The following is a 55,974-nucleotide window of genomic DNA, read 5'->3' as shown; positions in this document are numbered from 1 at the left end:
CAGCGCCGAGGCGAGGGCCCGCCACGCCTCCCGGTCGTCCGCGCCCCACGCACTGCACACCCAGTCGGTCAGCAGCCCCGCGTCGGCCCGGGCGATCACGGCCGCCCGCGCCTGCTCCTCGATCCTGCGGCGCAGCCGGACGATGCCGGGCGCAGTGGAGGCGGGCAGCAGCGGCCCGGGGTAGTGGTGGAGCGCGGCGGAGACCGCGCCCGCCGCCAACCGCCGGGTCAGCGCGGTGAAGTCGGCGGCGAGCGGGACGGACGTACGGTACGGACGGGAGAGCGGGGCCGCGGGCCCCAGCAGGGCGCGCAGCCGGGACATCTCGGCGCGCAGGGTGACGGGGGACACCGACTCGTCCTCGTACAGGGCGATCGCCAGCTCCTCGCCCGACAGTCCCCCCGGATGGTGCGCCAGCAGGGTCATGATCTCGCTGTGCCGCCGGCCGAGCCGCACCCGGCGCCCGCCCGTGACCAGCAGCGCCTCGTCCAGACCGAGGGCGGTCAGGGTGTCCGCGGCGGCCGGCGGGCCCGGTTCGAGCAGCGTCAGATGGGCCTCCGCCGCCCGCGCCACCGCCCGTACGAAGGCCAGCGAATGGGGATGGGCCAGCCCGTCGCCGCCGGTGATGTCCACCGCACCCAGCAGCCCGCCCGTTCGCGGGTCCCGCACCGGGGCCGCCGCACAGGTCCACGGGTGCACCCGCCTGCTGAAGTGCTCGGCCCCGAAGACCTGTACGGGCTCGCCGAGCGCCACCGCCGTCCCGGGAGCGTTGGTCCCCATCGCCGTCTCCGCCCAGCGCGCGCCCGGGACGAAGCCGAGCCGCTCGGCACGCCGCAGCGTGGCAGGCTCCCCCTCCACCCACAGCAGGCTGCCCCGCGCGTCGCACACGGCGAGCAGATGCGCCCCGTGCGCCGCGACCTCCCCGACGAGCTCCCGGAACAGGGGCATCACCCGGGCCAGCGGATGCTCCGCACGGTAGGAGCTCAGCTCCCGCTCCGCCAGCTCCATCCGGGGCGCGCACTCCGGGCTGACCCGGGCCCGCGCACACCGCCGCCAGGACCTCGCGATGACCGCCCGCACCGGCGCCTCGACCCGCCCGTCCCGCGTGAACGCGGCATGGGCGCGGCGCAGTTCGCGCGTGCGCTCGGCGGGATCCGCCCCGCCCGGCAGCGCCGGCGACGGATCGTCCATGTCACCCTCCCGTGGTGCCGCGGTACCCGGAGCGCCCCATCGTCGTCCCGGTGCCGGGACCCGGCAAGCGGTGCGTCGGCCAGTACGTCGGCGGGGCCGGGCCGAAACAGCGGGCGCCGAGGGCGCCGACGGGCTCAGCAGGTGTCCGGGGCGGCCCACGCCGCAGCCGGATCCGGGGCCGACGGGCCTGCCGGGCACCACCGGCCGCCGCCCCTTCCCGGAGGTCCGGGAACGCGCGGGCGGGGCCCGTCGTTGAGGGGGTAGTGGTCGACCACAGGAGGAGGTGTCCGCAGATGTCCAATCGCGGAAAGGTCGCGGTTGCCGGGGTCGTGGCAGCCATCGTGTTGTTCTGGAGCGTCGGATTCTGGGCGGGGCTGCTGGTCCTGATCGGTGTGCCGACCGCCGCCTACCTCCTGCTGGACCCTTCGCAGCGCCGTCGCCTCCGGGGAGTGTCCCGGAAGCAGATAGGCCGCTGACCCCGCCACCCCGCTGACCGCTGCCGCCGGAGACGGACCGGGCCGGGCCGGGGCGACGCCCGCGCGCGGACGCCGGCCGGGCCGAGCGGGCTTGCCGGTGTCGGGCCGGATCCGGATGAGACGGCCTAGTAGTAGCCGCGCATCAGGGCCGTCGCCCATTCCGGCTGGCGCAGCTCGCCGCGCGGCCCGAACTCGGCCATGTACGGCTTGAGGTCGAGTACGGGAGTGCCGTCCACCGCGTCGAGGCCCTCCACGTGCACGTCCAGGCCGTCCACCTTCACCAGCCGGCAGCGCGAGAGGCCCAGTCGGTTCGGCCGGTTCTTGCCGCGCTGGGCGAAGATGCCGACCAGCGGCCAGTCCGTGTTGCCGCGAGGGTGGCGGGCACCCGTCTCGATCTTCTCCACGGGCACCCGGTCGAAGTGGTAGACCACCTCGACGTGCGAGAAGTCCTCCAGGCCGTACAGAGCCTCCGGGCCGAACCGCAGGGAGTCCAGGCGGATCACCGCCGTCTCCTGCCCCCAGTCGTCGTCGAGCACCTCCGCGCGGCCGCCCACGACCACGCCCACCGGCTCCGACTCCACCATCGTCTCTCCTCTCGTGTCACCGCTCGTGCCCGCGCCCGGTGCCCGCCCCCCGGTCGGGACTCAGGCGGGGCGCACCGCGACGCGGTCCAGCGCCGCCAGCAGTCGCGGAAGATCGTGATCGCCCTCGTGGGGGACGGTGAGGACCCCGCTCGGCTCCTCGTCCAACAGGACGAAGGCGGCGTCCCGGCCGTCGGTGCCTCCGGTACGGGCCACCAGCGACCAGCCCGGCCCGTCCACCCGCAGCGTCCGTGCGCCCTCTCCGGCGAAGGAGGACCGCACCCGGCCGGGCGGCGGCGAGGTCCGCGTGTACGCCCGCGCCTCCTCCAGCGCCCGTGCGAGCCCGGGGTGCGCGGCAGCGGCCGCCCCGCCGTCCGTCGCCTCCCGCTCGCGCCAGTCGGCCCACTCCCGCGCGATCTGGTCCGCGCCCATCCGCCGCTGCACCGGCCCCCACGCCTCGGCCGACGGCGGCGCCAGCGGCACCCGCCCCGTGCCGTCCGCGCCCTGCTCCGGATCGTGCGGCTCCGGTATCCCCGTCGCCGCCACCGACAGCTCCAGCGGCCAGCCCGCCAGCGAGATGACGATGCTCCGCTCGTCGGGGGACAGGTCGTACTCCATGCCGCAGTCCCAGGAGGCGATCGCCGCGGCCACCAGCGAGACGTCGTCCACGACGACCGTCCAGCGCGCCCCCTCCTCGTCCTGGCCCAGGACCAGCCCGTAACCCTCCCCGGCCGGGGGCACGCCCAGCAGGGAGCAGGCCTCGGCGAAGTCGTCGCCCAGGATGGTGGGGAACTGCGCGGGAGTCAGCAGTACGGCGGTCAGCACGTACAGCGAGCCGCCACCTTCGTCGTCGGACACCTGGCCTCCCGGAGCTCTCTCGTCGGCCGCACCTTAACCAGCCGGTAACCCACCCGTCGAGAGCCTGCGGGTGACGATTTCCAAGCCCGCCACCTGCACGTAGAGTTGGCAGCCCGCCACAGAAAGGGACACCCGGTGCAGCGTTACGACCGGCTGAGGGAGATCCTCCGGCTCGATCCCGACAAGGACTTCCTCGCCATCTACCGGCTCACCGCCACCTACGAGTTCCCCTGGGACTTCACCCGTGCCCTGGAGCTCGCGCTCTTCCGTACCTACGCGGTCCCGGCCATCGGCCGACTGCTGGCCGAGACGGCCGAGTTCACCGACCGCCCGCAAAAGCGCTACGACGACACCGCGCTGCTCCTCGACGCCGTCGTCGAGCACGGTTTCCAGAGCGAGACCGCGCGTACGGCGATCCGCCGCGTCAACCAGATGCACCGCGCCTACGACATCACCAACGACGACATGCGCTACGTGCTGTGCACTTTCGTGGTGATTCCGGTGCGTTGGATGGACGCCTACGCATGGCGCCCGATGACCCACCACGAGCGCCGTGCCAGTGCGAACTACTACGCCGAACTCGGTCGACACCTGGGCATCACGGATATTCCGGGCTCCTACGAGGAGTTCGAGGAGACCCTGAACTCCTACGAGGAGGCCCACTTCGGCTGGGACGAGGGCGGCCGCAAGGTCGCCGACTCCACCATCGGCCTGATGGCCTCCTGGTACCCGGCGCCACTCGCCCCGGCCGTCCGCGCACTGAGCCTCTCGCTCCTCGACGAGCCGCTGCTGGCCGCATTCCGCTACGAGAGCCCCCGCCCGCGGGTCAAGCGCCTGGTCCGCGGAGCCCTGAAGCTGCGCGGCCGCGCCGTCCGGCTGCTGCCGCCGCGCAAGGCCCCGCACTACGCCCGGCAGAACCCGGAGATCAAGGGCTACCCCCACGGCTACGACGTCGGCGAGCTCGGCACCTTCCCGGTGCCCGGCGCGAGCGGCTGCCCGGTCCCGCACCCCCGCCGGCCCGCGGGGGCGGAGGCTCAGCCGCCCTCGTGACGGCGTACGGCCACCACCAGGAAGCGGGCGTCCTCGTCGGCGTACGAGATCACGTCCCAACCCGAACCGGCCAGCAGCGGGCGCAGGTTGTGCTCGGCCCGCAGGTCGTCCGGGGTCAGTTCGCGGCCGTGGCGCGCGGCGAGGGCCGCACGCCCGATCGGATGGAAGAGCGCGAGTCGGCCGCCGGGTCGGACCACCCGGGCCAGTTCCCGCAGGTTGGCGGCCGGCTCGGGCAGGTGGGCGATGAGCCCGGCGGCGAACACCGCGTCGAGCACCTCGTCGCGCAGCGGCAGCCGGGCCACGTCGGCGAGCAGGAGGGTGCCCTCGGCGGCCCGCCCCGCCCGCTGCGCGGCGGCCAGCATCTGCGGGGTGAGGTCCGCGCCCAGCACCGTCCCGGCGGGTCCCACGGCGGCCCGTAGCGCGCTCAGGGCCCGGCCGGTGCCGCAGCCCGCGTCGAGCACGCGGTCCCCGGGCCGCAGCCCGAAATCGGCGACGGCGGCCCGGAACGCGGCCCCGTCCTCGGGGAATTTGCCGTCCCAGTCGGCGGCGCGGGCCCCGAAGAATTCCCGGACGTGCGTGTGGTCTTGGCTCATGGGCCCATGATCCCCCACCGGGCACCCGTGCGGTGCGTGCGCAAGGTGGTACGCGGCGTGATCGCAGACGAACGTATCTCTGTCATATTCCAGCAGTTCCAGCTGCTTTCGAAATGCGCACCTTGTTCGTGGGCTCACCCGGACTAGCGTCCGGTGGCCATGGGACACCTGGACCACGCAGCCTATGGCTGGCTGACACCCGTGCTGTCATACGTGATGGCCTCGATCGGCGCCGCCCTCGGGCTGCGCTGCACCGTCCGCGCGCTCGCCGCGACCGGACCCTCCCGCCGCAACTGGCTCCTCACCGCGGCCTCCGCCATCGGCACCGGCATCTGGACGATGCACTTCGTCGCGATGCTCGGGTTCGACGTCACCGGCACCGAGATCCACTACAACGTGCCGCTCACCATCCTCAGCCTGGTCGTCGCCGTGCTCGTCGTCGGCGCGGGGGTCTTCGCCGTCGGCTACGGAAGGGAACGCGGCCGCTCCCTCGTCCTCGGCGGCCTCACCACCGGCCTCGGCGTCGCCAGCATGCACTACCTGGGCATGGCGGCCCTGCGCCTGCACGGACACGTCTCGTACAAGCCGCTCACCGTCGGCCTCTCCGTCGCCATCGCCGTGATCGCGGCCACCGCCGCCCTGTGGGCCGCGCTCAACATCAAGTCGCCGCTCGCCGTCGCGGGTGCCTCGCTCGTCATGGGCGCCGCCGTGAGCAGCATGCACTACACCGGGATGATGGCGGTCCGCGTCGCCGTCAGCCCCTCGGACGCGGCCCTGCCCGGCGCCACGGCCATGCAGTTCATCTTCCCCCTCGCCGTCGGACTCGGCTCCTACCTCTTCATCACCGCAGCCTTCGTCGCCCTGTCCCCGACCGCGGACGAACGGGCCGCCTCCGCCTCCGCCGCCGCGCGGCACGTCCCGCAACCCGTGCCGACCGCCCGCTGAGCCGCCGACGGGCACTCCCCCCCACCCCCCCCGCACGCCCGTAAGTCCGTACGTCCGCACCCGTAGGCACCGCCCCGGAACGAGGAGCCCATGCGCAGACCCCGCAGACACCCGGAAGCAGTGGCGCAGCGCCCGCCCTCGCCCCCGGCCCGCGGCCGCCGGGCCCACGCCGGGCCGCCCGCCGAGGAACCGGCGGAGCGGGAGACCCACCGAATCCTCCCCGCCACCCCGCGCGCGGCCCGCAACGGGCTGCGGCCCGCCACCGTCCGCGCGAAGATCGTCTGCCTGCTGATGGTCCCCGTCGTCTCGCTCCTCGCGCTCTGGGGCTTCGCCACCGTCAGCACCGCCCAGGACATGGCCCGGCTGAGCCTCGCCCACCGGGTCGACACCGAGATACGCACCCCCGTCGCGGCCGCCGTCACCGAGCTCCAGGCCGAACGGCGCGCCGCGGTCAGGCTCCTCGCCGACCCCGCAGCCGACCCGGGCTCCGCCCTGGACCCGCAGGTCAGGCGCACCGAGGCCGCCGTCCGGCGGCTGCGCCTCGGCGACCGGCACACCGTCGCCGACTCCGGCGGCTACCGCGCCGACATCGCGAACCGGCTGGGTGCGTTCGTGGCCGCCGCCGAGGCGCTGGGAGCGGCCCGCAAGGACATCGCAGCCCGCAGGGCCACCCCCGAAGGGGCCTACGAGACGTACACCGGCGTGGTCGACGCCGCCCTCGCCGTGGGCGGCGCCCTGACCGGCGGACCGGACGCCGAACTCGGCCCCGACGCCCGCGTCCTGCTCGAATTCACCCGCGGCGGGGAAATGCTCGCCCGCGAGGACGCGCTGCTCGCCCTGCCGGGCCCGCGCACCGCCGAAGCGCTTCGCCGTCTGACCGGCGCCGTCGAATCCCGCCGCACCCTCACCGCCGCCGCGTCCGAGGACCTCCCGGGCGAACAGCGGGCCGCCTGGCAGTCCGTCACCAAGAGCGCCGTCTACGCCGACCTCACCGCCGCCGAGGACCGGGCCCTGGCCGCCGGAACCACCCGTGACAGCCGCACCGTGCCCGCGGGCTGGGAAGCCGCCCAGGCCGGCGTCGGCGGTTCGATGAGGGAGATCGAAGAGGCCGCGCACACCGCCGCCGCCGACCGCGCCGACCCGTTCACCGAAGGCGCGCTCGGCCCGGCCGGCGCCGCGGTGGTCCTGGGCCTGGGCGCCGTCGCGGCCTCCCTCGTCATCTCCGTACGCATCGGCCGCGCCCTGGTCGTGGAGCTCGTCTCGCTGCGCAACACCGCTCTGGAGATCGCCCGCCGCAAGCTCCCCGAGGCCATGGAACGGCTGCGCGCCGGGGAGGAGATCGACGTCATGGCCGAGACCCCGGCCGGACCACCGGCCGACGACGAGATCACCCAGGTCGGTGAAGCCCTGGCCACCGTCCACCGGGCCGCGCTCAGCGCCGCCGTCGAACGCGCGGAGCTCGCCGGCAGCGTCTCCGGGGTCTTCGTCAACCTCGCGCGCCGCAGCCAGGTCCTCGTGCACAAGCAGCTCACCCTGCTCGACTCCATGGAACGCCGCGCCGACGATCCGAGCGAACTGGGCGACCTCTTCCGGCTCGACCACCTCACCACCCGGATGCGGCGCCACGCGGAGAGTCTGATCATCCTGTCGGGTGCCGCCCCGGGTCGGGCCTGGAGGCTTCCGGTCCCCCTCACGAACGTCGTCCGGGCCGCCGTATCCGAGATCGAGGACTACCCGCGCATCGAGGTCCGCCAGTTCGCCGAGGCCGCCGTCGTCGGTGGCGCCGTCGCCGACCTCACCCACCTGCTCGCCGAACTCATCGAGAACGCCGCCCAGTTCTCCCCTCCCCACACCAAGGTCCGGGTCAGCGGCGAGCCCGTCGGGGCGGGGTACGTCCTGGAGGTCGAGGACCGCGGGCTCGGCATGGGACGTGAATCCCTGAGCGAGGCCAACCGGCGGATCGAGCAGTCCGAGGCACTCGACCTCTTCGACAGCGACCGGCTCGGCCTGTTCGTCGTCAGCCGCCTCTCGGCGCGCCACGGTGTGAAGGTGCACCTGCGCACGTCACCGTACGGTGGCACCACCGCCGTGGTCCTCCTGCCGAACTCGATGCTCCAGGGCGCGATCACGGCCGGCACCCCGGAGTCCGACCCGGCAGCCGCCCCGGAGCCCCCGGCCTCCCAGGCCCGGAGCCGGTCCCGGAACGAAACCCCCGCCGCGGCACCGGCCCCCCGGCCGAAGGCGGTCGCCGGTGCGGAGCAGCCGCCCGCCATGACCGTCGTACGGGAGGAGGCGCGCGGCATCCCGGCCCCGGAACGGACCCCCGAACCGCGGGAGCCGGGCCCGGCGCCGGCCGCGGTGGCCCCGCTGCGGCCGCGCGCCGGCGGGAGCGCCGTCACCCGTACCCAGTCGGCCGCACCCGCACCGGCACCCGCACCGGCACCCGCTTCGACTCCGGCCTCGGCTTCGGTCACGGAACTCCCGCGCCGCGTGCGCCAGGCCAGCCTCGTCCCGCAGCTGCGCGAGGCCGCCCCCAAGGTCCCGGCCGGAGCGCGCCTCGCCGAGGACGTGCCGGGCCGCAGCCCGGAGCAGGCCCGGGACCGGATGGCGGCCTACCGGGCCGGCTGGGTCCGCGGCACCCAGGACGACTCCCCCCACGCAGGCAGCGAAGGAGAAGTGTGATGATCGAACATCAGCGGATCGGCTTCGACGGCGGCCGCAGGTCCGGCGAACTGGACTGGCTGCTGGACGACCTGGTGGTCCGGGTCCGCGAGGTCCGGCACGCCGTCGTCCTCTCCAACGACGGGCTGGCCGTGGGCGCCTCCAGCGCCCTGAGCCGGGAGGACGCGGAGCACCTGGCCGCCGTCGCCTCCGGGTTCCACAGCCTGGCCAAGGGCGCGGGCCGGCACTTCCACGCCGGGGGCGTGCGCCAGACGATGGTCGAGATGGACCAGGGGTTCCTCTTCGTGGCGGCCGCGGGCGACGGCTCCTGTCTGGCGGTGCTCAGCGGCGCCGGCGCCGACATCGGGCTCATCGCGTACGAGATGGCCCGCTTGGTGAAGCGGGTCGGCGAGCACCTTTACACCCCGCCGCGGTTCGCGGCGCGTCCGCCGGCCGCCGGCTGAGGGCGGCGGTCCGGTACATGAACGGCCAGTGGTACGACGCCGACGCGGGCCCGCTCGTCCGCCCGTACGCCATGACCGGTGGGCGTACGAAGCCGGGGCCCCACGGGGTCCGCTTCGACCTGATCGCCCTGGTCGTCATCGACCCCGAGGGCGGTGCGGGCGCCGATGGGGTGGCCGAGTCGCTGCTCGGTCCCGAACACCGGGCGCTCCTCGGGCTCTGCCGGTCCGAGACCCAGTCGGTCGCGGAACTCGCGGCCGACGCCGACCTGCCGGTGGGCGTGGTGCGGGTGTTGCTGGGAGACCTGCTGGAGGGCGGCCACGTCAAGGTCAGCAGGCCGGTACCGCCCGCGCAACTGCCGGACGAGCGGATTCTGCGTGAAGTCATCGAGGGATTGCGAGCGCTGTGATGGGACAACACGACAACGGGCTGCCGGGAGCGGGCTCGGCCGCGGACGTGGATCCGGGGGAGGACCCCGAACTGGCAGCGCTCGCGCTGAAGATACTCGTCGCGGGCGGCTTCGGGGTCGGCAAGACCACGCTGGTGGGCGCGGTGAGCGAGATCCGGCCGCTGCGGACGGAGGAACTGCTGAGCGAGGCGGGTGAACTGGTCGACGACACGGGCGGAGTGGACCAGAAGACGACCACGACCGTGGCCATGGACTTCGGCCGGATCACCATCCGCTCGGGGCTGTCGCTGTACCTGTTCGGCACGCCGGGCCAGGACCGGTTCTGGTTCCTGTGGGACGAGTTGTCGCTGGGCGCGCTCGGCGCGGTGGTGCTCGCCGACACGCGGCGGTTGGAGGACTGCTTCCCGGCGGTGGACTACTTCGAGCACCGGCGCATCCCCTTCGTGGTCGCGGTCAACTGCTTCACGGACGCCCGGCGTTACGGGGCGCACGAGGTGTCCCGGGCGCTCGATCTGGAACAGGGCACTCCGGTCGTGCTCTGCGACGCGCGGGACAAGGACTCGGGTAAGGAAGTGCTGATCAGGCTGGTCGAGTACGCCGGGCGGGTGCACACCGCCCGGCTGCTGGACTCGGTGGGGCCGCAGGCCGGTTCGGTGTGAACCGGTCGGTCCGCGGGCCTGCGGGGGAACCCGTCTCAGTCGGCGACGCCGGCCGTGGCGATCACCTTGTCGATCGGGACGCGGACGAGGAGCTCGCTCGGGACGGCGTTTCGGCGCCCGAAGGCGGCGGCGCGTTCCTCGCCCATGTAGCGCGCGCCGATCCTGGTGGCCCAGGTGAGCATGGAATCCGGGTCGTCGTCGTACTCGCTGATCTCCGCTCGGCCCTGGAGCACGACGTAGGAGAACGGAGGGCGGTCGTCGTCCACGCAGAGCGCGACCCGGCCGTCACGGGCGAGGTTGCGCCCCTTGACCGTGTCCTTGCCGGTGTTGAAGACGAAGGAGTCGCCGTCGAGTACGAACCAGATGGGCGCGACGTGCGGACTTCCGTCTTCGCGGACGGTGGAGAGCTTGCCGGTGCGAGTGGAGTGGCTGACGAACGCGCGCCATTCCTCTTGAGTCATCTTCTTCGCCATGAGCACATCCTCCTTGCCGGAAAGGCGCTGGTGGGGAAGGCTTGCGGGACGACCATGCGGGGTGGGGCGCGGCCATGTCGGCCGCGTCGACGGGGAGGGGCTGGGAATGGCACTGGACAAGCAGCTCGACTGGCTGTTGGACGACCTGACGCGACGGGTCCAGCAGGTACGGCATGCGGTGGTGCTGTCCAACGACGGCCTGGTCACGGGCGCGAGCGCCGGGCTGGCGCGGGAGGACGGGGAACACCTGGCCGCCGTGGCGGCCGGGCTGCAGAGCCTGGCGAAGGGATCCGGACGGCACTTCCGGGCCGGTGAGGTCCGCCAGACGATGGTCGAGTACGACGAGGGCGTCCTCTTCGTGATGGCGGCCGGGGCGGGCAGCTGCCTGTGCGTGCTGAGCGCGGCCGAGGCCGACATCGGCCAGGTCGCCTACGAGATGACGCTGCTGGTCAACCGGGTGGGAGAGCACCTGGGGGTCGCGGAGCGGCGGATCACCGGCGGCTGAGCCCGCCGCGTCGTGCCGTCCCGCCCCGTCCGCTCCGTCTCGTTCCGCCGGGTTGTCCACAGGCCGGGCGGGATGCCGTCGCGCTGAGTTACGGTCTTCACACAGAGTGATCGCTGCTCGTGGGGGGAGACCGCGATGATGCAGATGGAGACCGTGGTGGCGGCCGGGGACGGACTGGTGGGGAGTGCGCGGGCCGCAGGTGAACTGGGGCTGAATCGCACCGAGTTCGCCAGGGCCGTACAACTGGGGATCGTGCGCGCCGGGCCGCCGGCGCGCGGCGGCGCCGCGCGCTTCGCGCGGGCCGAACTGGACCGTGTCAGGTCCGCGGAGTGCCCGCCGGACGCCGGCGGGGCGCAGGCGCTGCGGGAGCGCGTCGAGACGGTGGCAGGAGCCGCGGCCGCGGCGCGGGCGTTGGGCGTCGGCCCGAGCCGGTTCACCCGGCTCGCGCGCTGTGGGCACCTCATCCCCGTCGGCTACCGGGTCAACCGCTACCGGGCCGTCGTGTGGCTCTATCTGGCCGCGGAGCTGAAGGAGTTCGCGGCCCGGGAGCCGGTCATGCTGCGCGGGAGCGCACCACCGGGCGACCGTGAGCTGATGGAGGCCAAGGCGGACCTGCGTCCGCGCACGTGGCGCGGGCGGCACGTCGGGCTGCTGCTGAGACGGACGACCGGCCCGTGGGAGCGCGCCGCGGTCCTGGCCGCCGTGCTCCCGGAGGGCGAGTTGCGGGCGGCCGTGCCCGAAGGGGCGGAGCGGCTCGTCCTGGCCGCCCTCGCCCCGCCACCGCCCTACGGGCACCCGCAGGTCCCGGCGGCCGCGGCGGTGGCGTCGGCGCTGCTGAAGGCGGATCAGCCGGAGGAGATCCACTGGTACCGCACCAGCCTGGACTTCGCCCTCGCCGGGGCGCGCGATCAGTCGAACGCGACGGGGGAGAGGGGGCCGACGTAGACCCAGGCCCCCTCCTCGCGGGTGAAGGCACTGTGCTCGTGCAGTGAGCCGGTGTGCCGGCCCTCGCGGTAGTGGGCACGGAACTCCACCGAGCCCTCCGTCTCGAACATGCCGCCGCGCTCGGTCGCCAGGATCTCCAGTCGCTCCCAGCGCTGACCGGGATCCAGATCCAGGTCGGACGGGCGGGTCGAGCTGTGCCAGGAGCGCAGCAGGTAGGCGGTGTCACCGACCGCGAAGGCGCTGAAGCGGGAGCGCATCAGCCGCTCGGCGGTGGGGGCCTGCTGCGCACCGGAGTGGAAGCGGCCACAGCAGTCCGGGTAGGCGGCGGGCAGCCCGCAGGGGCAGGGGAGGGCCGGGGTGGGCATGCGTGTGCTCAGTTCTTCGGGGAGGGACTCGGGGCGGGATACGGGCGGAAGAGGCCTTCCTGGACCACGGAGACCAGCAGCCTGCCCTCCAGGTCGTAGATGCGGCCGCGGGCCAGGCCCCGGCCGCCGTGCGCGATGGGCGACTCCTGGTCGTACAGGAACCACTCGTCCGTACGGAACGGCCGGTGGAACCACATGGCGTGGTCCAGGCTCGCCATGTCGAACCCGCGCATCCCCCACAACGGTTCCACCGGGATGCGCACGGCGTCGAGGAGGGTCATGTCACTGGCGTAGGTGAGGGCGCAGGTGTGCACGAGCGGGTCGTCGCCCAGCGGGCCGACCGCGCGCATCCACACCGCGCTGCGGGGATCGGCTCCCTTGAGCTCGTCGGGGGTCCAGCGGAGCCGGTTGACGTACCGGATGTCGAAGGGCTGGCGGCGGGCCATCCGCTCCAGAGCCTCCGGCAGCTCCCCGAGGTGCTCACGGATCTCGTCCGCGACCTTCGGGAGCGTGTCCGGATGGGGGTAGTGGTGAGGAGTGAGCTGGTGCTCGATGCCGCCCTCCTCCGGGTGATGGAAGGAGGCGGTGAGATTGAAGATCGTCTTGCCCTGCTGGACCGCGGTGACCCGACGGGTGGTGAAGGACCGCCCGTCGCGCACCCGCTCCACCTGGTACACGATCGGCACCCCGGGGATCCCCGGGCGCAGGAAGTACGAGTGCAGCGAGTGGACGGGCCGTCCGGCTTCGACGGTGCGGCCCGCGGCCACCAGAGCCTGGCCGGCGACCTGCCCGCCGAAGACGCGCTGGAGCGACTCCTGGGGGCTGGCGCCGCGGAAGATGTTGACCTCGATCTGCTCCAGATCGAGCAGGTCGACCAGTCTCTCGGCGGGGTTCGTCATCAGGGGATCTCCACGGTCGTCGGCGGGGACTGAAGGACGCGGGCGAGGGTCAGAGTGCGCCGAGCTCGCCCACCGAGGTGACCCGGATGACGGCCCGGCCCTCCTCGTCGGAAGCCGCGAGGTCGACCTCGGCGCTGATGCCCCAGCCATGGTCGCCGTTGGGGTCGGCGAAGGTCTGCCGGACGCGCCACAGGCCGTGCGCCGGGTCCTCCTCGATCTGCAGCAGCTTCGGGCCGCGCGCGTCGGGACCGGTGCCCAGGTCGTCGTACTCGTCCCAGTACCCGTCCATGGCGTCGGCCCAGGCGTCGGCGTCCCAACCGGAGTCGGAGTCCAGTTCGCCCAGCACGTTGACGTGGTCCAGGGCGGCCAGCTCCACCCGGCGGAACATGGCGTTGCGGACCAGGACGCGGAAGGCGCGCGCGTTGGAAGTGACCGGCTTGACCTGGTCGGCCTTCTCCTGGGCCTCCTCCGCCGTCTCCACCTCCGGGTTCGCCAACTGCTCCCACTCGTCCAGCAGGCTGGAGTCGACCTGGCGCACCAGCTCGCCGAGCCACTCGATCAGGTCCTGGAGGTCCTCGGACTTGAGGTCGTCCGGGATGGTGTGGTCCAGCGCCTTGAACGCGCTCGCCAGGTAGCGCAGCACGATGCCCTCGGTACGGGCCAGCTCGTAGTAGGAGGTGAACTCCGTGAACGTCATCGCGCGTTCGTACATGTCACGGATGATCGACTTCGGGGAGACAGGGTGGTCGCGCACCCACGGGTGGCTCTTGGAGTACACGTCGTAGGCGTGGACCAGCAGCTCTTCGAGCGGCTTGGGATAGGTGACCTCCTGGAGCCGCTCCATCCGCTCCTCGTACTCGATCCCGTCGGCCTTCATCGCGCCCACGGCCATGCCGCGTTCCTTGTTCTGCTGGGCGGCCAGGATCTGACGCGGGTCGTCCAGCGTCGACTCCACGACCGACACCATGTCCAGGGCGTAGGAGGGGGACTCCTGGTCCAGCAGGTCGAAGGCGGCCAGCGCGAAGGTGGACAGCGGCTGGTTCAGCGCGAAGTCCTGCTGGAGGTCGACGGTCAGCCGGATCGTCCGGCCCTCCGCGTCCGGGGTGTCGAGCTTCTCGACCACACCGCCGTCCAGCAGCGAGCGGTAGATCGCGATGGCCCGGCGGATGTGCCGCAGCTGGGCCTTGCGCGGCTCGTGGTTGTCCTCCAGGAGGTGGCGCATCGCCTGGAAGGCGTCGCCCGGCCGGGCGATGACCGACAGGAGCATGATGTTGGTGACCTTGAAGCGCGAGGTCAGCGGCTCCGGGTCGGCCGCGATCAGCTTCTCGAAGGTGGTGTCCGACCAGGCGACGAAGCCCTCCGGCGCCTTCTTGCGGACCACCTTGCGGCGCTTCTTCGGGTCGTCGCCCGCCTTCGCGAGCGCCTTCTCGTTCTCGATGACGTGCTCGGGCGCCTGCGCGACCACATAGCCGGCCGTGTCGAAGCCGGCCCGTCCCGCGCGGCCTGCGATCTGGTGGAACTCGCGGGCGCGCAGCGTGCGGACCCGGTTGCCGTCGTACTTGGTGAGTGCCGTGAACAACACCGTGCGGATCGGGACGTTGACGCCGACGCCGAGGGTGTCGGTACCGCAGATCACCTTCAGCAGGCCGGCCTGCGCCAGCTTCTCCACCAGACGCCGGTACTTGGGCAGCATGCCGGCGTGGTGCACACCGATGCCGTGCCGGACGTAGCGGGAGAGGTTCTGGCCGAACTTGGTGGTGAAGCGGAAGTTGCCGATCAGATCCTGGATCTTGTCCTTCTCCTCGCGGGTGCACATGTTGATGCTCATGAGCGACTGCGCCCGCTCGACCGCCTGGGCCTGGGTGAAGTGCACGATGTAGACGGGGGCCTGCCGGGTCTCCAGCAGCTCGGTGATCGTGTCGGTGATCGGCGTGGTGACGTACTCGTACGACAGCGGGACGGGCCGGGTCGCGGAGCGGACCACCGAGGTGGGCCGGCCGGTGCGCCGGGTCAGTTCGTCCTCGAAGCGCTTCACGTCGCCGAGGGTCGCCGACATCAGGACGAACTGCGCCTGCGGCAGCTCCAGCAGCGGGATCTGCCAGGCCCAGCCGCGGTCCGGCTCGGCATAGAAATGGAACTCGTCCATCACGACCTGGCCGATGTCGGCGTACTTGCCGTCGCGCAGGGCGATGGAGGCCAGCACCTCGGCGGTGCAGCAGATCACCGGGGCGTCCGCGTTCACGGAGGCGTCGCCGGTGAGCATGCCGACGTTCTCGGTGCCGAAGAGCTTGCACAGGTCGAAGAACTTCTCCGACACCAGCGCCTTGATCGGCGCGGTGTAGAAGGTGACCTTGTCCTGGGCCAGGGCCGTGAAGTGCGCGCCGGCGGCGACGAGGCTCTTGCCGGAGCCGGTCGGGGTGGAAAGGATCACGTTGGCCCCGGAGACGACCTCGATCAGCGCCTCCTCCTGAGCCGGGTACAGGGTGATGCCCTGGTCCTCGGCCCACGAGGAGAAAGCCTCGAAGAGGGCGTCGGGGTCGGCGTTCGGCGGGAGCTGATCAATGAGGGTCACACCCCCCATCTTGCCTGGCTTCCCCCCGGATGAGGGAACCGGCGGACGGAACGAAGATCACCGACGGTACGCTGTGCCGTCGATGCGGCCCGAACGAACCAGTCGACAGGGCCCGAACACCACACCACCGGGGCGGGAAACGACCATGATGGGTCCGGCGCACTCACTGTCCGGGGCAGCGGCCTGGCTGGGGGTGGGCGCCGCGACGGCGGCCGCCGGGCACCCGATGCCGTGGCCCGTCCTCGTCGTCGGCGCACTGATCTGCGCCGGCGCGGCCCTCGCCCCCGACCTCGACCACAAGTCGGCGACGATCTCGCGCGCCTTCGGGCCGCTGTCCCGGGGCCTGTGCGAGGTGGTCGACAAGATCTCCTACGCCGTCTACAAGTCCACCCGCTCCAAGAAGGACGCCCGCCGCTCCGGCGGCCACCGCACCCTGACGCACACCTGGCTCTGGGCCGTCCTGATAGGCGGCGGCGCCTCCGCCCTCGCCGTCACCGCCGACCGCTGGGGCGTGCTCGCGATCCTCTTCGTCCACCTGGTCCTGGCGGTCGAAGGCCTGCTGTGGCGGGCCGCCCGGGTCTCCAGCGACGTCCTGGTCTGGCTGCTCGGCGCCACCAGCGCCTGGATCCTGGCCGGGATCCTCGACCAGCCCGGCAACGGCGCGAACTGGCTGTTCACCGGCCCCGGCCAGGAGTACCTCTGGCTCGGCCTGCCGATCGTGCTCGGCGCCCTGGTCCACGACATCGGCGATGCGCTGACCGTCTCCGGCTGCCCGGTCCTGTGGCCCATCCCGATCGCCGGCAAGCGCTGGTACGCGCTGGGCCCGCCGAAGGCGCTGCGCTTCCGCGCCGGCAGCTGGGTCGAGCTGAAGGTCCTGATGCCCGTGTTCGTCCTGCTGGGCGGATTCGGCGGCGCCTCCGCCCTCGGGTTCATCTGAGGACCGCGGTCCGGCCGTCCTCCGTCGCCGCTCACGACGACGGAGGCCGACCGTCCGGTGTCAGGAGCTCGTGAGGACCACGAGCTCCCGGGTCGCCCGGGTCATCGCGACGTAGCGGTCGACCGCCCCTTCGACGCCCTCGCCGAAGTCCTCCGGATCGACGAGGACCACCAGGTCGAACTCGAGGCCCTTCGACAGGCTCGGGGTCAGTGACCGGACGCGGGACGTCCCCCGGAACCAGGGGGCGCCGATGACGCACGCGACGCCGTCCGCGTTCGCGGCGAGCCAGGTGTCGAGGACCGAGTCGAGCTCCGAGGCGGGTCCGCGCCGGACGGGGACGTCACTGCTGCGGACGGAGGTCGGCACGTTGGCGTCCGGCAGCACGGCCCGGATGACCGGCTCCGCCTCCGCCATGACCTCTTCCGGCGTTCGGTAGTTGACGCTCAGGGAAGCCGTCTCGATCCGGTCGAACCCGACCCGCTCCAGCCGCTCCCGCCACGAGTCCGTGAAACCGTGCCTGGCCTGCGCTCGGTCGCCGACGATGGTGAAGCTCCGCGACGGGCAGCGCAGCAGCAGCATCTGCCACTCCGCGTCCGTCAGTTCCTGGGCCTCGTCCACGACGATGTGCGCGAACGGGCCGGCGAGCAGGTCCCGGTCGACGCCGGGCAGCGCGGTCTCGTCGATCAGGCTGTCCTGCAGGTCCTTGCCGCGCAGCATCGTCACCGCGCCCTCGCCGTCGGCGTCGGCTTCGAGGACCCGGTCGATGACATCGGCCATCCGCGCGCGTTCGGCGGCGACAGCCGCTTCCTGGCGACGCCTGCGCTTCGACGCCTCCGGGTCGCCCAGCCGCTGCCGCGCCGCGTCCAGCAGCGGAAGATCGGACACCGTCCACGCCCGGGGGTCGGCGCGCCGGAGCTTCGCGACCTCGTCGGGGCCGAGCCAGGGAGCGCACTTGCGCAGGTAGGCGGGGACGGACCACAGGTCTCCGACGAGGTCGTCCGCCTCCAGCATCGGCCACGCGTTGTTCAGGGCGGTGACCAGCTCCCGGTTCTGCCGCAGGGACCTGCGGAAGAGCTGCGGCGAGACGTCCTCGTCGTCGTGCTTGTCCAGCAGGATCGCGACCAGCTCCTCGAAGATCACGTCGCGCGCCTCGTTGTGCGGGGTGCCCGGCTCCGGCGCGTCGAACGCCGCGGCCCAGTCTTCGGGGCTCAGCCAGACGTCCGCCCAGTGGGTCTCCACGGTCATCCCCTTGGCGGGCGGCTCCTCGTAGAGGGCCACGGCCGGCTCGATCGCCCGCACCATGTCCGCGGACGACTTCAGCCGGGCCACCTCCGGGTCGCTCTCGACCGTCGCCCCGGCCCCCTCGTCGACGAGGTCCCGCACCAGGCAGGTCTGGACGCCCTCCTCGCCGAGACTGGGCAGCACGTCGGCGACGTAGTCCAGATAGGGCCGGTGCGGACCGACGAACAGCACGCCGCCCCGACGGTGCCCCAGGCGGGGGTCGGAGTAGAGGAGGTGGGCGGTGCGGTGCAGGGCCACGACGGTCTTGCCGGTGCCCGGGCCGCCGTCGACGACGAGGGCGCCGCGGGACCCCGCCCGGATGATGGCGTCCTGGTCGGCCTGGATGGTGCCGAGCACGTCGCGCATCCGGGACGAGCGCTTGCCGCCCAGACTGGCGATGAACGCGGACTGGTCGTCGAGCGCGGCGTGCCCTTCGAGCCCGTCGGCGGTGAACACCTCGTCCCAGTAGTCGGTGATCCGGCCTCGGGTCCAGCGGTACCTGCGGCGGCTCGCGAGCCCCATCGGACTGGCGTGGGTCGCGGCGAAGAACGGCTCGGCCGCCGGGGAGCGCCAGTCGAGGAGCAGCCGGCGCCCCGTGCTGTCGGTGAGGCCGAGCCGGCCGATGTAGACGGGCTCGTCGCCGTCCTCGCCGACGATGCGTCCGAGGCACAGGTCCAGGCCGAACCGGCGCAGCGTGCGCAGGCGGCCGGTCAGCCGGTGGATCTCCGTGTCGCGGTCCATCGCCTCCCGGCCGATGCCACCGGGAGCCCTGCGCGCCGCGTCGAGGCGCTCGGACACCTCGGACACCGACTGCTCCAGGCTCTCGGCGATGGCCGCGAAGTGCCGCTCGTCGCCGTCGATCAGCGACGGGTCGGCCTTGGGGGAGAGGCGATCGGGAAGGTCGAACGTGCTGGTGGCCGAGGTCGAAGCTCGCACTGGGTGGTTCCCCCGAATTCCGCAGGATCTGGTCTGGGCCGCTGATTCTGCGTCATGATCGGGGCCTTGCCGCAAGCCCCCCACTGCGCTATAAGTTGAGAGTGGCGAGGAGCGGGTACGTCCCGAAATCCCCCTCCCCACCTCCCTCTTCAACCTCTCTTCGCGGTCAGCCGTGCCAGGACCGCCACAGCGCCGCGTACGCGCCGTCGGCCGCGACCAGCTCGTCGTGCGAGCCGAGTTCGCTGATCCGCCCCGCCTCCACCACCGCGATCACGTCCGCGTCGTGCGCCGTGTGCAGCCGGTGGGCGATGGCGATGACCGTACGACCGTCCAGCACCCGTGCCAGCGACCGCTCCAGGTGCCGTGCGGCCCGCGGATCCAGCAGCGAGGTGGCCTCGTCCAGCACCAGCGTGTGCGGGTCCGCCAACACCAGCCGCGCCAGCGCGATCTGCTGCGCCTGAGCCGGGGTCAGCGCCGTACCGCCAGAGCCGACCTCGGTGTCCAGACCGGACTCCAGGGCGCGCGCCCAGCCGTCGGCGTCCACCGCCCCCAGCGCCGCCCACAGCTCGGCGTCCCCGGCACCCGTCCGCGCGAGGCGCAGGTTGTCGCGCAGCGAGCCGACGAACACGTGGTGCTCCTGGTTGACCAGCGCCACGTGCTCGCGCACCCGCTCCGCGGGCATGCCCGCCAGCCGCGCACCGCCGAGCGTGACCTCGCCGGTCCGCGGCGCGTAGATGCCCGCCAGCAGTCGGCCCAGCGTGGACTTGCCGGCGCCCGAGGGCCCGACGAGCGCCATCCGGGTGCCCGGCGGCACGGCCATCGACACCTGGTGCAGGACGTCCACGCCCTCCCGGTAGCCGAAGCGGACCTCGTCCGCCCGGACGGCACGACCTTCCGGGGAGACGCCGGCGTCGCCCGCGTCCGGCTCGATCTCCCGCACGCCCACCAGGCGGCCCAGCGAGACCTGCGCGACCTGGAGCTCGTCGTACCAGCGCAGGATCAGACCGATCGGGTCGACCATCATCTGCGCCAGCAGCGCCCCCGTGGTCAGCTGTCCCACCGACATCCAGCCCTGGAACACGCAGTAGCCGCCGATCATCAGCACCGAGCCGAGGATCGTCACGAACGTGACGTTCACGACGGGGAACAGGACCGTCCGCAGGAACAGCGTGTACCGCTCCCACGCGACCCACTGGGAGATCCGCCGCTCCGACCGCGCGATCCTCGCGGGCCCGAGGCGGTGCGCCTCGACCGTACGGCCGGCGTCCACGGTCTCCGTCAGCGCCGCCGCCACCGCCGCGTATCCGGCCGCCTCGGAGCGGTACGCCGAAGGGGCCCGCCGGAAGTACCAGCGGCAGCCGACCACCAGCACGGGCAGCGCCACCAGAGCGGCCAGTGCCAGCGGCGGCGCGGTCACCGCGAGCGCCCCGAACAGCAACGACACCCACACCACACCGATGGCCAGCTGCGGTACGGCCTCGCGCATCGCGTTGGCCAGCCGGTCGATGTCGGTGGTGATCCGCGACAGCAGGTCACCGGTGCCGGCCCGCTCCAGGACGCCCGGCGGCAGCCCGACCGACCGCACCAGGAAGTCCTCGCGCAGATCCGCCAGCATCTCCTCGCCGAGCATCGCCCCGCGCAGCCGCACCAGCCGTACGAAGAACGTCTGGACGGCGAGCGCCAGCGCGAACAGCAGCGCCACGCGCCCCAGATGCAGCTCCCGCGCCCCCGCCGCCAGGTCGTCCACGACCCGGCCCAGCAGGTACGGGCCGACCATGGAGGCGGTCACCGCGGCCGCGTTGACGCCCACGAGCGCCAGGAAGGCCCCCCGGTGGCGCCGGAACAGGCCGCGCACATAACCCCGTACGGTCGCCGGCGTGCCCACGGGCAGGGTCGCGGCCGTCTCGGGGGCCGCCGGATCGTACTCCGGCGGCGCCACGCCGATCATGCTGATTCCTCGATTTCGGTGAGTGCTTCTTCCAGATCCGGCAGGTGGAGCCCGGAGAGCCGCTGCTCCTCCTCGGTCTCGCGGGTGACGACCGCCCGGTAGCGGGGTTCGGTGCCGAGCAGTTCGCGATGGGTGCCGGTCGCCGCCACCGTTCCCCCGTCGATCAGGACCACCCGGTCCGCGCGGTCGAGCAGCAGCGGGGAGGAGGCCAGCACCACCGTGGTCCGCCCGTCGCGCAGGGCGGCGATCCCGTCCGCGATCCGAGCCTCGGTGTGCGAGTCCACCGCCGAGGTCGGCTCGTCGAGCACCAGCACCTCCGGGTCGGTCACCAGGGACCGCGCCAGCGCGAGGCGCTGGCGCTGCCCACCGGACAGCGACCGGCCGCGCTCGGTGATCCGCGCGTCCATCGGGTCCCGGGTCCCGTCCGGCGCCGACTGCAGCAGCGCGTCCAGGACGTCCGCGCACTGGGCGGCGGCCAGCGCGTCGCCCGAATCCACCGCACCGGAGGCCGGCACGTCGAACAGGTCGCGCAGCGTCCCGGACAGCAGCACCGGATCCTTGTCCTGCACGAGCACCAGCCGGCGCGCGTCGTCCAGCGCGAGTTCGTCCAGCGCGACCCCGCCCAGGAGCGCCGAGGGCCCGCCGGCCGGTTCGGCCTCCCCGGCCGGCGCGTGTCCGCCGAGGCGTTCCGCGAGCCGGCCCGCCAGGTCCGGGTCCCCGCACACCACGGCCGTGAACCGGCCCGCGGGGGCCAGCAGCCCGGTCTGCGGGTCGTACAGGTCCCCGCCCGCGGCGGGCGGCTCCGGCGTCGCGACGCCCGAGGAGCCCTCGACGGCGTCGTGCCGGGTCAGCGAGAGCACCCGGGCGGCCCGCTTGGCGGAGGGACGCGAGAAGGAGTAGGCCATGGTGATTTCTTCTACGTGCCGCAATGGATACAGCATCGTCGCCACCGCGCTGAACGCCGCGACGAGTTCACCGAGCGCGATGCGGCCGTCCAGGACGAGCGTGGAGCCGTACCAGACCACCGTGATCAGCAGCGCCCCCGGCAACAGCACCTGGATCGCGGAGATCAGGGCCCATGTCCGGGCACTGCGCACGGCGGCCTTGCGGACCTCCTGCGAGGCCTCGCGGTAACGGCCGAGGAACAGCTCCTCACCGCCGATTCCGCGCAGGACGCGCAGCCCCGCGACCGTGTCCGAGGCCAGCTCGGTGGCCTTGCCCGCCTTCTCCCGCTGGACGTCGGCGCGTTGAGTGGCGCGCGGCAGCAACGGGAGCGCGGCCAGGGCGACCAGCGGCACGCCGATCGCGACGACCACGCCCAGCTCGGGTGCGTAGAACAGCAGGCCGGTACAGACGAGGACGACCGAGAACACGGCCGCGAGGAAGCGGGACACCGCCTCGACGAACCAACCGATCTTCTCCACGTCGCCGGTGGAGACCGCGACGACCTCGCCCGCCGCGACCCGCCGGGTCAGGGCGGAGCCGAGCTCGGCGGTCTTGCGCGCGAGCAGCTGCTGGACGCGGGCCGCGGCGGTGATCCAGTTGGTGACGGCCGTCCGGTGGAGCATGGCGTCGCCCAGCGCGATGGCGACGCCGATCAGGACGAGGAGTCCACCGACGAGCAGCAGCCGCGACGAATCGCGTCGCACGACCGCGTCGACGCCCAGGCCCACCGCGTACGGCAGCCCGGCGATCCCCGAGAAGTGCAGCATTCCCCAGGCCAGGCTCTTGAGCTGGCCGCCCAGCTGACCGCGGCCCAGCCACAGCAGGAATCGGGGGCCGGAGCGAGCGTCGGGTACCCCTGGATCCGGATACGGAAGATCGCTGATCTGCATGACGCCCCATGGCTGGTCGAAGGTTCGAAGCCGTGCAAGGTTCGCCTTCCGGATCCGCGCCGGGCAATCGATTTTTCGTGGACAGCGTCCCCCCACGAAGAGGTTTGCGGAGATGAGCGGCCACATGGCACCTGGTCAGACGGGTCGCGCACACCGGCGCTCAGGGCCGGGTCGCGCGCTCCAGTTCGAGCAGGGCCGAGTGGTAGTGACGGCCGGTCGCCCGGTCCATGCCCACCTCGCACATCCGGTTCGCCGACAGGTGCGCGTCGAACTCCCGAGCCGTCACCTCGGCGGCCTCGCGCGCCGTCGCCGAGGCCGTCAGCTCCGGGTGCAGCATGCCCCGATCGCCCGCGAAGGCGCAGCAGCCCGCGTCGTCCGGGACCACCACCTCGTCCGCGCACGCACCGGCCACCGCCCGCAGTTGCGCCTCGTCCCCCAGGTGCCGCATCGAGCAGGTGGGGTGCAGCACCGCCGAGCCCACCGTGCGCAGGATCTCCAGGTGGGGCAGCAACTCGTCCGCCGCCCACACGATCGAGTCGACGATCCGCAGCTCGGCGTGGAGCGCCCGGTTGAAATCCGTCAGGTACGGCACCACCTCGTGCGTGAGGCCCAGGGTGCAGGAGGAGGCGTCGACGACCAGCGGCAATCGGCCCCCGGCCGTCCAGCCCCAGGCCGCCTCCACGATCCGGTTGGCCATCACCCGGTTGCCCTCTTCGTAGCCCTTGGAGTGCCAGATGGTCGCGCAGCAGGTGCCGTGCACGTCACCGGGGATCCACACCGGCTTCCCGGCCCGCTCCGAGACCGCCACCACCGCCTCCGGCAGCGAGGGCCCCGGTCGGCCCTCCGGTCCTGCGAAGATCCGGTTGACGCAGGCCGGGTAGTACACCGCGTGGGCGCCCACCCGCCGGGTAGGGGGCAGCTCGCGGGCGGCGGCCCCGGGGACCTGCGGCAGCCACTGCGGCACCAGGTCCGGGCGTACGGTCTTGCGCGCGGCCCCCGTCAGCGCCGTGAGGGGCCCGTTCCCGACCAAGTCGGTGATCTTGTCCGCGGCGGCCACGGCCATCCGGGCGGCGGCCTCGACGGACTTGAAGCGCCGGGCCGCGAGCGCCGCCGCGGCCTCCTCGCGCGGGCCGTGCCGGCGGTGGCGGAAGTCCCTCATGAGCGCGCCGGTGTCGATGCCGACCGGGCAGGCGAGGGCGCAGGTGGAGTCCCCGGCGCAGGTGTCCACGGCGTCGTGGCCGTAGGAGCCCAGCAGCCCGTCCAGCACGGGCGAGCCCGGCTGTTGGCGCGCCATCTCGCGGCGCAGCACGATCCGCTGACGGGGAGTGGTCGTCAGGTCCCCGCTGGGGCAGGTCGGTTCGCAGAACCCGCACTCGATGCACGGGTCGGCGACCGCCTCCACCCCGGGGATGGTCTTCAGGCCGCGCAGATGGGCCCCCGGATCGCGGTCGAGGAGGATGCGCGGGGCGAGCACCCCGTCCGGGTCGACGAGCCGCTTGGTGCGCCACATCAGCTCGGTGGCCCGGGGACCCCACTCCAGTTCCAGGAAGGGCGCCATGTTGCGCCCCGTGGAGTGCTCGGCCTTCAGTGAGCCGTCGAACCGCTCCACGGTGAGCCGGCAGAAGGCGTCCATGAACGCCGCGTACCGCTCGACGTCGGTCGGATCGGAGGCGTCGAAGGCGAGCAGGAAGTGGAGGTTGCCGTGGGCGGCGTGACCGGCGACGGCGGCGTCGAAACCGTGCTCCGCCTGGAGTTCCAGCAGTGCCTCGCAGGCCTCGGCGAGCCGGGACGGCGGCACCGCGAAGTCCTCGGTGATCAGGGTGGTGCCGGAGGCACGAGCCCCGCCGACGGCGGTGACGAATGCCTTGCGGGCCTTCCAGTAGCCGCCCACGGTGTGCGCGTCCCGGGTGAAGGCGTTGGTGACCGAAGCCGCCGGGGCCACCAGGTCGAGCCCGGCCAGGACCTCGGCCGCGCGCCGCTCGCAGACGGCCAGGCCCTCCTCGTCGGGTGCGCGGAACTCCACGAGCAGGGCGGTGGTGTCCTTCGGCAGGTCCGCCCAGTCGGCGGGCACGCCGTCGACGCTGACCGAGGCGCGCAGGGTGTTGCCGTCCATCAGCTCGACGGCGATGGCGCCCGCCTCGTTGAAGAGCGGCACGGCGGCCGCCGCCGCGGGCAGCGAGGGGAAGAACAGCAGGGCGGAGCAGAGTTCGCGGTCGAGCGGGAGGGTGTCGAAGACGACCTCGGAGATGAACCCCAGGGTGCCCTCCGACCCGACCATCAGACCGCGCAGGATCTCCACGGGGGTGTTGCCGTCGAGGTACGCGTCCAGGCGGTAGCCGGTGGTGTTCTTGATCTCGTACTTGGCGCGGATCCGGGAGACGAGGGCGGCGTCCGCCTCGATCTCCTTCTTGATCTCCATCAGGCCCCGGCACAGGGCCGGTTCCGCGCGCGCCAGTTCCTCGTCGGCCAGCGGGTCGGCCGTGTCCACCACGGTGCCGCCGGGCAGGACGAGGGTCAGGGAGGACAGCGTGCGGTACGCGTTCCGCGTGGTGCCCGCCGTCATGCCGGACGAGTTGTTCGCGACGACCCCGCCGAGGGTGCACGCCATGGCGCTCGCCGGGTCGGGGCCGAGGATCCGGCCGTGCCGGGCGAGGGCGACATTGGCCCGCACGACCGTCGTACCGGGCCGGATCCGGGCCCGCCGGCCCTCGTCCAGCACCTCGATCCCGGCCCAGTGGCGGCGTACGTCCACGAGGATGTCCTCGCCCTGGGCCTGACCGTTGAGCGAGGTCCCGGCGGCGCGGAAGACCACGTCGCGTTGCCGGCCGTGGGCGTACGAGAGCACCGCGGAGACGTCGTCGATGTCCTCGGCGATCACCACGACCCGGGGCACGAACCGGTACGGGGAGGCGTCCGAGGCGTAGCGGACCAGGTCCGAGACCTTCCACAGCACCTTCTCGGCGCCCAGCAGCTCGATCAGCTCGGTGCGCAGCGGTTCCGGGGTGCCGCCCGCCCGGTGCTCGGGCACCCGGTCGGTGGAGGGGCCGCTGATGCTGCGCGGGCGCATGGCCCCCCGCTTCGGTTCCAGCAGCGGCATGTGCGACCCCTCGCCTTGCTCAGCAGCGGCGCTCCGCCGGGGCGTCCGACAGCGCGTTGAGCAGACCGCCGAGTACCTCGCGCTGATCGACGGTCAGTGGAGCAAGGATCTCCTCCGCCGCGTCGGTTCGCGCGTTGCGCAGACGGCGCAGTGTGGCGCGGCCGGTCTCGGTGAGCTCGATCCGGACCACGCGGCGGTTGGCGGGGTCGGGCGCACGGCGCACGCACTCGGCCGCCTCCAGGCCGTCCACGAGGGTGGTGACCGCTCGGGGGACCACCTCCAGACGGGCCGCGAGGTCCGCCATTCGGGGCGGCTGCTCGCCCTCGTAGTGCGAGACGAGGCGCAGCAACCGACTCTGGGCGGGAGTGATCCCGAGCGGCTCCATGTGGCGCTTCTGGATCCGGTGGAGCCTTCGCGTCAGGCGGAGGAGCTGCTCGGCGAGGAGGCGGTCGGTGTCGGAGGCGGAGCTCATGCCGGGAAGAATATCAGGACCACGCTCATTGTGAACATAGGTAACAATGACCTATGCTCCAATGAATACAGCCGACCCCCCGGAGGGTGCCCATGCCGCACGACGAACCCAAATGGATCCCGTCGAAGGATCCCCTCGACCCGACCCGACCCGCCCCGGCCGAACAGCCGCGGGAGCTCCGCCGCATCGTGGGGCTCTTCCGCCCCTACCGCGGCCGGCTCGCCGTCGTGGGGCTGCTCGTCGGCGCCTCCTCGCTGGTCGGGGTCGCCTCCCCGTTCATGCTCAAGGCGATCCTCGACGTCGCGATCCCGCAGGGCCGGACCGGCCTCCTCAGCCTGCTCGCCCTCGGCATGATCCTGACCGCCGTCGTCACGAGCGTCTTCGGCGTGCTCCAGACCCTCATATCCACGACGGTCGGCCAGCGCGTCATGCACGACCTGCGGACCGCCGTCTACGCACAGCTCCAGCGGATGCCCCTGGCCTTCTTCACCCGGACGCGCACCGGCGAGGTGCAGTCCCGCATCGCCAACGACATCGGCGGGATGCAGGCGACCGTCACCTCCACCGCGACCTCGCTCGTGTCGAACCTGACGGCCGTCATCGCCACCGTGGTCGCCATGCTCGCCCTCGACTGGCGGCTCACCCTCGTCTCGCTGCTCCTGCTGCCCGTCTTCGTGTGGATCAGTCGGCGCGTGGGCCGCGAGCGCAAGAAGATCACCACGCAGCGCCAGCGGCAGATGGCCGCCATGGCAGCGACGGTCACCGAGTCCCTGTCGGTCAGCGGCATCCTGCTGGGCCGCACCATGGGCCGCTCCGAGTCCCTGACCGCCGCCTTCGCCGAGGAGTCCGAGCGGCTCGTCGGCCTCGAAGTGCGCTCCAGCATGGCCGGGCGTTGGCGGATGTCCACCATCGGCATCGTCATGGCCGCGATGCCGGCGCTCATCTACTGGGCCGCCGGCATCGCCCTCCAGACGGGCGCCCCCTCGCTCTCCGTCGGCACCCTGGTCGCCTTCGTCACCCTCCAGCAGGGCCTCTTCCGGCCCGCCGTGAGCCTCCTGTCGACCGGCGTGCAGATCCAGACCTCGCTCGCCCTGTTCGCCCGCATCTTCGAGTACCTCGACCTGCCGGTGGACATCACCGAGCGCGAGGGCGCCGTGCGCATCGAACGGGCCAAGGGCGAGGTCACCCTGGAGGGCGTGCACTTCGAGTACGACGCCAAGAGCGGTCCCACCCTCTCCGGCATCGACATCACCGTCCCGGCCGGGGGCTCCCTGGCGGTGGTCGGCCCCACCGGCTCCGGCAAGAGCACGCTCAGCTACCTGGTGCCCCGGCTCTACGACGTCACGGGCGGTCGGGTCGCCCTCGACGGGGTGGACGTGCGCGACCTGGACTTCGACTCGCTGGCCCGCTCCATCGGCGTGGTCTCCCAGGAGACCTACCTCTTCCACGCCTCGGTCGCGGACAACCTGCGCTTCGCCAAGCCGGACGCCACGGACGAGGAGATCGAGGAGGCGGCGCGCGCGGCCCAGATCCACGACCACATCGAGTCACTGCCCGACGGTTACGAGACCCTGGTCGGCGAGCGCGGCTACCGGTTCTCCGGCGGTGAGAAGCAGCGCCTCGCCATCGCCCGCACCATCCTGCGGGACCCGCCGGTGCTGATCCTCGACGAAGCCACCAGCGCCTTGGACACCCGCACCGAGCACGCCGTCCAACAGGCCATCGACAACCTGTCCGCGGGCCGCACCACCATCACCATCGCCCACCGGCTCTCCACGGTGCGCGACGCCGATCAGATCGTGGTCCTCGACAAGGGCCGGATAGCCGAGCGCGGTACCCACGAGGAGCTGCTCAAGGCGGACGGCCGGTACGCGGCCCTGGTCCGCCGAGACCGGGGCGCCACCCATTTGGCCCCGGTGAACGTGTGATCATATGACCGCCGCACGGGCGAGATGCCGGGAATGGAATCCTTCGCCCGTTAGCGTTCCCGTATGCGCCACGAGTATCTGCCGCCCGAGCGTCGCTCCCGGCTCACCCGCCGGGGTCGGTTGGCGCTCTTCCTGACCGCCCTGCTCACGGTCGGTGCGGTGGTCCTGATCCCGGTCTTCCGGGGCGCACTGGAACCGGAAGCCCCCCGACGGCTGGTCATCCCCGAGGGCCGGCGTGCCCCGCAGGTGTACGCGGCGATCGACCGCGAGCTGCGCCTCCCGGCGGGCTCGACCAAGGCCGCGGTCGCCACGGCCGGCCTGCCCCTCCCGGCGGAGGCCAAGGGAAACCCGGAGGGCTACCTCTTCCCGGCGACCTATCCGGTGACCTCGAAGTCGACCCCGGCCACGCTCCTCGCGCACATGGTGCGTACGGCGAACGAGAAGCTCGCGACCCGCGCCGTCGCCGACGGCGGCAAGGCCCACGGCATGACCCCGTACCAGACGGCCACGATGGCCAGCATCATCGAGGCCGAGGCCGACGGCCGCGCCGACATGGGCAAGGTCGCCCGGGTGGTGCACAACCGGCTGGCGAAGTCGATGCCGCTCCAGATGGACTCCACCATCAACTACGCGCTGAACCGCAGCACGGTCGACACCAAGCTGAGCGAGACCCGCATCAACAGCCCCTTCAACACGTACGAGCGCCAGGGACTGCCGCCCACCCCGATCGACAGCCCGGGCCTGGAGGCGATGGCGGCGGCGGTCGCCCCGACCCCCGGCGACTGGCTCTTCTTCGTCACCGTGAAGCCGGGGGACACCCGGTTCTCCGCGACCTACGACGAACACAAGAAGCACGTGGCGGAGTTCAACCGCCTGCGTGCGAAGGCGGGCCCTGCCGCCGGGAAATGAGGGGCGGCCGCCGGCGTGTCGGGCCTACGATCGGCGGTCTGCCGAGTGCGTGGACCGAGGGGGCGAACCGTGAAATGGCCATGGAGAGCGAAGACGAGGGCTGAAGCGGACGGGCCGGCATTCGACGCGGAATCGATCGGGAAGCTCATCGAGGAGCGCATCGAGGCGGAGGCCAAGGCCGCCGCGGCCGCCGAACGGGCAGGACACCAGCGGATGGTCGGGCGGTGGGGCAACCGCGTGGTCGACTGGCAGGGCTGGCTGGCCCGTTCCCCGGTCGGGGTGGACCTGCTCCACTGGTGGTTCGACGAGGCCGAACTGACCGCCCTGGTCGGCGAGGAGCGGTACCTGGAACGGCTGGGGGAACTGCTGTCGCGGGCCGAGGCGCGTGACGTCGCGGCGATGGGGCTCGGCTGCACCCGGCGCGTCGACCGGGCCTGCCGATTCGCCGAGGTCTGCAGCCAGGATCCCGCTCCGGGCGAGAAGCTCGCGAGCTACCGGCACGGGGAGGTCCCCGGGGCGTGCAGCAGCTTCATCGACTGCCATTCCCGGCACCAGATCGACGTGACCTTCGCCGACGGCGACCGGCACCGGTCGGTGCTCTTCTTCCGCGACCACCCGGGCAAGGCCCTGCTCTGGGTGGACGGCGTGCGCGTGGGGGAGGGCCGATGGCTGGACAACGGCGGGTTCTGGGAGGACGACCGCTACTTCACCATCCGGATCGAGGGCCCGGAGGACCACCCCGAGCAGGGGATGGCCGCGATGGGCTGCCAACTCCACAACATCGTCTCGCTCCTGATCCACGACGCGGTGCGGGGTACCACGCGCATCCTCGTACCGGAGGCCGGTGAGAGCTGGACCGACCCCGTTCTGGACGTGGACGACGGCCTGGGTCGGGTGTACCCGACCCGTGAGGACCGCGCGGCCGGCACCACCCCGGACCGGACCTTCCCTCTCGACGAACTCCTCGGCGAACCCCCCGGCGAACCCCCCGGCGAACCGGAGGCCGGCTGAGGGCGCGGCGGCCGGCTCAGCCCACGGGTGCGGCGACGGGCTCGCCGGCCCGCTCGCGCGCCAGGAGGTCGCGGATCTCGCGGACCGCCGCGCCGCCCGCACGGTTGGCACCGATGGTGGACGCGGACGGGCCGTAGCCGACCAGGTGGATCCGCTCGTCGCGGACGGCCCGCGTCCCCTCCACGCGGATGCCGCCGCCCGGCTCGCGCAGACGCAGCGGCGCCAGGTGGTCGACGGCCGCGCGGAACCCGGTGGCCCACAGGACGACGTCCGCGTCCACCCGGCTCCCGTCCGCCCAGACGGCGCCGCCGGCGGTGAGGCGCTCGAACATCGGCCGCCGCTCCAGCACCCCCGAGGCCAGCCCGGCCCGGACGGCCTCGTTCAGCGGGAGCCCCGTCACACTGACGACGCTCTGCGGCGGCAGGCCCTGTCGTACCCGTTCGTCCACGAGCGCCACCGCCGCCCGGCCCTCGGCCTCGCCGAAGCTCCCGTCGCGGAAGACCGGGGGCCGTCGGGTCACCCAGGTGGTCTCCGCCGCCACCGCGGATATCTCCAGCAGGTGCTGCACCGCCGAGGTGCCACCGCCCACGACGATCACCCGCGCCCCGGTGAACTCCTGCGGACCGGGATAGTTCGCCGTGTGCAACTGCCGGCCGCGGAAGGACTCCTGGCCCGGGTAGCGCGGCCAGAACGGCCGGTCCCAGGTCCCGGTGGCGTTGATCAGGGCCCGCGCGGACCAGATGCCGTCAGAGGACTCCACGCGCAGCCGTCCGGCCTCGCCCTCCCGTACGGCCGAGACGTCCACGGGACGTCGTACGTGCAGGTCGAAGCGGTCCTCGTAGGCGGCGAAGTACTCCGCGATCACCTCCGACGACGGCCGCAGGGCGTCCGCGCCGGTCAGCTCCATGCCGGGCAGGGCGTGCATCCCGTGGACCTTGCCGTAGGTGAGCGAGGGCCAGCGGAACTGCCAGGCCCCGCCGGGACGGGGAGCGTGGTCCAGGACCACGTGCCCGATCCCCGTCCGGGCCAGGTGATAGGCGCTGGAGAGACCCGCCTGCCCGGCGCCGATGACCACCACGTCCACGTCCCGCGAGATTTCGTTCACGGTTCTACCAACTCGCGGGAGTCCCGGGATCTTCCCCCTCCTCGCCCCCGGCTCAGGGCCCGACCAGACCGCGCGTCGCCAGCTCCGGGGTCACCCCTTCGCCGAACCAGTACGCCTCCTCCAGATGCGGATAGCCCGACAGGACGAAGTTCTCGATCCCGAGCGCGTGGTACTCCTCGATCCGGTCGGCCACGTCCGCGTGGCTGCCGACCAGCGCCGTACCCGCCCCGCCGCGCACCAGCCCGACGCCGGCCCACAGGTTCGGGGAGATCTCCAGCCCGTCCCGCGATCCACCGTGCAGGGCGAGCATCCGCTGCTGCCCCACCGACTCGCTCGCGCCCAGCAGCGTCTGGGCCCTCGCGATGTCCGCGTCCGACAGGTCCCCGAGCAGCCGGTCCGCCGCGCCCCAGGCCTCCTTCGCCGAGTCGCGCGAGATGGTGTGCAGCCGGATGCCGAAGCGGACCGTCCGCCCCCGCTCCTCGGCCAGCGAGCGGATCCAGTCGATCTTCTCCTTCACCTGCTGGGGCGGCTCGCCCCAGGTCAGGTACACGTCGGCATGCTCGGCGGCGACCGGGCCCGCCGCCGCCGAGGACCCGCCGAAGAAGATCTCCGGCAGTGGGTCGGGCGGCAGGGCGGTCAGCCCCCCGTCGATCCGGTAGTGCTCGCCGTGGAAGTCGAACGGCTCCCCGCGCCAGGCCCCCCGTACGACCGACAGGAACTCGGCGGTGCGCTCGTAGCGGCGGTCGTGGTCGAGGTGGTCCCCGAAACGCCGCTGTTCCGCCGAGTCGCCGCCCGTCACCACGTTGAGCAGCAGCCGGCCGCGGGTGATCCGCTGGTAGGTCGAGGCCATCTGGGCCGCGAGCGTCGGCGAGATCACCCCGGGCCGGAACGCCACCAGGAACTTCAGTCGCTCAGTGTGCTGCGCGAGCGCCACCGTCGTCAGCCACGCGTCCTCGCACCAGGTCCCGGTCGGGGTCAGCACCGCCTCGAAGCCGAGCCGTTCGGCGGCCTTCGCGATCTGCGCGAGGTATTCGATGTCCGGCTCGCGCACCCCGGGCGCCGCGGTGTTGTGGGCGTAGGCGTGCCGGTCCACCAGGGTGCGGCCGTCGCCGCCCGTGGGTAGGAACCAGTGCAGACGGACCGTCATCAGGAGTCCTTCCCGTACGCGCGCGGGGCGGTGGTGGAGGGCGGCAGGTCCCCGTTGAAGCGGGTGTCGACGAAGTCCTTGAAGGCGACCTTGCCCGGGATCAGCTTCAACTCGGTGAAGGTGTCGGCGATCTTCTGCTCGGAGGCGACGGCCGCGTCGTCCACGGCTACCGGCACACGGGTGCCGTTGCTGCGCTTGACCGCGTCGAAGGCCACCTCGTACGGCAGGCCGGTCTCCTTCGACCAGACCTTCGCCCACTCCTCCGGGTGCTTGAACACCCAGTCCTGGGCGCGCCGGACACGTGCCAGGTAGTCGCCGATGGCCTTGGACTTGGCCTGGTCCTCCAGGGCGGAGGGCGCCGCGACCTGGAACCCGAGGCCGTTGACCACACCCTCGCCCGAGGTGAGGACGCGGGCGCCGGTCCGCAGCACCTGCGAGGTGTACGGGTCCCAGACCGCCCACGCGTCGACACTGCCGCTGTTGAAGGCGGCCAGCGCGTCGGCCGGCTGGAGGAAGTTGATCGTCACGTCCGAGGGCTTCAGGCCGGCCTGCTCCAGGCCGGCGATGAGCTGGAAGTGGGCGGAACTGCCCTGTGCCACCGCGATCTTCTTGCCGCGCAGCTCGGCGGGGGACTGGAGCGTGGAGCCCTTCGGTACGAGGAGCGCCTCGCCCGAGGCGGAGCCGTGCGTCGCTGCCACGACGGCGATCTTCGACTTGGCGGCCGCGGCGAACACCGGCGGGGTGTTGCCCACGCCGCCTATGTCCACGGCCTTGGCGTTGACGGCTTCCAGCAGCGGCGGACCGGAGGTGAAGGTGGACCATTTGATGGTGTAGTCGAGGTTGTCCAGCTCACCGGCGGCCTTCAGCAGCGACTCGAATCCGCCCTTCTGGTCCCCGACGCTGAGCGTGACCTTCGCGCTGCTCTTGGCGTCCCCCGAGGCGGCCGGGCCGCTGTCGGCCGCGGTGTTCCCTCCGCAGGCGGTCAGGAGCAGGGACAGCGGGACCAGGGCGGCGAGCAGGGGCAGGGAGTGGCGTGTCATGTCGCTTCTCTTCGTTCTCTTGACGGGGTGAAAGGTCATCTGGGTGGGTCAGGGTCTTCAGGCCGGCCTTCAGGCGACGGGTACTCAGGCGACGCCGAGTTCGGTGAGCAGCCGGGTGCGCAACACCGCGAAGCCGGGGTCACCGACCTCGCGCGGCCGCTCCAGCGGAACATGCGTGTCGTAGGCGATTCGTCCCCCGTCCATCACCAGCACGCGGTCGGCCAGCAGGACGGCCTCGTCGACGTCGTGCGTGACCAGGAGCACCGCGCAGCCGCGCCGCTGCCACAGCCGGGCCACCAACTGTTGGGCCTTGATCCGGGTGAGGGCGTCGAGGGCGCCGAACGGCTCGTCCAGCAGCAGCAGATCGGGTTCGCGCACCAGTGCTCGGGCCAGGGACGCCCGCTGGGCCTCCCCGCCGGAAAGGGTCTTCGGCCAGGCGTCGGTACGGTGCTCCAGCCCGACCTCGGCCAGGGCCCGCTCGGCGCGTTCCCGTCCCGGCTTGCCGGGCAGCCCGAGCAACACGTTGCGCCAGACGCGTTTCCAGGGCATCAGTCGGGGCGCCTGGAAGGCCACGGCCCGCCGCTCCGGTACGAGGACATCGCCCTCGATCTCCCGGTCCAGGCCCGCGAGTACCCGCAGCAGGGTGGACTTGCCGCAGCCGCTGCGCCCCAGGAGCACGGTGAACTCTCCGGCCCGCAGGGTCAGATCGAGCCCGTCGATGACGGCCCGTCCGTCGAAGGACCGGGTCAGGCCGGTGACCCGGACGGCGGGGCCGACGTCCGTGGCGCCGGAGGAAGCGGTGGCGGGGGGAGGGCCGGCTACTGCCCCGTGAACGTCGGTCGCCATTGCAGCAGCAGCCTTTCGAGAGTGCGGACGACGAGGTCGGCGGTCAGGCCGAGGAAGGCGTAGACGACGAGGCACACGACGATCACGTCGGTACGGAAGAACTCGCGCGCCTGGTTCATGAGGAAGCCGATGCCGGCGTCGGCGTTGATGGACTCCCCGAACACCAGCGCCAGCCACGCGGTCGCGAGGGAGTAGCGCAGGCCGGTCATGAAGCCCGGAAGCGCCCCCGGCAGCACCACGTGCCGCACCAGTCCCCACCGGCCGAGGCCCAGCACCTGGCCCGCCTCGATCAGTTGCTCGTCCACCCCGCGGATCCCCGCGTACACGTTGAGGTACAGGTGGAAGGCCGTGCCGAGGGCGATCAGCGCGACCTTGGGGGCCTCCCCGATGCCCATCCAGATGATGAACAGGGGGATGAGGCCGACCCACGGCACCGTGCGCAGCATCTGCACGCTCGCGTCGATGAGGTCCTCGCCGAGCCGGGACAGCCCGGACAGCAGCGCGAGGACCGTCCCCGCAGTCCCGCCGATGACCAGCCCGATCGCAACGCGCTGCAGGGACACGGTCATTGCCCCGGGCAGCGTCCCGTCGTCGATCAGGTCGGCCGCCGCGGAGGCGATGGTCGACGGCGGCGCGAGGGTGTCGGCCGGCAGCCACCCGAGGGTGCTGGCCAGTTGCCACAGCGCGAGCAGCAGCAGGGGGCCGGTGGTCCTGCGGATCCAGCGGGGTACGGGCCGCCGCCGGGCGGAGGCCGGCTCGACCGCCACGAGTGCGGGGGAGTCCGGGGGTGAAGGGGCAGATGCCGATGTGGCGGAAATTTCCGGTGGCGCGTGGCCGATGCTCATGGAGGCTCCACGAAGACAAGGTGAGGAGGCAGGGGCGCGCACCCCCCGGCAGACCTCGCGCCGGCGCGAAGGGCCGGGAGCAGGGCGGATTGCGGGGCGGGTTCAGGCGCGCGCGGGCATGCCGGGGAAGAGCGCGGAGCGCTCGTGACGCGTCAGCGACGAGAGGGCGTCAGGAAGAGGGCGTCAGGAAGAGGGCGTCAGCAGCCGCGGCAACAGGCGGCGGAAGCCACCCGCAGCAGGTCGATGTGACCGCGCGTGGTGAGCATGACTGAACGCAACATGCGGCGAAACGTAGCCACCCGGCCGGGCGAGGGTCAATGGCGTCTCGCACAATGGACTCGGCGTCTCTGATACCGGGCGGCCCGCAGGACGCGCCGGCCCGGACGGGACGGTGTGCCGCCCGCCCGGGTCAGGGCGTCACCAGTGTCGCCGTCACCGGCGCCTTCGGCTGGAGCGTGAGCCCCGGGAAGACGGCGACCCGCCCGCTGCCGCTGTCCAGGTGGAACCGCTGCCCCAGTACGGCCAGTACGAGTGCCGCCTCCACCAGTGCGAACCGGGCCCCCAGACAGGCCCGGGGGCCGCCGCCGAAGGGGAACCAGGCGTGTTCCGGGACGGGGTGCGGGGCGTCCGCGTCCCAGCGCTCGGGGCGGAACGCCTCCGGATCCGGGAACCAGCGCGGGTCCCGGTGCACCGACCAGGGGCTGGTCCACACGGCGGTCCCCGCGGGCACCGGCCGGCCGCCGATGCTCGCGCCCTCCCGGGCCAGCGCCGAGATCAGCCAGATCGGCGGATAGATCCGCAGCGCCTCCTTGACCACCTGCCGGGTCCACGGCAGCCGCGCATAGTCGTCGTACGTCGGCAGCCGGCCACCCAGTACCCGGTCCAGCTCCTCCGTCAGCCGGGCCCGGGCCTCGGGCGCTCCCGACAGCAGCTGCCAGGCCCAGGTCAGCGTGGTCGAGGTGGTCTCGTGTCCGCCGATGTACAGGGTGATCGACTCGTCCCGCAGTTCCTTGCGGGACAGGGGGCCGCCCTGCTCGTCACGGGCGGCCAGCAGTCGGCTCAGCAGATCGTCCCGCTCCGCGCCCTCGCGCGAGGCCGCCTCGTGCTCCCGTATGACATGCTCGATCTCGTGGTCGAGGACCGCCACCGCCTGCCGCATCCGCCGTCTGCCGGGCGTGCGGACCCAGGGCGGCAGGAACAGCGTCAGTCCCCGGAACTCGGCCCCCAACTCCCGCTGCGCCGTGGCCATCGCCGCGCTGATGGGAGCCTCGCGGCCGGCGCAGTCGCTCCCGAACAAGGTGCGCACCGCGATCCGTTGGGTGAGCCCGGCCATCTCCCGGTGCACGTCGACGACGTCGCCCTCCTGCCAGCTCCCGGCCAGTGCGTCCGCGCACTCCACCATCGTGGCGGCGTACGAGCGCACTTGGCGCGGGCGTACGGCCGGCTGGACCAGGGCCCGCTTGCGCCGCCAGTCGTCACCCCGGGCGACGACCACCCCGTTGCCCAGCAACTGACGGAAGGCCCAGCCCAGTTCCGTCGGCTCGAAGGTGGACTCCACGGCGCCGAGCAACTCGCCCGCGTGCTCCGGACGGGAGACCAGCACGTTGCGCTGCGGGCCGAGGCTCCACGGCACCCAGTCCCCGTGCTCGTCGCGCAGGGACTCGAAGAAGGCCAGTGGATCGCGGGCGAAGGCCGGAAGGTTCCCGAGCAGGGGCCAACCGCGCGGCCCGCCGCCGCTCCGCGTGCCGTCGCTCTGGGTGCCGGGGCGCTGGGTGTCCGGGGACTGGGTCGAGGTCACGCGGGCATGGTGACAGCCGCCCCGGCAGAGCGCCAGAGCGTCGACAGGGAGCGGAATCGGGCCGTCACCCCGGCAGGCCGTCACCCTGTCAGGCCGTCACCCCGTCAGGCCGTCACCCCGTCAGGTCGTCACCGCGTCCGCAGCTCCGTCAGCCAGTCGTGCGCCGCCTCCGCGCTGAACTCGTCCTGCCCGCCCGGAAAGAGGAGCCCGGCGGTCGCGAACTCCGGGTCGTGCGCGCTCCGCGCCACGTACGGGACCGCCACGCACCGCATCCCGGCGGCGTGGGCGGCCAGCGCCCCCGGCGCCGCGTCCTCGACGACCACGCAGTCGGCCGGCTCCGCACCCAGTCGGCGCGCCGCCTCCAGGAACACGTCCGGGGCGGGCTTGCCGTGCGCCACCTCCTCGGCGGAGACCACCAGGCTCAGCATCGAGTCCAGACCGGTGCCCGCCAGCACGGCGTCGATCGCCTCGCGCGAGGATCCGGAGGCCACCGCCATCGGAACGCCCTCGCCGTGCAGCCGCTCGACGAACGTGCGCATCTCCGGGAAGGTCCCCGTGTGGGTGCGGGCCAGCTCCAGGTAGGCGGCGTTCTGTTCGGCCAGCAGCTGCTCGACCGGCGCCTCGATCCCGTGGCGCTCCTTGAGGATCTCCAGTGTCTCCAGGGTGCCGATCCCGATGAAGCGGGAGTGCTCCTCCCACGTGAAACCGGGTACCCCGTGCCGCTCCAGGGTGCGGCGCCCGGACTCGTAGTAGTTCGGCTCACTGTCCACGAGGGTGCCGTCGAGATCGAATATGACGGAGATCATCCGCTGCGCCCGTCCTGCCGGTCATGTCCTGTCTAGACCATTCTGTCAGGTCTTGCGGGACGCCCGCCCCACGGACTCGACCAACGGCAGCAGCCGGTGCGGGACCCGCTCGCGCAGCGCCACCTCGGTACGGGTGCGGACCACGCCACGGAGTCGGATCAGCCGCTGGATCACGTCCTCCAGATGTGCGTTGTCCCGGGCCGCGACCCGGGTCAGCAGGTCCCCGCCGCCGGTGATCGAGAAGGCCTCGATGATCTCGGGCACGGTCGCGAGCGCGTCACCGACGTCGTCCAGGTGCCCCTGCGTGACCTCGATGTGCACGAACGCCAGCACCGGATGCCCCAGCGCGGCGGGGGAGAGCACCGGCCCCGTGCCGGTGATCACCCCGGTGCGCTCCAGCCGGTCGAGGCGGGCCTGAAGGGTGCCCCGCGCGACACCGAGGATCCGGGCGTACTCACGGACACTGGTGCGCGGCTGCTCGATCAGCAGGCGCAGGATCCTCGTGTCGAGCTCGTCCACCGCCATCCCGTGACTGTACCAATGGCCCGGCATTGGACCGGTTCAGCCGGATCGCCCGCGGCGGGGGAACTGTCCGGAGAGCAGCCGGGGCTGCCCGAGCTCGGCCGCCGCCGACGCCAGCACCAGCGCCGCGACCGGGAGCAGCAGCAGACCCACCGTCCATCCGGCCCGGACCAGCAGCGCCCCGGCCAAGCCGCCCGCGAACATCGCCAGGACCGACAGCCCGCGCAGCCGCCAGGCGGGGGTCCAGTACGCGAGGGCGCCTTCCTCGCCCATGGCCGGGCCCCCGAAGAAGGCGGTCATGGACCGGGTGATCAGCGTCGTCGGCACCCCCGCCAAGTGCGCCCGCATGATCGTCAGGTTGCGGACGCCCAGCGCGAAACCCAGGACGGCCGTGACGACCAGGTGCCGCGTGCTCGGCGCGCCGTAGTGCGGCTCCAGCCCCCAGCCGAGGCCCGCGGCCACCAGGACGAGCGCCGCCTCGAAAGCGAGCCCGATGATGAACCAGCGCCGCCCCCGCGCCTCGGTCGCCGATTCCAGCCTCGCCCCGCAGATCACACCGAGGACGAAACCCGTCAGCGAGACCGCCGAAGGCAGCGCCGGCAGATCGCCCGCCCGGACGGCTCCGAAGGCCAGGAACAGCACGTTGCCCGTCTGCATCGCGGTGAACACCGGCCCGAGCGCGAGCAGGCTCACCGCCTCCACCATCCCGGTCGCCAGCGTCAGCACGATCATCAGCGCGGGCAGCCGCCGCCCCTCGTTCATGAGGCCCGACAGTGACACGCCCGCCCCGCCCCACCGTGCCGACATGCCGAGGACATAGGGTCCCGAGAATGAGCGACCTGTTGCTGGTGAGGCACGGAGAGACGGCCTGGAGCGCCGATGGGCGGCACACCGGACTCACCGACGTTCCGCTGACCGCGCGCGGAGTGGAGGAGGCCATCTCGCTGGCCCCGTTCTTCCGGGACCGCCATCCGGCACTGGTGCTGACCAGTCCGCTGCGCCGGGCCGTCGCCACGGCCGAGCTCGCCGGCCTCACCGGAGGGATCCCCGATCCCGACCTCCACGAGTGGGACTACGGCGGCTACGAGGGCGTCACCACCGCGGAGATCCGGCGGACCACCCCGGACTGGTCCCTGTGGACCCACGGCGTCCCGCCCGGCGACGCCACGCATCCGGGGGAGAACGCCACCCAGGTGGGCGCCCGCGCGGACCGCGCGCTGGCCCGCGTCGCCCCGGTGCTGGCCGCCGACGAGGGCAACGTGGTGATCGTCGCGCACGGGCACTTCCTGCGCGTGCTGACCGCCCGCTACCTGCGCCTGGACCCCGCCGACGGCCGGCTGTTCCTGCTGCGCACCGGCACCGTCAGCATGCTCTCCACGGAACACGACCTCCCGGTGATCGCGGGCTGGAACACCCGCCCCTGACCGGCGGAACCCGCCTCGCGGGGCGCCGCCGGGTGCCTGACGATGCGTACATGGCCCAAGACGTTGAGAGCGGTGGCGGTGCGGGGGACGACGACCTCGAACCGGGTCTCAAGGCGAACGCGATCGGCTTCCTCGACGCCCTCGTCATCGGCCTGAACTCGACCTCGCCCGCCTACTCGCTGGCAGCGGTCCTCGGGCCGATCGTCGCCCTGGTCGGGATCTACGCGCCGGGGGTGATGCTGGCGTCCTTCGTGCCGATGCTGCTCATCGCCGCCGCCTTCTACTACCTCAACCGGGTCGACCAGGACTGCGGCACGACGTTCTCGTGGGTCACCCGGGCCATGGGCCCCTGGGCGGGCTGGTTCGGCGGCTGGGCCATCGCCATGACCGGCGTGCTCGTCATCGGCTCGCTGGCCGACGTGGCCGTCCGGTTCGGTCTGCTCACCTTCGGCCTGGACGACTGGGCCTCCAACGAGGCCATCCGGCAGGGGCTGGCCGTCGTCGTGATCCTCGTGATGACCCTCATCTGCGTCATCGGCACCGAGCTCTCCGCCCACCTCCAGGACGTCCTGATCCTCGCCCAGGTCTTCTTCCTCCTGGTCTTCGCCGTCGTGGCCATCTACCGGGTCTACGCGGACACCAGCACCCTCCACGCGATCGATCCGTCCATCGAATGGCTCAACCCCTTCGGCGCGGGCGGCGCCGCCCTCACCGGCGGACTGCTGCTGGGCGTGTTCATCTACTGGGGCTGGGAGTCCGCGGTCAACCTCACCGAGGAGGTGGAGAACTCCGCCACCGCGCCCGGGCGGGCCGGCATCTGGTCGACCGTCATCCTGCTGGTGACGTACCTGTCCGTCGGCTTCGCCGTCGTCGCCTACGCCGGCACCGAGTTCCTCGCCGAGAACGCGGGCGAGGAAGAGGCCGTGTTCGCCGTGCTCGCCCACGAGGTCATGGGCGGCTGGGACTGGATGGTGCTCGCCGCCGTCTGCACCTCCGCGCTCGCCTCCACCCAGACCACGATCATCCCCGCCTCCCGCACCGCACTGTCCATGGCCCGCCGGCACGCGCTGCCGCACCATCTCGCGCACATCCACCCGCGCTTCCGGACCCCGAGCGTCAGCACCTGGTGGGTGGCCGCCATCGCCATCGGCTGGTACCTCGTGGTCAACCAGATCAGCGAGAACGCCCTCCTGGACTCGCTGACCGCGCTCTCCCTCCTCATCGCCTTCTACTACGCGCTCACCGGGCTGGCCTGCGCCGTCTACTACCGCCGCCACCTGTTGGAGTCGCCGGGCAACTTCCTGCTCATCGGCGCGGGCCCGGTGATCGGCGCCGGCCTGCTGATCTGGCTGCTCGTGGAGTCGGTGGGCGACATGTCGAACCCCGAGAACTCCGCCAGCGGGGTCTCCTGGTTCGGCCTCGGCCCGCCCCTGGTCATCGGCATCGGCATCGCCGTCGTCGGCGTGCTCGTCATGTGCTGGTGGCGGATCCACGACGGCAGGTTCTGGAGCGAGCGGCGGAGCGTCGTGGACCCGGCCCTCGTTCGCGGCCGGAAGAGCTGAGGAGGAGCCCTCATGTCCGTGGTCCTCGGGTACGACGAGTCGCCCGGCGCGGAGCGCGCCCTGCGCGTCGCGCTGGAGGTGGCCACCGCCTTCGGCGAGCCCCTCGTCCTCGTCTACGGCGTGGCGGCCCCCGGCGCGGCGGGCGAGGAGTACCAGGCTCACGTGGAGGCCCTGCGCCAGGCGGGCCGCAGTGCCCTCGCGCACGCCGTCGAGGCCGCCGACGAGGCCGGGGTCCCCTCGACCGTGGAGGTCGTCGACGAGAAACCGGCGCAGGCCCTGCTCGACGCCGCCGAACGCCACGACGCGCGCGTCATCATCGTCGGCACCTGGGGCGACAGCCCGATCCGGGGCGCCCTCCTCGGCTCCACCCCGCACAAGCTCCTGCACCTGTCCCCGGTGCCGGTCCTGTGCGTGCCCACCGAGAGCTGACGCCGGGAGGAACGCACGCAGCCGTCCCGTGTCTGAATTGATGACGGAGAGTGTGTTTCGGTAGCTTTGCGTGGATTCCGGGCGGCTCGGCCGGCCCAGCGGTGGGAGCCCGGACGGGAGGTGCGTGCCGGTGCTCGGTTCGACGCGGAAGGCGCGGCGCGCGGCGGTGCGCGGGTTCGAGGAGCTGGACGCCCGGTTGCCGCTCGCGGAACCGGCCCGGAACGGGGTGCGCAAGGTGTTCCCCGACCACTGGTCGTTCCTGCTGGGGGAGCTGGCCCTGTACAGCTTCGTCGTACTCCTGCTGACCGGTGTGTTCCTCACGTTCTTCTTCGATCCGTCGATGCGGGAGACGGTCTACCGGGGCCCCTACGAGCCGCTCCAGGGCGTGCCCATGTCGCAGGCCTACCTCTCCACCCTGAGGATCGGCTTCGAGGTCCGGGGCGGACTGCTGATCCGCCAGATGCACCACTGGGCCGCCCTGCTCTTCGTGTCCGCCATCGGGGTGCACATGCTCCGGGTGTTCCTCACCGGAGCGTTCCGGCGCCCGCGCGAGCTCAACTGGACGATCGGCGTGACGTTGTTCCTGCTGGCGCTGCTGGAGGGGTTCGCCGGCTATTCGCTCCCCGACGACCTGCTGTCGGGCACCGGGCTGCGGATCGCCCAGGGGATCATGCTGTCGGTCCCGGTCGTCGGCACGTACCTGAGCTTCCTCGTCTTCGGAGGCCAGTACCCCGGCGAGGACATCGTGTCCCGCCTCTACCCCGTGCACATCCTGCTGGTCCCCGGCCTGCTCACGGCGCTGATCACCGCGCACCTCCTGCTCGTCGTCACGCTCAAGCACACGCACTGGCCGGGGCCGGGCAGGACCGGCCGCAACGTCGTCGGACTGCCCTTCTTCCCCCAGTACACGGCCAAGTCCGCCGGGCTGTTCTTCGCCCTCTTCGGGGTGCTCGCGGCCCTCGGCGCCGTCGCGCAGATCAACCCCATCTGGACCTACGGCCCCTACCGAGCCGACGTGGTCTCCATCGGCTCCCAGCCCGACTGGTACGTCGGCTTCCTGGAGGGGGCACTACGGCTGATGCCCGGCCTCGAAACCCGGCTGTGGGGTCACACGATCGCGTGGAACCCCCTGGTGACGGCCGTACTCCTGCCCGGTCTGCTCTTCACCGTCCTGTACGCCTACCCGTACTTCGAACGCTGGATCACCGGCCCGACGGGCGAGCGGCACCTCTGCGACCGTCCGCGCGACCGGCCCGTCCGCACGGGGCTCGGCGTGGCGGCCGTCTCCTGCTACGCCGTCCTGCTGCTCGCCGGGGCGCAGGACATCCTGGCGTTCGTCTTCGACGTACCACTGCCCGGCCTGACCCGGGCGCTGCGGATCGCCTTCTTCCTCGTACCGGTGGCCGCCTTCTGGCTCACCAGGCGCGTGTGCCTGGCCCTCCAGTGGCGCGAGCGGCGCCTGCTGACGGACGGTGAGGAGTCCGGCCTCGTGCTCCAGGGCGCGGAAGGCGGCTTCGAGCCGCAGCACCGGGAGCTCACGCCCACCGAGCGGTACGCCGTGCTCGCGCGGGAGCGGCCCCTGCCGCCGGCTCCCTCCGGCCGCACCCGACCGCGCCGGCGCGACCGGCTCCGGTCGGCCCTCGGCGCCTGGTACCACCAGGACCGGATCGACTTCCCGGCGACCCCGAAGCAACGCCGGCGGGCCGCGGGAACCACCAGGGGCCCGGACCGGGAGCGGCGCTCCGGGGAGCGCTGACCGCCGGCCTATTCCGCTTCCGGGTGGCCGAGGTTCTGGAAGGCGAACCCCACGACCCCCGGCAGCAACACCCCGAACCCGATCAGGCAGAGCCACAGCCCCTCGACCACGCCCAGGCCGATCAGCGCGCTCCCCGCCGCCGCCAGGACGGGGAAGAAGCTGCGCGCGGGGAAGAAGAACCGCCGGCCGGCCGCCTCGCGCACCTCGGCCTCCCCGCGGTCCTCCGGACGCTCGCCGCCCCGCCGGTACTGGCGCCACAGGAAGGCGGAGACGAGGGCCGCCATGACGAAGGCGACGCAGAGCGCAGCGGTCCCGGCGGGCTCCCGGGACAGCCAGAAGTAGACGGCGGCCGTGACCCCGAAGAACAGGGCCGTACCGGTGAACAGCCAGGCCTCACCCTTCACGGGGCACCTCCGAGTGGTGCAGGTCGAATGCGGGGGACTCCGAGCGGATCCGCGGCAGGGAGTGGAAGTTGTGCCGGGGCGGCGGACAGCTCGTCGCCCACTCCAGGGAGCGGCCCCATCCCCACGGATCGTCCACGGTGACCCGGGTGCCGTGGCGGCCGGTCCGCCAGACGTTGTAGAGGAAGGGCAGCGTCGACAGGCCCAGCAGGAACGAGCCGATGGTGGAGACGGTGTTGAGCAGGGTGAAACCGTCGCTCGCGAGGTAGTTCGCGTACCGCCGGGGCATGCCCGCCTCGCCCAGCCAGTGCTGGACCAGGAACGTGGTCTGGAACCCGGCGAACAGGGTCCAGAAGTGGATCTTCCCGAGGCGCTCGTCCAGCATCCGCCCGGTGAGCTTGGGCCACCAGAAGTAGAAGCCGCCGAAGGTGGCGAAGACGATGGTGCCGAAGAGGACGTAGTGCAGGTGGGCGACGACGAAGTAGCTGTCCGTCAGGTGGAAGTCGAGCGGCGGCGACGCCACCAGCACGCCCGTCAGGCCGCCCAGGAGGAAGGTGACGAGGAAGCCGACGCACCACAGCATCGGCGTCTCGAAGGAGAGCGACCCCTTCCACATCGTCCCGATCCAGTTGAAGAACTTCACCCCCGTGGGCACGGCGATCAGGAACGACAACAGCGAGAAGAAGGGCAGCAGTACGGCCCCCGTCGCGAACATGTGGTGCGCCCACACCGTCGCGGACAGACCGGTGATCGCGATCGTGGCCCCGATCAGGGAGACGTATCCGAACATGGGCTTGCGGCTGAAGACCGGAAGGATCTCGCTCACCACGCCGAAGAACGGCAGCGCCACGATGTAGACCTCGGGATGCCCGAAGAACCAGAACAGGTGCTGCCACAGCAGGGCGCCCCCGTTCGCCGGGTCGAAGACGTGCGCGCCGAACGTCCGGTCCGCTTCCAGGACCAGCAGCGTGGCCGTGAGCACCGGAAACGCCAGCAGCGCCAGCACCGAGGTGAAGAGGACGTTCCACGTGAAGATCGGCATGCGGAACAAGGTCATGCCCGGCGCGCGCAGGCAGATGATCGTGGTGATGAAGTTGACCGCACCCAGGATCGTGCTCAGTCCCGACACGGCCAGCCCCATCGCCCACAGGTCGGCGCCGGTCCCGGGGGAGTAGCGCAGGCCGTTCAGGGGCGCGTACGCGAACCACCCGAAGTCCGCGGCCCCGTACGCGGTCAGGAATCCGGACACGACCAGCAGGCCGCCGAACAGGTACACCCAGTAGGTGAAGGCGTTCAGCCGGGGGAAGGCGACGTCGGGCGCCCCGATCTGCAACGGCATGATCGCGTTGGCGAAACCGGTGAAGGTCGGCGTCGCGAACAGCAGCATCATGATCGTGGCGTGAATGGTGAACGCCTCGTTGTACTGCTGGTTCGACAGGATCTGCAGCCCGGGGCGGGCGAGTTCGGCCCGCATCGCCATGGCCAGCGCGCCGGCGAAGAGGAAGAAGCAGAAGGCCGTCACCAGGTAGAGGTTGCCGATCACCTTGTGGTCGGTGGTCGACAGCCACCGCAGGACGGCGGACCCCTGACCGGCCCGCCGCTCGGTCCGCCGCCACTCGCTCCGCTGTCGCTCGGCCGTGTCGGGAGCGACGGGTGGTGGCGCTTCCGTCGAAGGGTCCACCGACGTCATCCGTCCTCCAGAGAGCCTCGCCGCCGCGCCTGCATCCCCTTCCCCTACAGGCTCCCGTTCCGCGAGGACCGGCGGCGCGCCGCGAAGCGGGCCGCCTACCCCCGGGTGCCATGTTCCGTGGCTTTTCGAGGGGCAGGGGCCCGCCGCGCCCGTGGAGATCAGCGCAGGCAGCCCACGATCTGGACCGAGGTCCTGGCGCTCCCGGTCAGTCCGGAGGCCGTGTCGGTGGCGGAGAACACGAGCGGGTACGTCCCGTCCGCCAGCAGCGGCACCCGGAACCGGCCGGAGGCACCGGCGCCGATCGTCACCGGTCCGTTCGGGCCGATGATCTGCCAGGTCGTGGCCTGCGGGTCGGTGATGGCCCGGTCTCCGGGGCGCGTGCGCGCCGTACCGCCGAAGGGCTCCTCGCAGCCGCGCCGGAGCTCGCCGCCGGCGCCGGGCTGCTGGATGGAGACCGCCGGGGCCTGCGGCTGCGCGGAGGGCGAATGTCCGGGCTGGGTGGCGGGCGGCCGGCCCGGGCCGCCGGTCGTCGGGCCGGGGCTGTTCGGCGTACGGGGCGTGGGCGAGGCGCTCGGCGACCCGCCGGAGCTGGGCGAGGGCGAGGCGGAGCCGCCGGGCAGCGGGGTGGCCGAGTTCACGGGCCCGGACTGCGACGGCTCCGTGTCCAGGGCGGGCGGCAGCACCGGCCGGTTCACGGTGGGCGGCGCCGCGCCCTTGTCCGGGGAGGTCGGCTCGGCGTCGATGGTGCCGCAGACGGCGCTCGCGACCATCCGCTGGCTGTCGGGGACGGGGCGGACGCGCAACTCGTTGTCGCCGGCGCCGTGCGCGTGGTTGTCGAAATAGACGTTGCCCGTCAGGGTCTCGCCATCGGAATGCTCGATCCACACCGTGTCGTGGTAGTCGATGCCGGCCTGCTGCTGGTTCTGACCGGTCACGTGCCAGTCCTTCACCGGTCGGCCCGACGTCCCCGGCGTCGGTCCGTCCGCCGACGCGTACAGCCAGCCGTCACCGAAGAAGCGCTGCGGGTTGTTGCTTCCCCCCTCGCTGTCCGCCGGGAACCGGAAGCCGCCGCCCAGTACCAGTTGGCCCTTCGGGCATTTCACGGTGGCGTCCGCGGTGCCCTTCGCCCCGACCGCGACCGTGGCGGTGGCGATCGAGACGTCCTTCAGCTTGACGCAGACCGGCCGCACGTCGACCGCGTAGTTCGACTGAGGGGGTTGCGGGTCCAGGATGCTGGTCTTGCGCTCCGCCGCTTCGGAGTTCCACATCCGGAACGAGCCCGTGCTCAGTTCCGTACCCGGATTGACCGAGACGGTCCAGGTCGCGGGCGTCGGCCTCCCGGCCACCTCGTACGTGGTCAGCTTGTCCATGGGCACGGGCGCCACGGCCCGCCCGGGGACGTTGCGCGCCGCCCGGAACTCGACTCCGAGCATCGTGAAGTCGCTCCCGCACGCGGGCCTCGCCTCCGCCCTGCGGTAGGCGCCCGCGAACGGGCCGTCGGTCGACAGGTCGTGGACGGGGCCCTCGTCGTGGCTGGTGATCTTCACTTCGTGATCCTTGAAGGCGTGCGCCGCCCGGGGGGTGAACTCCTGGTGCGGTGCGAACTCGGGTTTGGCGTTCACGCACAGCGCGTACGAGGTGAGGGTGACGGGCGCGTCTCCCGGGTTGTACGCCGCCGCCAGCCATGCCGCGCCGACGAACTCGCCGGCCGTCGAGAAGCCGGCGCCGCCGACCGCGTACCCGCCGCCCAGCGCGGTCTCGTGCTTCTCGCACGGTGCGATCACCGACTGTTCGCCGCCTGCGGGCACCTGCGCCGACGCACTGCGTTGCACGACCACCACGTGCGGCTTCCCCTGCGTGGTCCACCACACGCCGGCCCCCGCGGCGCCGCCGACCACCAGCACGCCCGCGGCCACCGAGGCCGCGGTCTTCCCGCTGATCGTTCCACCCAGTCTCGCGAAGACCCCAGAGCCCATGTCTCCCGCTCCTCACCCCTCCGCCCGCCTGCGTACCCGCGGGGCCGTGGGCAATGTAGCGGCGCCAACCGGCCGATCCCAGGGGTGCGGATCCACCTGCCACGACGTTTGCCGTCCGTTGGTCTTCCCGTGGCCGAGGATCACGGGCCGACGCTGTGCCATTGGCCCACTCATTCGCCGCCCGGTTGAACCATTGCCCTCTACATGCTTATCTGTGTCCTATCCATGTATCTACGGCGCCGCGCAGCGCCGGACCGGCAACGAGGCCGGACCGGACCGCGGTGCCTTCGTCGTGTCCGTACGCCTCCCACCACCCCCGGGCGGCCGCCGGACACGGCGCGCAGCATCGCAAGGGGGGCGGCACACCGCCGTGAAGAGGATGTTCGTTGCTCCGGACCCGGGGCGCACGAGACTGCGGAACTCGGCCCGCGCGGCGATCGGCGTCACCGCCGGCGTGGCCCTCGCCGAACTGTGCGGTCTCTCCCTCACCGCTTCCATCACCGGGGGACTGGCGGCCCTGCTGGCCCTCTTCACCGTCCTGGACCCGAAGGTGCAGGCCCAGCGCCTCACCACCGCCCTGCTGCCCGTCGTCGGATTCCCGGTGCTGGCCCTGGCCGCCGGCCTGCACACGATGCCCGTCGCCCGGGACGCCGCGTTCCTCGCCGTCGTCCTCGCCGGGGTCTACGCCCGCCGCTGGGGGCCGCGCGGGCACGCCCTCGGCGTCTTCGGCTTCATGATGTTCTTCGTCACCCAGTTCCTGCACGCCGTGCCCGCGCAGCTACCCGAACTGTTCGCCGCCGTCGGACTGGCACTCCTCGCCGCGGGCGCCGTGCGCTTCGTCCTGTGGCCCATCGAGCGGCGCACCCCGCCGCCGCCCGTCCCGCCCGGCCTGCCCGGCACCGGGCTCGCCCGGCCCACCACCCGGCAGGCCTTCCAGGCCACCGCCGCCTGCGCCTTCGCGCTCGTCATCGGCCAGTACCTCTCCGAGGACCGCTGGTACTGGGCCGTCGGCGCCGCCTGGTGGATCTTCGTCAACACCACCTCCCGCGGGGAGACCCTCGTACGGGGCTTCCGCCGGGTGCTCGGCACGGTCGTCGGCATCGCCGCCGGCCTGCTGATCGCCGTACCCCTGCACGGAGCGCCCCTGCCGACCGCCGTGCTCGTCATCGTGTGCGTCTTCGGGATCTTCTACACCGCGGCCCCCTCGTACTCCTGGATGATGTTCTTCGCGACCGTCATGGCCGGGCTGCTCTACGGTCTCCTCGGCGTCCTGCACCCCGGTCTGCTGCTCCTGCGGTTCCAGGAGACCGCGGTCGGCGCGCTCGGCGCCGCCCTCGCCGTGGTCCTGATCCTGCCGGTGACCACCCACGCCACGAACTCCGCCTGGATCCAGCGGGCCCTGCGCTCCGTCCACGCGGCGACCGCCGAGGCCACCGCGCGCCTCGCGGGATCCCCCACCGCGGATCCCGCGCCGCACGCCGCCGAGCTCGAGGTCCTGCTGGCCCGGGTGCGGATGGCGCTCGCCCCGCTGGTGCACCCGCTGAGCCCGTTCCGGGGCCGCAAGGAGCGCGCGGGGCAGGTCATCGCGCTGCTGGACGACTGCGCCCGCGAAGTCCGCGGCCTCGCGGCGGTCGCCGCCGACCCGGACGCGAGCCACGACGCCCGCCTCGCCGCGGCCTGCTGGCGCGTCGAGGCGGCCGTGGAGGCGCTGACCGCCGCCGAGGAGAAGGACGGCCAAGAGCACACCGCCGCGCCCGGGACGGTCCCCCGGGCCGCCGCGACCGAACCCGCGCTCGCGCACCTGTACGGCCTGGAGGAGGCCCTCGCCGGCCTCGCCGCCCCCCTGCGCAGTTCGCGCCCCTCCCCGCTGGTCGACGCCTGACCCGGTCCGCGAGCCCCGGCCCTACCGGGGCTCGCGGACCAGCGGGTACGGCCGGCCCGCCAGCCAGATGCGGTCCTGCGCGTCCACATGGCAGCCGAGGCGTTGCGGAAGACCGCGCAGGTACGCGACGGCCGGGCCGGTCAGCCGCACCTTCCGGGCACCGAGCCGGCTGATCCCCCTCGGCGCGCTCAGCGAGGCCAGCCAGGCGGCGAGCTCCCAGTGCAGCTCGACCGTGTACGCGTCCCCGGACTCCCTCTCCCGTGCCAGTGCGTACAGGACGTCCCCGTAGCGCGCGTGGTCCAGGACCGCACGCACCGCCGCCTCGATCCCCGTCAGCCCGGCGTCCACCTGGTCGCAGGCGAAGACCCGGCCGGCCCGGGCCCGGGCGTACGCGAACCAGCTCCCCGTACGGGACGGGACGACGTACCCGACCGGATAACCGCCGGGCAGACCGTCGTCCACGCAGACGTACACGATCCCGGCGGCATCGCTCCGCTCCCGTGTGAGGAAGAGCCCCCGCGTCATCAGCAGCGCTGTCAGAGATCCGTCGATGACGGTCATGTCCGTGCTCCTCACCCGCTCGTGGCGGCGGCCGCACCCCTCGTGGCGGCCGCCGCGCTTGCGCAACCGTCGCCGCAGGCGCTGCAATGCGGATGAACTTCTGATGATGTGCGGCACGGGGTGGAGGCGTTCGAAGTGGGGGCGGGAACTCGTCGCGGGTTACGGCTCGCGGTGCTCGGCACCGTACGGGCCTGGCGTGACGGCAGGCAGCTGGCCCTCGGGCCCGTCCGGCAGCAGGCGGTCCTGGCCGCCCTGGCCCTGCGGCCCGGCCTCCTGGTGAGCGGCGAGCAGCTGCTCGACGGGGTCTGGGGGGACAAACCGCCGGGCTCCGGCCTCAAGGTCCTTCCCAGCTACGTCTACGCACTGCGCAGGAGACTCGACGAGCAGGGCACCGCGCCCGCGGATTCGGTGATCCGCGGGGAACGGGGCGGATACCGCTTCGCCGACGACGCCGTCCGCCTCGACGCCGACGACCTGGCCCGGCTGGCCTCCACCGCCCGCCGCGCGAAACGGTCCGGCGATCCGGCCGGCGCGGCGGACCGGCTGTCCGAGGCGCTCGCCCTCTGCGACGGCGAGCCGCTCGCCGGGCTGCCCGGACCGTACGCCGACGCCGAGCGGCAGCGGCTCCTGGAGCGCCTGCGCGCGGTACGGCGAGACCACCTCGAATGCCTGGTCCTGCTGGGCCGGTTCACCGAAACCCTGGACGAACTCGCCGCCCAGTCGGCGGCCGCTCCGACCGACGAACCCCTCGCCGCGCTGCGCATGCGCGCCCTGCACGGCTGCGACCGCCAGGCCGAGGCACTGAACGTGTACGAGGACCTGCGCAGGCGCCTGAAGCGCGAACTCGGCGTCGACCCCGGCGCGGAACTCCAGCGGGCGCACCAGGCGGTCCTGCGCGGAGCGGACGTACACCTCCCGAGGCCACCGGCGGCAGGGCCCTTCGCCCCCGCCCGCCCCGGACCCCGCCGCGCCGTCAACGAACTGCCGGGCGACGCCGGCCGGCTGATCGGACGCGAGGCCGAACTGGCCCGGCTGACCGCCCCGTCCGCGCCCGGATCGGTGCTGGTCGTGACGGTGGACGGCACGGCCGGCGTCGGCAAGACGGCGCTCGTCGTCCGCGCGGCCCGAGAACTCAGCGCCGAGTACCCGGACGGCTGCCTGTTCGTCGACCTGCGCGCGCACAGCACGGGCCGACGCCAGTCGCCCGAGCAGGCACTCCAGCGACTGCTGCGCTCCCTCGGCGCGGCCCACGGCGAGCTGCCGAGCGACCTGGAGGACCTCACCGCCGCCTGGCGAGCGGCGACCAGCCCGCTGCGACTGCTCCTCGTGCTGGACGACGCCCTGGACGCGGACCAGGTCCGGCCCCTGCTGCCCGCGGGAGCCGGCAGCAGGGTGCTGGTGGCGGGCCGGCGCAGGCTCGGCGAACTCGACGCCGACCGGCGCGTCACCCTGGAGCCGCTGGCGAGCGGGGACGCCGTGTCCCTGCTCGCGCACCTCATCGGAGAGGAACGCGCGAGCAGGGAGCCGGACGCGACGGACCGGCTGGCCGGGCTGTGCGACGGGCTGCCGCTCGCGCTGCGCATCGCCGGGTCACGGCTCCAAAACCGCGGCAGCTGGACCGTCGGGTACCTGGTGGACCGCATGGCGGACGACGATCGCCTGCTCGGCGAGCTGAGCGTCGGGGACCGCAGCGTCGAGGCGGCCTTCCGGCTGTCGTACGACCAGCTCACCCCCGGGCAGCGACGCGTGTTCCGGGCCCTGGGCCTGGCACCGACGGTCGAGTTCGACGTGCTGACACCCGCGGCCATGCTCGGACAGGCGCCCCGGGACACCGAGCGGGTCCTGGAGGACCTGGTCGACACCAGCCTGGTCCAGCAGCCGCTGCCGGGCCGCTACCGGTTGCACGACCTGGTGCGCGTCCACGCGCGACGGATCGCGCAAGCCGCGCCGGAGCAGGCCGCCACCACGCGCAAGGCCGCGCTCCGCCTCTACCTCGACGCCGCACGGACCACCAGCGACTGGGGACCCGGCGCCTTCCCGGCCGACCCCGCGTCCTCCTCGCCCACCGGGTTCACGGACTGGCGGGAGGCGGAGGCATGGCTGGACGCGGCCGGCGGTGAACTCACCGACGTCGTCGGACACGCCGCGGCCCTCGGCGAAGCCGATCACGCCTGCCGGATCGCCGAGGCGCTGTGCGACTACTTCGTACGGCAGGGCCGCTACCACGAGAGCCAGACCGCGCTCGAGACCGCGCTCGCGCACGTGGACGAGGCCACGGACCCGCGGATGCCCGTCGCCCTGCGCAACTGCCTGGCCTACACCTCCCTGTTCCAGCGCCGGTACGCACGGGCGCGGGCCCTGTTCGCCGAGGCCGCCGATCTCGGCAGGCTCCGGCCCGACCCGTACGAGGAGTCCCGGACCCTGACCGGGCTGGCGGCCCTCCACATCAGCCTGGGCGAAGGCGCCCTCGCGGTCGCCCACGTCAAGGCGGTGACCGACGCGCCCCGGCAGCCCCTCAACGACTGGGTCGCCTCCATGGCACTGGTCATCCAGGGCCTCGCCCACCAGTTCGACGGGCGGAACGAAGCGGCGCTGGCCTCCTTCGCCGATGCCCGTACCCACGCCGAGGCCGCCGGGCGGCCGCGCATGACCGGCCGGGTCCTGAGCTGCGCCGCGGACATCCATCTCCGCCTCGGCCGCCACACGGAGGCCGAGGAGCTGCTCCGCGCGGCGGTGGACCTGGTCGCGCAGGGCGGGGACCTCTTCCTCTGCGCGCGCAGCCTGACCCGGCTGGGCACCGCGCGCCAGGGCGTGGGTGACCCGGGCGCCGCCATCGCCCTGCACCACCAGGCCCTGTTCCTGCACGGTGCGCTGTCGCCGCTCACCGAACCCGGCCACGACTGGCTGGAGATGGACATCCGCAGCCGCCTGGCCCGTGCCTACGTGGCGGCCGGACGCGTCCCCGAGGCGCGCGAGCAGTGCCGGACCGTGCTCGACGTCCACGCGGCCCGTGCGCACCGGGCGCGGGTGGCGGCACCCCACTCCTCCTGAGAGGGGGTCACCCCTCCGCCCGGCCGCCGGGCGCGAGTCCGCGCAGCCCCGCCGGGAGCCGGCCGGGGCTGTGCAGCACGCCGAGGGACTGGGTGGCCCGGGTCAGGGCCACGTACAGGTCGCTCGGCTGGAACCCGTCCGGTTCCACCACGATCACCGTGTCGAACTCCAGCCCCTTGGCCTGGCGCGGGTCCAGCAGGACCGCCTCCCGGGTCAGGTCAGGCTCCTCGCCCGCCCGTACCCCCGGCAGCACGGCCGCCAGCTCCGCGTGCAGGGGGCGCGGGGCGATCACCGCGAGCCGGCCTTCGGCGGGCCGCTCCGCCTCCACGGCCCGGGCGAGCGCCCCGGGCAGCTCCGCCGCGGCGCGCGCCCATGGACGCACCCCCGTGGACCGTACGGAACTCGGCGGCCGGAAACCGTGATCGCGTTCGCGGAGCACGGCCGCCGCCACCTCCATGATCTCGGCGGGCGTGCGGTAGTTGACCCCCAGCCGGACCAGTTCCCAGCGCTCGCCCACGTACGGGGAGAGGATCCGCTCCCAGGAACCGCAGCCCGCCTCCTCCGCGGTCTGCGCCGGATCGCCGACCAGGGTCATCGAGCGGGTCGGGCAGCGGCGCATCAGCAGCCGCCAGGCCATCTCCGACAACTCCTGAGCCTCGTCCACGATGACGTGCCCGAAGGCCCAGGTGCGGTCGGCGGCCGCCCGCTCGGCCGTACTGCGGTGGTCGGCCTCCTCGTAGCGCTCGGCCATCCGCTCGGCGTCGATGATGTCGTGCGCCGCGAGGTACTCGTTCTCCTCGTCCTCGAACTCGTAGGACTCCGAGCCCTGCGACAGGTCCAGTACCCCCTGCGCGTACGCGATGCGCCGTGCCCGCGCCCGCTCCTCCTCGGCCCGCCGGGCGGAGTCGTCCTCGCCGAGCAGCTCGGCGGCCTCGTCCAGCAACGGAACGTCGGCCGGGGTCCACTCCGGGCGGGCCGAAGGCGCGCGCCGGATCAGCTCGGCCTCGTGCGGGGGCAGGTGCGTGGGCTCCGCCAGGAAGTCGGCGACCAGTTGCTGCGGGGTGAGAGAGGGCCACAGCGAGTCGATCGCCGCGTGCACGGCGGGGCTCATCGCGATCTCCTTGCCCAGTTGGGCGACGTCGTCGGAGCCGAGCAGGTTGGGGCCGCCGTACGGATCGGCGCCCAGCCGGTCGGCGAGCTGCGCCGTGAGCGCGTCGATGATCGGGAAGGCGAAGGCGGGACGCGCCTGGTTGTGCGGCAGCCCGGTGGCGCGGGCCCGGTCCCGGGCCTCGTGGGCCATGGTGCGGTCCAGCAGCAGGGTCCCGTAGTCGTCGTGGTCGATCTCCAGCGCGGGCTCGGGGACCGCGTCGTACTCCTCGCCGGTGTCGGCCGGCACCGTCTCCGGCAGGCACTGCCGGTCGGCGACCACCCGGGCCAGCACCTCGGCCATCTCGGCCCGGCCCTTCACGGCGGCGGCCCCGGGGCGGTCGGTCCCCGTGGCGTGCACCCCGGGGAACAGCTCACCGGGAGTGGCGAGCAGGACGCCCGTCTCGCCGAGCGCGGGCAGCACCCCGCCGATGTACCCGAGGAACGCCGGGCCCGGGCCGACGATCAGCACGCCGCGCTTGGCCAGCAACTCCCGGTGGGCGTACAGCAGGTACGCGGCACGGTGCAGCGCCACCGCCGTCTTCCCGGTGCCCGGGCCGCCCTCGACCACCAGCACGCCGCGGTGCGTGGAGCGGATGATCCGGTCCTGCTCGGCCTGGATGGTGCGCACGATGTCGTGCATCCGGCCGGTCCGCGCGGCGTCGAGCGCCGCGAGCAGCACCGCGTCCGCGTCGGCGCCCTCGTGGCCGGTGCGCTCGGTGTCGGTCAGATCGAGGATCTCGTCGTGCAGGGAGGTGACCACCCGTCCCCGACTGGCGATGTGCCGGCGGCGGCGCAGCCCCATGGGGGTGTGGCCGGTGGCGAGGTAGAAGGGTCGGGCCACGTCGGCGCGCCAGTCCAGGACGAGCGGGGTGCGTTCCGCGTCGTCGGCGCGGATTCCGATCCTTCCGATGTGGTGGTCACGGCCGTCGGAGAACTCCAGACGGCCGAAACAGAGACCGTTCTCCCCGGCATTCAGAGCCGACAGCAGACCGGACTGCTCCGCCACCAGGACATCGCGTTCCAGCCGGGCCTGTGCCCCGTTCCCGACCTCGCGCAATGCTCCTGCCACGGCGTGTTCGGCCTGGTCACGCAGGTCGTCGAGACGCCGATAGAGGTCCGTGACGAATTGCTGCTCTTTCCGGAATTCCTCGGTTGACAATTGAACTCCCACCGCGCTACAGTGTCCTCGTAAGGTTGTTCACGCTTTTGTCTTCAGCAAGGCGTGAATCAATCAATATACGCTCTCCTCTCCCTCGGCAGTGAATTCGGCCGGGGGATTTTTTGCGTACCGTGGATCTCATGACCATCGCACACGGCTCCGCCGACGGCATCGTCTACCGTCCGGCCCGTCCCGAGGACGCGGGTGCCATCGAGGCCCTGGACGGCTCCTTCACCACCGCCACGGTCTTCGAGGTCGCCCCCGCCGAAGGGGGCCTCGGCTTCCTGCTCCGCGAGGTCCCCGCGGACCCGCCGGTCTACAAGGAGTTCCCACCCGAGGAGCACGACGAGCAGGGGCTCGGCCGCGGCTCGGGCGCCGACGCGGACGGGCGCACGTACGTGGCCCTCGACGGCGAGCGGGTGTGCGGCTTCGTCGCCGCCGGCTACGCGGCCTGGAACCGCCGCCTGACCATCGAGGACATCGAGGTCGCCCCGGACCGCCGGGGGCGGGGCATCGGGCGGGCGCTGATGGGGTGCGCGGAGGAGTTCGCCCGCGAACGGGGCGCCGAACACCTCTGGTTGGAGGTGAGTTCGGTCAACGTCCCTGCGGTGCATGCCTATCGGCGCATGGGATTCGTCCTCTGCGGCCTCGACACCACCCTGTACGGGGGCACGCCGTCGGCCGGCGAAAGGGCGCTCTTCATGGCCCGGCCCTGCGGTTGACGGATGGTACGCCCCGTCAGTTCCCTTTCGCAGGTGAATGGTTGAAGAACACACGGAGGAGTGTTCCGGGCGCGCCCGTCGCACTTCGCTGACCTGCGGCATGTACAA

The 55,974-nt window shown here is 72.7% G+C and carries 48 protein-coding genes (1 of these 48 running past the window's edge); 20 read left to right on the top strand and 28 right to left on the bottom strand.

Annotated features, from left to right (window positions below):
- Positions 1 to 1,188, bottom strand: partial view of a GAF domain-containing protein gene (locus ACFYZL_RS11115; protein WP_388678105.1) — the 5' portion only. It extends 135 nt beyond the left edge of the window; only the first 1,188 of its 1,323 coding nucleotides appear in the window; it begins with the start codon at positions 1,186 to 1,188; its stop codon lies beyond the left edge, outside the window.
- 293 nt (positions 1,189 to 1,481) lie between these two features.
- Here ACFYZL_RS11115 and ACFYZL_RS11110 point away from each other — a divergent pair, with 293 nt between their 5' ends.
- On the top strand, positions 1,482 to 1,664 hold the full coding sequence (locus tag ACFYZL_RS11110; RefSeq protein ID WP_384583151.1) for a hypothetical protein: 183 nt from the start codon (positions 1,482 to 1,484) through the stop codon (positions 1,662 to 1,664).
- A gap of 125 nt (positions 1,665 to 1,789) precedes the next feature.
- Here ACFYZL_RS11110 and ACFYZL_RS11105 read toward each other — a convergent pair whose 3' ends face one another.
- Both ACFYZL_RS11105 and ACFYZL_RS11100 read right to left on the bottom strand, forming a co-directional pair.
- Positions 1,790 to 2,248, bottom strand: coding sequence for an SAM-dependent methyltransferase (locus tag ACFYZL_RS11105; RefSeq protein ID WP_384744841.1), 459 nt, complete (start codon positions 2,246 to 2,248; stop codon positions 1,790 to 1,792).
- A gap of 60 nt (positions 2,249 to 2,308) precedes the next feature.
- Entirely contained in the window at positions 2,309 to 3,103 is a 795-nt protein-coding gene (locus tag ACFYZL_RS11100) for a hypothetical protein (protein WP_388678100.1), read from the bottom strand.
- A gap of 135 nt (positions 3,104 to 3,238) precedes the next feature.
- On the opposite strand from ACFYZL_RS11100, the gene ACFYZL_RS11095 reads away from it, so the two are divergent.
- Entirely contained in the window at positions 3,239 to 4,153 is a 915-nt protein-coding gene (locus tag ACFYZL_RS11095; protein WP_384744844.1) for an oxygenase MpaB family protein, read from the top strand.
- Here ACFYZL_RS11095 and ACFYZL_RS11090 read toward each other — a convergent pair.
- Positions 4,138 to 4,746, bottom strand: coding sequence for a class I SAM-dependent methyltransferase (locus ACFYZL_RS11090; RefSeq protein ID WP_388678097.1), 609 nt, complete (start codon positions 4,744 to 4,746; stop codon positions 4,138 to 4,140). The two genes, ACFYZL_RS11095 and ACFYZL_RS11090, sit on opposite strands and share 16 nt — an antisense overlap.
- A gap of 159 nt (positions 4,747 to 4,905) precedes the next feature.
- Between ACFYZL_RS11090 and ACFYZL_RS11085 the strand changes: the two genes are divergently transcribed.
- The 5 genes from ACFYZL_RS11085 (at position 4,906) to ACFYZL_RS11065 (ending at position 9,882) form a co-directional block, all read left to right on the top strand.
- On the top strand, positions 4,906 to 5,691 hold the full coding sequence (locus ACFYZL_RS11085) for an MHYT domain-containing protein (RefSeq protein WP_384744847.1): 786 nt from the start codon (positions 4,906 to 4,908) through the stop codon (positions 5,689 to 5,691).
- A 90-nt stretch (positions 5,692 to 5,781) separates the two neighbouring features.
- A complete protein-coding gene (locus ACFYZL_RS11080; RefSeq protein WP_388678094.1) occupies positions 5,782 to 8,373 on the top strand; it encodes a nitrate- and nitrite sensing domain-containing protein in 2,592 nt (863 codons plus the stop codon).
- A complete protein-coding gene (locus tag ACFYZL_RS11075; RefSeq protein WP_384584208.1) occupies positions 8,373 to 8,816 on the top strand; it encodes a roadblock/LC7 domain-containing protein in 444 nt (147 codons plus the stop codon). The genes ACFYZL_RS11080 and ACFYZL_RS11075 overlap by 1 nt, the downstream gene beginning before the upstream one ends.
- A 17-nt stretch (positions 8,817 to 8,833) precedes the next feature.
- Complete coding sequence (locus ACFYZL_RS11070) at positions 8,834 to 9,223, top strand: DUF742 domain-containing protein (RefSeq protein WP_384744850.1); 390 nt, start codon at positions 8,834 to 8,836, stop codon at positions 9,221 to 9,223.
- Positions 9,223 to 9,882: an ATP/GTP-binding protein gene (locus tag ACFYZL_RS11065; protein ID WP_384744852.1), complete on the top strand. Its 660-nt coding sequence runs from the start codon at positions 9,223 to 9,225 to the stop codon at positions 9,880 to 9,882. The genes ACFYZL_RS11070 and ACFYZL_RS11065 overlap by 1 nt, the downstream gene beginning before the upstream one ends.
- 35 nt (positions 9,883 to 9,917) lie before the next feature.
- Here the strand turns inward: ACFYZL_RS11065 and ACFYZL_RS11060 are convergent, their stop codons facing one another.
- Complete coding sequence (locus ACFYZL_RS11060) at positions 9,918 to 10,355, bottom strand: PPOX class F420-dependent oxidoreductase (protein WP_384744854.1); 438 nt, start codon at positions 10,353 to 10,355, stop codon at positions 9,918 to 9,920.
- Between the two features lie 106 nt (positions 10,356 to 10,461).
- Here ACFYZL_RS11060 and ACFYZL_RS11055 point away from each other — a divergent pair, with 106 nt between their 5' ends.
- A complete protein-coding gene (locus ACFYZL_RS11055; RefSeq protein ID WP_384584221.1) occupies positions 10,462 to 10,860 on the top strand; it encodes a roadblock/LC7 domain-containing protein in 399 nt (132 codons plus the stop codon).
- Between the two features lie 135 nt (positions 10,861 to 10,995).
- Entirely contained in the window at positions 10,996 to 11,805 is an 810-nt protein-coding gene (locus ACFYZL_RS11050) for a DUF6397 family protein (RefSeq protein WP_388678089.1), read from the top strand.
- On the opposite strand, the gene ACFYZL_RS11045 is transcribed toward ACFYZL_RS11050, so the two are convergent.
- The 3 genes from ACFYZL_RS11045 to ACFYZL_RS11035 are packed head-to-tail and all read right to left on the bottom strand — an operon-like array spanning position 11,769 to position 15,641.
- Positions 11,769 to 12,170 carry a YchJ family protein gene (locus tag ACFYZL_RS11045; RefSeq protein ID WP_384584228.1) on the bottom strand — a complete coding sequence of 134 codons (402 nt, stop codon included), beginning with the start codon at positions 12,168 to 12,170 and terminating at the stop codon, positions 11,769 to 11,771. The two genes, ACFYZL_RS11050 and ACFYZL_RS11045, sit on opposite strands and share 37 nt — an antisense overlap.
- 8 nt (positions 12,171 to 12,178) lie before the next feature.
- Entirely contained in the window at positions 12,179 to 13,069 is an 891-nt protein-coding gene (locus ACFYZL_RS11040) for an acyl-CoA thioesterase (RefSeq protein ID WP_388678085.1), read from the bottom strand.
- A 49-nt stretch (positions 13,070 to 13,118) separates the two neighbouring features.
- Positions 13,119 to 15,641: a DEAD/DEAH box helicase gene (locus ACFYZL_RS11035; RefSeq protein WP_388678082.1), complete on the bottom strand. Its 2,523-nt coding sequence runs from the start codon at positions 15,639 to 15,641 to the stop codon at positions 13,119 to 13,121.
- Positions 15,642 to 15,786: 145 nt separating this feature from the next.
- Here ACFYZL_RS11035 and ACFYZL_RS11030 point away from each other — a divergent pair, with 145 nt between their 5' ends.
- Positions 15,787 to 16,578, top strand: coding sequence for a metal-dependent hydrolase (locus ACFYZL_RS11030; protein ID WP_384744860.1), 792 nt, complete (start codon positions 15,787 to 15,789; stop codon positions 16,576 to 16,578).
- A gap of 60 nt (positions 16,579 to 16,638) precedes the next feature.
- Here ACFYZL_RS11030 and helR read toward each other — a convergent pair whose 3' ends face one another.
- From helR to ACFYZL_RS11005, 5 genes are all read right to left on the bottom strand, one after another.
- Entirely contained in the window at positions 16,639 to 18,795 is a 2,157-nt protein-coding gene (helR, locus tag ACFYZL_RS11025; RefSeq protein WP_388678078.1) for an RNA polymerase recycling motor ATPase HelR, read from the bottom strand.
- A 166-nt stretch (positions 18,796 to 18,961) separates the two neighbouring features.
- Positions 18,962 to 20,743: an ABC transporter ATP-binding protein gene (locus ACFYZL_RS11020; protein ID WP_388678075.1), complete on the bottom strand. Its 1,782-nt coding sequence runs from the start codon at positions 20,741 to 20,743 to the stop codon at positions 18,962 to 18,964.
- Positions 20,740 to 22,578 (bottom strand): ABC transporter transmembrane domain-containing protein, encoded by a 1,839-nt coding sequence (locus ACFYZL_RS11015; RefSeq protein ID WP_384744865.1) that lies wholly within the window; start codon positions 22,576 to 22,578, stop codon positions 20,740 to 20,742. Before ACFYZL_RS11015 ends, ACFYZL_RS11020 begins: the two co-directional genes overlap by 4 nt.
- Before the next feature lie 160 nt (positions 22,579 to 22,738).
- The gene (locus tag ACFYZL_RS11010) at positions 22,739 to 25,675 is read right to left on the bottom strand and encodes an FAD-binding and (Fe-S)-binding domain-containing protein (RefSeq protein WP_388678071.1); all 2,937 of its coding nucleotides are present in this window, start codon (positions 25,673 to 25,675) and stop codon (positions 22,739 to 22,741) included.
- A 19-nt stretch (positions 25,676 to 25,694) separates the two neighbouring features.
- The gene (locus ACFYZL_RS11005) at positions 25,695 to 26,147 is read right to left on the bottom strand and encodes a MarR family winged helix-turn-helix transcriptional regulator (RefSeq protein ID WP_384744868.1); all 453 of its coding nucleotides are present in this window, start codon (positions 26,145 to 26,147) and stop codon (positions 25,695 to 25,697) included.
- A 92-nt stretch (positions 26,148 to 26,239) separates the two neighbouring features.
- Between ACFYZL_RS11005 and ACFYZL_RS11000 the strand changes: the two genes are divergently transcribed.
- From ACFYZL_RS11000 to ACFYZL_RS10990, 3 genes are all read left to right on the top strand, one after another.
- On the top strand, positions 26,240 to 28,075 hold the full coding sequence (locus ACFYZL_RS11000) for an ABC transporter ATP-binding protein (RefSeq protein ID WP_384744870.1): 1,836 nt from the start codon (positions 26,240 to 26,242) through the stop codon (positions 28,073 to 28,075).
- Between the two features lie 63 nt (positions 28,076 to 28,138).
- Positions 28,139 to 28,984, top strand: coding sequence for an endolytic transglycosylase MltG (gene mltG / locus ACFYZL_RS10995; RefSeq protein WP_388678066.1), 846 nt, complete (start codon positions 28,139 to 28,141; stop codon positions 28,982 to 28,984).
- A gap of 69 nt (positions 28,985 to 29,053) precedes the next feature.
- Positions 29,054 to 29,995 carry a hypothetical protein gene (locus ACFYZL_RS10990; RefSeq protein WP_388678063.1) on the top strand — a complete coding sequence of 314 codons (942 nt, stop codon included), beginning with the start codon at positions 29,054 to 29,056 and terminating at the stop codon, positions 29,993 to 29,995.
- Positions 29,996 to 30,011: 16 nt separating this feature from the next.
- Here ACFYZL_RS10990 and ACFYZL_RS10985 read toward each other — a convergent pair whose 3' ends face one another.
- From ACFYZL_RS10985 to ACFYZL_RS10940, 10 genes are all read right to left on the bottom strand, one after another.
- A complete protein-coding gene (locus ACFYZL_RS10985; protein ID WP_384744875.1) occupies positions 30,012 to 31,100 on the bottom strand; it encodes an FAD-dependent oxidoreductase in 1,089 nt (362 codons plus the stop codon).
- 52 nt (positions 31,101 to 31,152) lie between these two features.
- Positions 31,153 to 32,247: an LLM class flavin-dependent oxidoreductase gene (locus ACFYZL_RS10980; RefSeq protein ID WP_384744877.1), complete on the bottom strand. Its 1,095-nt coding sequence runs from the start codon at positions 32,245 to 32,247 to the stop codon at positions 31,153 to 31,155.
- Complete coding sequence (locus ACFYZL_RS10975; protein WP_388678059.1) at positions 32,247 to 33,287, bottom strand: ABC transporter substrate-binding protein; 1,041 nt, start codon at positions 33,285 to 33,287, stop codon at positions 32,247 to 32,249. Before ACFYZL_RS10975 ends, ACFYZL_RS10980 begins: the two co-directional genes overlap by 1 nt.
- An 84-nt stretch (positions 33,288 to 33,371) precedes the next feature.
- Entirely contained in the window at positions 33,372 to 34,133 is a 762-nt protein-coding gene (locus tag ACFYZL_RS10970; protein ID WP_384744880.1) for an ABC transporter ATP-binding protein, read from the bottom strand.
- A complete protein-coding gene (locus tag ACFYZL_RS10965; RefSeq protein WP_384744882.1) occupies positions 34,106 to 34,978 on the bottom strand; it encodes an ABC transporter permease in 873 nt (290 codons plus the stop codon). Before ACFYZL_RS10965 ends, ACFYZL_RS10970 begins: the two co-directional genes overlap by 28 nt.
- 197 nt (positions 34,979 to 35,175) lie before the next feature.
- A complete protein-coding gene (locus ACFYZL_RS10960; RefSeq protein WP_353962179.1) occupies positions 35,176 to 35,259 on the bottom strand; it encodes a putative leader peptide in 84 nt (27 codons plus the stop codon).
- Positions 35,260 to 35,387: 128 nt separating this feature from the next.
- On the bottom strand, positions 35,388 to 36,776 hold the full coding sequence (locus ACFYZL_RS10955; protein WP_388678054.1) for a cytochrome P450: 1,389 nt from the start codon (positions 36,774 to 36,776) through the stop codon (positions 35,388 to 35,390).
- A gap of 128 nt (positions 36,777 to 36,904) precedes the next feature.
- On the bottom strand, positions 36,905 to 37,582 hold the full coding sequence (locus ACFYZL_RS10950) for an HAD family hydrolase (RefSeq protein ID WP_384744885.1): 678 nt from the start codon (positions 37,580 to 37,582) through the stop codon (positions 36,905 to 36,907).
- Positions 37,583 to 37,627: 45 nt separating this feature from the next.
- Positions 37,628 to 38,107, bottom strand: a complete 480-nt coding sequence (locus ACFYZL_RS10945; protein ID WP_388678050.1) for an Lrp/AsnC family transcriptional regulator — start codon at positions 38,105 to 38,107, stop codon at positions 37,628 to 37,630.
- Between the two features lie 36 nt (positions 38,108 to 38,143).
- Positions 38,144 to 38,911, bottom strand: a complete 768-nt coding sequence (locus tag ACFYZL_RS10940) for a YoaK family protein (protein WP_384744889.1) — start codon at positions 38,909 to 38,911, stop codon at positions 38,144 to 38,146.
- A gap of 23 nt (positions 38,912 to 38,934) precedes the next feature.
- Here ACFYZL_RS10940 and ACFYZL_RS10935 point away from each other — a divergent pair, with 23 nt between their 5' ends.
- The 4 genes from ACFYZL_RS10935 to ACFYZL_RS10920 all read left to right on the top strand — a co-directional run bounded on the left by ACFYZL_RS10935 (position 38,935) and on the right by ACFYZL_RS10920 (position 43,275).
- A complete protein-coding gene (locus ACFYZL_RS10935; protein WP_384744891.1) occupies positions 38,935 to 39,528 on the top strand; it encodes a histidine phosphatase family protein in 594 nt (197 codons plus the stop codon).
- Positions 39,529 to 39,578: 50 nt separating this feature from the next.
- Positions 39,579 to 41,090 carry an APC family permease gene (locus ACFYZL_RS10930; protein WP_384744893.1) on the top strand — a complete coding sequence of 504 codons (1,512 nt, stop codon included), beginning with the start codon at positions 39,579 to 39,581 and terminating at the stop codon, positions 41,088 to 41,090.
- Between the two features lie 12 nt (positions 41,091 to 41,102).
- Positions 41,103 to 41,519, top strand: a complete 417-nt coding sequence (locus ACFYZL_RS10925) for a universal stress protein (protein WP_384744895.1) — start codon at positions 41,103 to 41,105, stop codon at positions 41,517 to 41,519.
- A gap of 130 nt (positions 41,520 to 41,649) precedes the next feature.
- Positions 41,650 to 43,275, top strand: coding sequence for a cytochrome bc complex cytochrome b subunit (locus ACFYZL_RS10920; RefSeq protein ID WP_384744896.1), 1,626 nt, complete (start codon positions 41,650 to 41,652; stop codon positions 43,273 to 43,275).
- Positions 43,276 to 43,283: 8 nt separating this feature from the next.
- On the opposite strand, the gene ACFYZL_RS10915 is transcribed toward ACFYZL_RS10920, so the two are convergent.
- From ACFYZL_RS10915 to ACFYZL_RS10905, 3 genes are all read right to left on the bottom strand, one after another.
- Positions 43,284 to 43,679 carry a cytochrome c oxidase subunit 4 gene (locus ACFYZL_RS10915; protein WP_384744898.1) on the bottom strand — a complete coding sequence of 132 codons (396 nt, stop codon included), beginning with the start codon at positions 43,677 to 43,679 and terminating at the stop codon, positions 43,284 to 43,286.
- Positions 43,669 to 45,366, bottom strand: coding sequence for a cytochrome c oxidase subunit I (gene ctaD, locus ACFYZL_RS10910; RefSeq protein ID WP_388678044.1), 1,698 nt, complete (start codon positions 45,364 to 45,366; stop codon positions 43,669 to 43,671). Before ctaD ends, ACFYZL_RS10915 begins: the two co-directional genes overlap by 11 nt.
- A gap of 158 nt (positions 45,367 to 45,524) precedes the next feature.
- The gene (locus tag ACFYZL_RS10905; RefSeq protein ID WP_388678041.1) at positions 45,525 to 47,342 is read right to left on the bottom strand and encodes a hypothetical protein; all 1,818 of its coding nucleotides are present in this window, start codon (positions 47,340 to 47,342) and stop codon (positions 45,525 to 45,527) included.
- Between the two features lie 379 nt (positions 47,343 to 47,721).
- On the opposite strand from ACFYZL_RS10905, the gene ACFYZL_RS10900 reads away from it, so the two are divergent.
- A complete protein-coding gene (locus ACFYZL_RS10900; protein WP_388678038.1) occupies positions 47,722 to 49,224 on the top strand; it encodes an FUSC family protein in 1,503 nt (500 codons plus the stop codon).
- Between the two features lie 21 nt (positions 49,225 to 49,245).
- Here ACFYZL_RS10900 and ACFYZL_RS10895 read toward each other — a convergent pair whose 3' ends face one another.
- Positions 49,246 to 49,785 (bottom strand): hypothetical protein, encoded by a 540-nt coding sequence (locus ACFYZL_RS10895; protein WP_388678035.1) that lies wholly within the window; start codon positions 49,783 to 49,785, stop codon positions 49,246 to 49,248.
- A 120-nt stretch (positions 49,786 to 49,905) separates the two neighbouring features.
- Here ACFYZL_RS10895 and ACFYZL_RS10890 point away from each other — a divergent pair, with 120 nt between their 5' ends.
- Positions 49,906 to 52,836: a BTAD domain-containing putative transcriptional regulator gene (locus ACFYZL_RS10890; protein ID WP_384750203.1), complete on the top strand. Its 2,931-nt coding sequence runs from the start codon at positions 49,906 to 49,908 to the stop codon at positions 52,834 to 52,836.
- Positions 52,837 to 52,843: 7 nt separating this feature from the next.
- Here ACFYZL_RS10890 and ACFYZL_RS10885 read toward each other — a convergent pair whose 3' ends face one another.
- Positions 52,844 to 55,144 carry a HelD family protein gene (locus ACFYZL_RS10885; protein WP_384750200.1) on the bottom strand — a complete coding sequence of 767 codons (2,301 nt, stop codon included), beginning with the start codon at positions 55,142 to 55,144 and terminating at the stop codon, positions 52,844 to 52,846.
- A gap of 140 nt (positions 55,145 to 55,284) precedes the next feature.
- On the opposite strand from ACFYZL_RS10885, the gene ACFYZL_RS10880 reads away from it, so the two are divergent.
- Positions 55,285 to 55,866: a GNAT family N-acetyltransferase gene (locus tag ACFYZL_RS10880; protein WP_384750197.1), complete on the top strand. Its 582-nt coding sequence runs from the start codon at positions 55,285 to 55,287 to the stop codon at positions 55,864 to 55,866.
- Positions 55,867 to 55,974 lie beyond the last annotated feature (108 nt).

Origin of the sequence: Streptomyces sp. NPDC001717, assembly GCF_042892775.1 — a bacterium.
In the GTDB taxonomy this organism is placed as follows: domain Bacteria; phylum Actinomycetota; class Actinomycetes; order Streptomycetales; family Streptomycetaceae; genus Streptomyces.
The sequence above is the reverse complement of the archived record's forward strand: the minus strand, read 5'-3'. Positions and strand labels throughout refer to the sequence as shown.

Excerpts from the sequence above, each read along its gene's own strand:
- ACFYZL_RS11085 (WP_384744847.1), top strand. The coding sequence starts at position 4,906 with ATGGGACACCTGGACCACGCAGCCTATGGCTGGCTGACACCCGTGCTG.
- ACFYZL_RS10905 (WP_388678041.1), bottom strand. The coding sequence starts at position 47,342 with ATGGGCTCTGGGGTCTTCGCGAGACTGGGTGGAACGATCAGCGGGAAG.
- ACFYZL_RS11060 (WP_384744854.1), bottom strand. The coding sequence starts at position 10,355 with ATGGCGAAGAAGATGACTCAAGAGGAATGGCGCGCGTTCGTCAGCCAC.
- ACFYZL_RS11005 (WP_384744868.1), bottom strand. The coding sequence starts at position 26,147 with ATGAGCTCCGCCTCCGACACCGACCGCCTCCTCGCCGAGCAGCTCCTC.
- ACFYZL_RS11040 (WP_388678085.1), bottom strand. The coding sequence starts at position 13,069 with ATGACGAACCCCGCCGAGAGACTGGTCGACCTGCTCGATCTGGAGCAG.
- ACFYZL_RS10900 (WP_388678038.1), top strand. The coding sequence starts at position 47,722 with ATGTTCGTTGCTCCGGACCCGGGGCGCACGAGACTGCGGAACTCGGCC.
- ACFYZL_RS11015 (WP_384744865.1), bottom strand. The coding sequence starts at position 22,578 with ATGCAGATCAGCGATCTTCCGTATCCGGATCCAGGGGTACCCGACGCT.
- ACFYZL_RS11055 (WP_384584221.1), top strand. The coding sequence starts at position 10,462 with ATGGCACTGGACAAGCAGCTCGACTGGCTGTTGGACGACCTGACGCGA.
- ACFYZL_RS10935 (WP_384744891.1), top strand. The coding sequence starts at position 38,935 with ATGAGCGACCTGTTGCTGGTGAGGCACGGAGAGACGGCCTGGAGCGCC.
- ctaD (WP_388678044.1), bottom strand. The coding sequence starts at position 45,366 with ATGACGTCGGTGGACCCTTCGACGGAAGCGCCACCACCCGTCGCTCCC.
- ACFYZL_RS11010 (WP_388678071.1), bottom strand. The coding sequence starts at position 25,675 with ATGCCGCTGCTGGAACCGAAGCGGGGGGCCATGCGCCCGCGCAGCATC.
- ACFYZL_RS10880 (WP_384750197.1), top strand. The coding sequence starts at position 55,285 with ATGACCATCGCACACGGCTCCGCCGACGGCATCGTCTACCGTCCGGCC.
- ACFYZL_RS10970 (WP_384744880.1), bottom strand. The coding sequence starts at position 34,133 with ATGGCGACCGACGTTCACGGGGCAGTAGCCGGCCCTCCCCCCGCCACC.
- ACFYZL_RS11020 (WP_388678075.1), bottom strand. The coding sequence starts at position 20,743 with ATGATCGGCGTGGCGCCGCCGGAGTACGATCCGGCGGCCCCCGAGACG.
- ACFYZL_RS11065 (WP_384744852.1), top strand. The coding sequence starts at position 9,223 with ATGGGACAACACGACAACGGGCTGCCGGGAGCGGGCTCGGCCGCGGAC.
- ACFYZL_RS10960 (WP_353962179.1), bottom strand. The coding sequence starts at position 35,259 with ATGTTGCGTTCAGTCATGCTCACCACGCGCGGTCACATCGACCTGCTG.
- ACFYZL_RS10965 (WP_384744882.1), bottom strand. The coding sequence starts at position 34,978 with ATGAGCATCGGCCACGCGCCACCGGAAATTTCCGCCACATCGGCATCT.
- ACFYZL_RS11045 (WP_384584228.1), bottom strand. The coding sequence starts at position 12,170 with ATGCCCACCCCGGCCCTCCCCTGCCCCTGCGGGCTGCCCGCCGCCTAC.
- ACFYZL_RS10980 (WP_384744877.1), bottom strand. The coding sequence starts at position 32,247 with ATGACGGTCCGTCTGCACTGGTTCCTACCCACGGGCGGCGACGGCCGC.
- ACFYZL_RS11090 (WP_388678097.1), bottom strand. The coding sequence starts at position 4,746 with ATGAGCCAAGACCACACGCACGTCCGGGAATTCTTCGGGGCCCGCGCC.
- ACFYZL_RS11030 (WP_384744860.1), top strand. The coding sequence starts at position 15,787 with ATGATGGGTCCGGCGCACTCACTGTCCGGGGCAGCGGCCTGGCTGGGG.
- ACFYZL_RS10945 (WP_388678050.1), bottom strand. The coding sequence starts at position 38,107 with ATGGCGGTGGACGAGCTCGACACGAGGATCCTGCGCCTGCTGATCGAG.
- ACFYZL_RS11110 (WP_384583151.1), top strand. The coding sequence starts at position 1,482 with ATGTCCAATCGCGGAAAGGTCGCGGTTGCCGGGGTCGTGGCAGCCATC.
- ACFYZL_RS11075 (WP_384584208.1), top strand. The coding sequence starts at position 8,373 with ATGATCGAACATCAGCGGATCGGCTTCGACGGCGGCCGCAGGTCCGGC.
- ACFYZL_RS11050 (WP_388678089.1), top strand. The coding sequence starts at position 10,996 with ATGATGCAGATGGAGACCGTGGTGGCGGCCGGGGACGGACTGGTGGGG.
- ACFYZL_RS10950 (WP_384744885.1), bottom strand. The coding sequence starts at position 37,582 with ATGATCTCCGTCATATTCGATCTCGACGGCACCCTCGTGGACAGTGAG.
- ACFYZL_RS10975 (WP_388678059.1), bottom strand. The coding sequence starts at position 33,287 with ATGACACGCCACTCCCTGCCCCTGCTCGCCGCCCTGGTCCCGCTGTCC.
- ACFYZL_RS11000 (WP_384744870.1), top strand. The coding sequence starts at position 26,240 with ATGCCGCACGACGAACCCAAATGGATCCCGTCGAAGGATCCCCTCGAC.
- ACFYZL_RS10930 (WP_384744893.1), top strand. The coding sequence starts at position 39,579 with ATGGCCCAAGACGTTGAGAGCGGTGGCGGTGCGGGGGACGACGACCTC.
- mltG (WP_388678066.1), top strand. The coding sequence starts at position 28,139 with ATGCGCCACGAGTATCTGCCGCCCGAGCGTCGCTCCCGGCTCACCCGC.
- ACFYZL_RS10895 (WP_388678035.1), bottom strand. The coding sequence starts at position 49,785 with ATGACCGTCATCGACGGATCTCTGACAGCGCTGCTGATGACGCGGGGG.
- ACFYZL_RS10925 (WP_384744895.1), top strand. The coding sequence starts at position 41,103 with ATGTCCGTGGTCCTCGGGTACGACGAGTCGCCCGGCGCGGAGCGCGCC.
- ACFYZL_RS11080 (WP_388678094.1), top strand. The coding sequence starts at position 5,782 with ATGCGCAGACCCCGCAGACACCCGGAAGCAGTGGCGCAGCGCCCGCCC.
- ACFYZL_RS11105 (WP_384744841.1), bottom strand. The coding sequence starts at position 2,248 with ATGGTGGAGTCGGAGCCGGTGGGCGTGGTCGTGGGCGGCCGCGCGGAG.
- ACFYZL_RS10940 (WP_384744889.1), bottom strand. The coding sequence starts at position 38,911 with ATGTCGGCACGGTGGGGCGGGGCGGGCGTGTCACTGTCGGGCCTCATG.
- ACFYZL_RS11070 (WP_384744850.1), top strand. The coding sequence starts at position 8,834 with ATGAACGGCCAGTGGTACGACGCCGACGCGGGCCCGCTCGTCCGCCCG.